This is a genomic window from Kitasatospora sp. SolWspMP-SS2h (assembly GCF_003259315.1).
GTDB lineage: Bacteria > Actinomycetota > Actinomycetes > Streptomycetales > Streptomycetaceae > Kitasatospora > Kitasatospora fiedleri.
In genome coordinates, this window is sequence record NZ_QLLT01000024.1 from 1 (window position 1) to 56720 (window position 56720).

51 protein-coding genes and 2 riboswitches (1 of these 53 running past the window's edge) are annotated in these 56720 nt (G+C 75.9%); of the genes, 24 read left to right on the plus strand and 27 right to left on the minus strand.

Going from position 1 to position 56720, the window contains the following annotated elements; genetic code table 11:
* The coding region (locus tag K353_RS26220) for a superoxide dismutase (protein ID WP_111556005.1) at positions 1 to 545 on the minus strand (545 nt) is incomplete at its 3' end.
* 254 nt (positions 546 to 799) lie between these two features.
* A riboswitch (cobalamin riboswitch) is annotated at positions 800 to 1026 on the plus strand.
* 46 nt (positions 1027 to 1072) lie between these two features.
* Between K353_RS26220 and K353_RS26225 the strand changes: the two genes are divergently transcribed.
* Entirely contained in the window at positions 1073 to 2176 is a 1104-nt protein-coding gene (locus K353_RS26225; RefSeq protein ID WP_111556006.1) for a HoxN/HupN/NixA family nickel/cobalt transporter, read from the plus strand.
* A 7-nt stretch (positions 2177 to 2183) separates the two neighbouring features.
* Here the strand turns inward: K353_RS26225 and K353_RS26230 are convergent, their stop codons facing one another.
* The 6 genes from K353_RS26230 to tsaD form a co-directional block, all read right to left on the minus strand.
* Positions 2184 to 2642, minus strand: coding sequence for a Fur family transcriptional regulator (locus tag K353_RS26230; protein WP_158585491.1), 459 nt, complete (start codon positions 2640 to 2642; stop codon positions 2184 to 2186).
* 89 nt (positions 2643 to 2731) lie between these two features.
* On the minus strand, positions 2732 to 3151 hold the full coding sequence (locus tag K353_RS26235) for an acyl-CoA thioesterase (protein WP_111556008.1): 420 nt from the start codon (positions 3149 to 3151) through the stop codon (positions 2732 to 2734).
* A 167-nt stretch (positions 3152 to 3318) separates the two neighbouring features.
* Positions 3319 to 3476: riboswitch (cobalamin riboswitch) on the minus strand.
* A gap of 97 nt (positions 3477 to 3573) precedes the next feature.
* Positions 3574 to 6234: an alanine--tRNA ligase gene (gene alaS, locus K353_RS26240; RefSeq protein ID WP_111556009.1), complete on the minus strand. Its 2661-nt coding sequence runs from the start codon at positions 6232 to 6234 to the stop codon at positions 3574 to 3576.
* A gap of 35 nt (positions 6235 to 6269) precedes the next feature.
* Positions 6270 to 6476 carry a hypothetical protein gene (locus K353_RS26245; protein WP_111556010.1) on the minus strand — a complete coding sequence of 69 codons (207 nt, stop codon included), beginning with the start codon at positions 6474 to 6476 and terminating at the stop codon, positions 6270 to 6272.
* Entirely contained in the window at positions 6473 to 7030 is a 558-nt protein-coding gene (locus tag K353_RS26250) for a GNAT family N-acetyltransferase (RefSeq protein WP_111556011.1), read from the minus strand. Before K353_RS26250 ends, K353_RS26245 begins: the two co-directional genes overlap by 4 nt.
* Positions 7027 to 8091 (minus strand): tRNA (adenosine(37)-N6)-threonylcarbamoyltransferase complex transferase subunit TsaD, encoded by a 1065-nt coding sequence (tsaD, locus tag K353_RS26255; RefSeq protein WP_111556012.1) that lies wholly within the window; start codon positions 8089 to 8091, stop codon positions 7027 to 7029. Before tsaD ends, K353_RS26250 begins: the two co-directional genes overlap by 4 nt.
* 280 nt (positions 8092 to 8371) lie before the next feature.
* On the opposite strand from tsaD, the gene K353_RS33930 reads away from it, so the two are divergent.
* On the plus strand, positions 8372 to 8782 hold the full coding sequence (locus K353_RS33930; protein WP_146616573.1) for a cation transporter: 411 nt from the start codon (positions 8372 to 8374) through the stop codon (positions 8780 to 8782).
* Positions 8783 to 9159: 377 nt separating this feature from the next.
* Complete coding sequence (locus K353_RS26265) at positions 9160 to 10335, plus strand: GDSL-type esterase/lipase family protein (RefSeq protein ID WP_233533844.1); 1176 nt, start codon at positions 9160 to 9162, stop codon at positions 10333 to 10335.
* Between the two features lie 80 nt (positions 10336 to 10415).
* Here the strand turns inward: K353_RS26265 and K353_RS26270 are convergent, their stop codons facing one another.
* The 4 genes from K353_RS26270 to K353_RS26285 form a co-directional block, all read right to left on the minus strand.
* A complete protein-coding gene (locus tag K353_RS26270) occupies positions 10416 to 11642 on the minus strand; it encodes a hypothetical protein (protein ID WP_199528251.1) in 1227 nt (408 codons plus the stop codon).
* A 101-nt stretch (positions 11643 to 11743) separates the two neighbouring features.
* Positions 11744 to 13603: a glycoside hydrolase family 76 protein gene (locus K353_RS26275; protein ID WP_370447659.1), complete on the minus strand. Its 1860-nt coding sequence runs from the start codon at positions 13601 to 13603 to the stop codon at positions 11744 to 11746.
* Between the two features lie 44 nt (positions 13604 to 13647).
* A complete protein-coding gene (locus K353_RS26280; RefSeq protein ID WP_233533845.1) occupies positions 13648 to 16263 on the minus strand; it encodes a DUF5127 domain-containing protein in 2616 nt (871 codons plus the stop codon).
* Between the two features lie 611 nt (positions 16264 to 16874).
* Positions 16875 to 17162 carry a GlsB/YeaQ/YmgE family stress response membrane protein gene (locus K353_RS26285; RefSeq protein WP_111556014.1) on the minus strand — a complete coding sequence of 96 codons (288 nt, stop codon included), beginning with the start codon at positions 17160 to 17162 and terminating at the stop codon, positions 16875 to 16877.
* Between the two features lie 292 nt (positions 17163 to 17454).
* Here K353_RS26285 and K353_RS26290 point away from each other — a divergent pair, with 292 nt between their 5' ends.
* Together K353_RS26290 and K353_RS26295 are read left to right on the plus strand one after the other, a co-directional pair.
* Entirely contained in the window at positions 17455 to 17928 is a 474-nt protein-coding gene (locus tag K353_RS26290; RefSeq protein ID WP_111556015.1) for a hemerythrin domain-containing protein, read from the plus strand.
* A 244-nt stretch (positions 17929 to 18172) separates the two neighbouring features.
* Entirely contained in the window at positions 18173 to 18601 is a 429-nt protein-coding gene (locus tag K353_RS26295) for an anti-sigma factor antagonist (protein ID WP_111556016.1), read from the plus strand.
* Between the two features lie 122 nt (positions 18602 to 18723).
* On the opposite strand, the gene K353_RS26300 is transcribed toward K353_RS26295, so the two are convergent.
* From K353_RS26300 to K353_RS36080, 6 genes are all read right to left on the minus strand, one after another.
* On the minus strand, positions 18724 to 19233 hold the full coding sequence (locus tag K353_RS26300) for a hypothetical protein (RefSeq protein ID WP_111556017.1): 510 nt from the start codon (positions 19231 to 19233) through the stop codon (positions 18724 to 18726).
* Between the two features lie 146 nt (positions 19234 to 19379).
* Positions 19380 to 19946 carry a Uma2 family endonuclease gene (locus K353_RS26305; RefSeq protein ID WP_111556018.1) on the minus strand — a complete coding sequence of 189 codons (567 nt, stop codon included), beginning with the start codon at positions 19944 to 19946 and terminating at the stop codon, positions 19380 to 19382.
* A 127-nt stretch (positions 19947 to 20073) separates the two neighbouring features.
* On the minus strand, positions 20074 to 21537 hold the full coding sequence (locus tag K353_RS26310) for an FAD-binding protein (protein WP_158585492.1): 1464 nt from the start codon (positions 21535 to 21537) through the stop codon (positions 20074 to 20076).
* Positions 21538 to 21833: 296 nt separating this feature from the next.
* A complete protein-coding gene (locus tag K353_RS26315; RefSeq protein WP_111556020.1) occupies positions 21834 to 23669 on the minus strand; it encodes an AfsR/SARP family transcriptional regulator in 1836 nt (611 codons plus the stop codon).
* Positions 23670 to 23950: 281 nt separating this feature from the next.
* Positions 23951 to 24082 carry a hypothetical protein gene (locus K353_RS36645; protein ID WP_255410770.1) on the minus strand — a complete coding sequence of 44 codons (132 nt, stop codon included), beginning with the start codon at positions 24080 to 24082 and terminating at the stop codon, positions 23951 to 23953.
* Positions 24083 to 24434: 352 nt separating this feature from the next.
* On the minus strand, positions 24435 to 25811 hold the full coding sequence (locus tag K353_RS36080; RefSeq protein ID WP_233533846.1) for a helix-turn-helix transcriptional regulator: 1377 nt from the start codon (positions 25809 to 25811) through the stop codon (positions 24435 to 24437).
* Between the two features lie 508 nt (positions 25812 to 26319).
* Between K353_RS36080 and K353_RS26330 the strand changes: the two genes are divergently transcribed.
* Together K353_RS26330 and K353_RS26335 are read left to right on the plus strand one after the other, a co-directional pair.
* Entirely contained in the window at positions 26320 to 26730 is a 411-nt protein-coding gene (locus tag K353_RS26330; RefSeq protein ID WP_233533847.1) for a spore-associated protein A, read from the plus strand.
* Positions 26731 to 26821: 91 nt separating this feature from the next.
* Positions 26822 to 27292 carry a hypothetical protein gene (locus tag K353_RS26335; protein ID WP_111556021.1) on the plus strand — a complete coding sequence of 157 codons (471 nt, stop codon included), beginning with the start codon at positions 26822 to 26824 and terminating at the stop codon, positions 27290 to 27292.
* Positions 27293 to 27349: 57 nt separating this feature from the next.
* On the opposite strand, the gene K353_RS26340 is transcribed toward K353_RS26335, so the two are convergent.
* The 4 genes from K353_RS26340 to modA all read right to left on the minus strand — a co-directional run bounded on the left by K353_RS26340 (position 27350) and on the right by modA (position 31290).
* Positions 27350 to 28285 (minus strand): DMT family transporter, encoded by a 936-nt coding sequence (locus K353_RS26340; RefSeq protein ID WP_111556022.1) that lies wholly within the window; start codon positions 28283 to 28285, stop codon positions 27350 to 27352.
* A 231-nt stretch (positions 28286 to 28516) separates the two neighbouring features.
* A complete protein-coding gene (locus K353_RS26345; protein ID WP_111556023.1) occupies positions 28517 to 29596 on the minus strand; it encodes an ABC transporter ATP-binding protein in 1080 nt (359 codons plus the stop codon).
* A 54-nt stretch (positions 29597 to 29650) separates the two neighbouring features.
* Positions 29651 to 30499, minus strand: coding sequence for an ABC transporter permease (locus tag K353_RS26350; protein WP_100839606.1), 849 nt, complete (start codon positions 30497 to 30499; stop codon positions 29651 to 29653).
* Positions 30496 to 31290, minus strand: coding sequence for a molybdate ABC transporter substrate-binding protein (gene modA, locus K353_RS26355; RefSeq protein ID WP_111556024.1), 795 nt, complete (start codon positions 31288 to 31290; stop codon positions 30496 to 30498). The genes K353_RS26350 and modA overlap by 4 nt, the downstream gene beginning before the upstream one ends.
* 313 nt (positions 31291 to 31603) lie before the next feature.
* Here modA and K353_RS26360 point away from each other — a divergent pair, with 313 nt between their 5' ends.
* Positions 31604 to 33016 (plus strand): cytochrome P450, encoded by a 1413-nt coding sequence (locus tag K353_RS26360; RefSeq protein WP_111556025.1) that lies wholly within the window; start codon positions 31604 to 31606, stop codon positions 33014 to 33016.
* 128 nt (positions 33017 to 33144) lie between these two features.
* Here the strand turns inward: K353_RS26360 and K353_RS26365 are convergent, their stop codons facing one another.
* Positions 33145 to 33876, minus strand: a complete 732-nt coding sequence (locus tag K353_RS26365; protein ID WP_158585493.1) for a toxin-antitoxin system, toxin component — start codon at positions 33874 to 33876, stop codon at positions 33145 to 33147.
* A gap of 521 nt (positions 33877 to 34397) precedes the next feature.
* Here K353_RS26365 and K353_RS26375 point away from each other — a divergent pair.
* The 7 genes from K353_RS26375 to K353_RS26405 all read left to right on the plus strand — a co-directional run bounded on the left by K353_RS26375 (position 34398) and on the right by K353_RS26405 (position 41941).
* Positions 34398 to 35183, plus strand: a complete 786-nt coding sequence (locus K353_RS26375) for an MHYT domain-containing protein (protein ID WP_111556027.1) — start codon at positions 34398 to 34400, stop codon at positions 35181 to 35183.
* Positions 35184 to 35334: 151 nt separating this feature from the next.
* A complete protein-coding gene (locus tag K353_RS26380) occupies positions 35335 to 37875 on the plus strand; it encodes a nitrate- and nitrite sensing domain-containing protein (RefSeq protein WP_111556028.1) in 2541 nt (846 codons plus the stop codon).
* Positions 37872 to 38273 (plus strand): roadblock/LC7 domain-containing protein, encoded by a 402-nt coding sequence (locus K353_RS26385; protein WP_111556029.1) that lies wholly within the window; start codon positions 37872 to 37874, stop codon positions 38271 to 38273. The genes K353_RS26380 and K353_RS26385 overlap by 4 nt, the downstream gene beginning before the upstream one ends.
* A 187-nt stretch (positions 38274 to 38460) precedes the next feature.
* Positions 38461 to 38886, plus strand: a complete 426-nt coding sequence (locus K353_RS26390; protein WP_370447660.1) for a DUF742 domain-containing protein — start codon at positions 38461 to 38463, stop codon at positions 38884 to 38886.
* The gene (locus tag K353_RS26395; RefSeq protein WP_111556030.1) at positions 38867 to 39460 is read left to right on the plus strand and encodes an ATP/GTP-binding protein; all 594 of its coding nucleotides are present in this window, start codon (positions 38867 to 38869) and stop codon (positions 39458 to 39460) included. The genes K353_RS26390 and K353_RS26395 overlap by 20 nt, the downstream gene beginning before the upstream one ends.
* Positions 39461 to 39689: 229 nt before the next feature.
* Positions 39690 to 40895 carry an MFS transporter gene (locus tag K353_RS26400; RefSeq protein ID WP_111556031.1) on the plus strand — a complete coding sequence of 402 codons (1206 nt, stop codon included), beginning with the start codon at positions 39690 to 39692 and terminating at the stop codon, positions 40893 to 40895.
* A 185-nt stretch (positions 40896 to 41080) separates the two neighbouring features.
* Complete coding sequence (locus K353_RS26405) at positions 41081 to 41941, plus strand: alpha/beta fold hydrolase (RefSeq protein ID WP_111556032.1); 861 nt, start codon at positions 41081 to 41083, stop codon at positions 41939 to 41941.
* Positions 41942 to 42021: 80 nt separating this feature from the next.
* Here the strand turns inward: K353_RS26405 and K353_RS26410 are convergent, their stop codons facing one another.
* Positions 42022 to 43203, minus strand: coding sequence for a GDSL-type esterase/lipase family protein (locus K353_RS26410; RefSeq protein ID WP_111556033.1), 1182 nt, complete (start codon positions 43201 to 43203; stop codon positions 42022 to 42024).
* 99 nt (positions 43204 to 43302) lie between these two features.
* Positions 43303 to 43983, minus strand: a complete 681-nt coding sequence (locus K353_RS26415; protein WP_111556034.1) for a DUF2306 domain-containing protein — start codon at positions 43981 to 43983, stop codon at positions 43303 to 43305.
* 212 nt (positions 43984 to 44195) lie between these two features.
* Between K353_RS26415 and K353_RS36970 the strand changes: the two genes are divergently transcribed.
* Genes K353_RS36970 through K353_RS26435 form a run of 4 tightly spaced genes read left to right on the plus strand, consistent with a single transcriptional unit; the run spans position 44196 to position 47350 of the window.
* The gene (locus K353_RS36970) at positions 44196 to 45422 is read left to right on the plus strand and encodes a sensor histidine kinase (RefSeq protein WP_111556035.1); all 1227 of its coding nucleotides are present in this window, start codon (positions 44196 to 44198) and stop codon (positions 45420 to 45422) included.
* The gene (locus K353_RS26425; RefSeq protein ID WP_111556036.1) at positions 45419 to 45613 is read left to right on the plus strand and encodes a hypothetical protein; all 195 of its coding nucleotides are present in this window, start codon (positions 45419 to 45421) and stop codon (positions 45611 to 45613) included. The genes K353_RS36970 and K353_RS26425 overlap by 4 nt, the downstream gene beginning before the upstream one ends.
* The gene (locus K353_RS26430; RefSeq protein WP_111556037.1) at positions 45610 to 46323 is read left to right on the plus strand and encodes a response regulator transcription factor; all 714 of its coding nucleotides are present in this window, start codon (positions 45610 to 45612) and stop codon (positions 46321 to 46323) included. The genes K353_RS26425 and K353_RS26430 overlap by 4 nt, the downstream gene beginning before the upstream one ends.
* 58 nt (positions 46324 to 46381) lie before the next feature.
* Positions 46382 to 47350, plus strand: coding sequence for a hypothetical protein (locus tag K353_RS26435; protein WP_111556038.1), 969 nt, complete (start codon positions 46382 to 46384; stop codon positions 47348 to 47350).
* 70 nt (positions 47351 to 47420) lie between these two features.
* On the opposite strand, the gene K353_RS26440 is transcribed toward K353_RS26435, so the two are convergent.
* Positions 47421 to 48818, minus strand: a complete 1398-nt coding sequence (locus K353_RS26440; protein ID WP_111556039.1) for a cation:dicarboxylate symporter family transporter — start codon at positions 48816 to 48818, stop codon at positions 47421 to 47423.
* Between the two features lie 242 nt (positions 48819 to 49060).
* Here K353_RS26440 and K353_RS26445 point away from each other — a divergent pair, with 242 nt between their 5' ends.
* Complete coding sequence (locus K353_RS26445) at positions 49061 to 50773, plus strand: ATP-binding protein (RefSeq protein WP_111556040.1); 1713 nt, start codon at positions 49061 to 49063, stop codon at positions 50771 to 50773.
* Positions 50770 to 51474 carry a response regulator gene (locus K353_RS26450; RefSeq protein ID WP_111556041.1) on the plus strand — a complete coding sequence of 235 codons (705 nt, stop codon included), beginning with the start codon at positions 50770 to 50772 and terminating at the stop codon, positions 51472 to 51474. The genes K353_RS26445 and K353_RS26450 overlap by 4 nt, the downstream gene beginning before the upstream one ends.
* Positions 51475 to 51503: 29 nt before the next feature.
* Here the strand turns inward: K353_RS26450 and K353_RS26455 are convergent, their stop codons facing one another.
* Positions 51504 to 52127 carry a class I SAM-dependent methyltransferase gene (locus K353_RS26455; protein WP_111556042.1) on the minus strand — a complete coding sequence of 208 codons (624 nt, stop codon included), beginning with the start codon at positions 52125 to 52127 and terminating at the stop codon, positions 51504 to 51506.
* 229 nt (positions 52128 to 52356) lie between these two features.
* Between K353_RS26455 and K353_RS26460 the strand changes: the two genes are divergently transcribed.
* The 3 genes from K353_RS26460 (at position 52357) to K353_RS26470 (ending at position 55834) form a co-directional block, all read left to right on the plus strand.
* Entirely contained in the window at positions 52357 to 53727 is a 1371-nt protein-coding gene (locus K353_RS26460) for a diaminobutyrate--2-oxoglutarate transaminase family protein (RefSeq protein ID WP_111556043.1), read from the plus strand.
* A 67-nt stretch (positions 53728 to 53794) separates the two neighbouring features.
* Complete coding sequence (locus K353_RS26465) at positions 53795 to 55288, plus strand: pyridoxal-dependent decarboxylase (protein WP_111556044.1); 1494 nt, start codon at positions 53795 to 53797, stop codon at positions 55286 to 55288.
* Between the two features lie 186 nt (positions 55289 to 55474).
* Positions 55475 to 55834, plus strand: a complete 360-nt coding sequence (locus K353_RS26470) for a hypothetical protein (RefSeq protein ID WP_146616575.1) — start codon at positions 55475 to 55477, stop codon at positions 55832 to 55834.
* A 190-nt stretch (positions 55835 to 56024) separates the two neighbouring features.
* Here K353_RS26470 and K353_RS26475 read toward each other — a convergent pair whose 3' ends face one another.
* Positions 56025 to 56720 carry the 3' portion of a helix-turn-helix transcriptional regulator gene (locus tag K353_RS26475; protein ID WP_111556046.1) on the minus strand. Its footprint extends 156 nt past the window's final position, so the window shows 696 of its 852 coding nt (coding positions 157-852); its start codon lies beyond the right edge, outside the window; its stop codon occupies positions 56025 to 56027.

A 56720-nucleotide genomic window follows, 5' to 3' on the forward strand; every position in this document is an offset into this window, starting at 1 on the left:
CAGAGGCGGGTGACGTAGTCGGGGCGGACGTTCTTGTACTGGAGGTAGTAGGCGTGCTCCCAGGCGTCGAAGGCGAGGAGGGGGGTGGTGCCCTGGCCGACGTTGCCGTGGTGGTCGTAGACCTGCTCGATGATCAGGCGCTTGCCGAGCGGTTCCCAGGAGAGGATGCCCCAGCCGGAGCCCTGGACGCCGACGGTGGCGGTGGTGAGCTGCTGCTGGAACGCCTCGAAGGAGCCGAAGTGCCCGGTGATGGCGTCGGCGAGCGGGCCGTCGGGGCGGTCGCCGCCCTCGGGGGAGAGGTTCTGCCAGAACAGCGAGTGCAGGACGTGGCCGGAGAGGTTGAAGGCCAGCGTCTTCTGGAGGCCGACCAGCGAGCCGAACTGCTCCTTGTCGCGGGCCTCGGCGAGCTGGTCGAGCGTCGAGTTGGCGCCGTTGACGTAGGCCTGGTGGTGCTTGGAGTGGTGCAGCTCCAGGATCTCGGCGGACATCGCCCGCTCCAGGGCGGAGTAGTCGTACGGGAGGTCAGGCAGCGTGTACGCGGACATGGTCGGGCAGTTCCTTTCGACAGTGGTGGTCGTGCCGGACCAACACTATTGCGAAGTGCTTGCAACTAGGAAGATCATGCATCAGCATGTCGTTCGCGGGGCCGGCCCGTCAGTCGTGCGAGGCGCCTGTCCTTCCGCTGACGATCGTCTTCCCAACCGGCGCCCGCCGGGACGCAGCGCCGGCCCCGCACCGGCGGGACCCTGCGGCAACCAATGCGCAATTGCACATGGTTGTCGACAGCGTCGCCAGCCCCCTAGGCTCGTCCCGCCGTGGTGTTCGGGAATCCGGTGCACCGTGCTCGTCACGGGAGTCCGGAGCGGCCCTCGCCACTGTCATGGGGAAGCGTCCTCGTCGGGCCCGCTCGCGCGGGCAGCCACCGGGTCACCGGGAAGGCGGGAGGAGGACGCGCCCCGCCGTGCCCGGCAGCGGGCGGGCGGGAGAACCTGAGCCAGGAGACCGGCCACGGCACCACGTTCCCCGGCCACTGGCCGGGAGCGCCCCCATCGAGGAGCTGGAGAGGCCGCCCATGACCGTCACCGTCGACACCGTCCGAACACCGCTGCCGCCGCGCTGGCAGCGCGGGGACACCGTGCGCACCGCCGCCCTGCTGGGCGTGATAGCCGCCCTGCACGTCGTCGCGTTCGGCACGCTGCTGCTCCTGGTCGCCCCGCACCACTACGCGGTGGGCACTCAGGTGTTCGGTGTGGGCCTGGGCGTCACCGCCTACACCCTGGGCATGCGGCACGCCTTCGACGCCGACCACATCGCCGCGATCGACAACACCACCCGCAAGCTGATGGCCGACGGGCAGCGCCCGGTCTCGGTCGGGTTCTGGTTCGCCCTCGGCCACTCCAGCATCGTGCTGGGGATGGCCGCGCTGCTGGCGGCGGGCGTCAGGTTCGCCGGCACCCTGGTGAACGAGGATTCCTCGGTGCACGGGGTGCTCGGCGTGATCGGCACCAGCGTCTCGGGCGTCTTCCTGTACGTCATCGCGGCCATCAACCTGGTGGCGCTGGCCGGGATCTACAAGGTCTACCGGGAGATGCGGGCCGGCCGGTACGACGAGGCGCAGCTGGAGAAGCACCTCGACGAGCGCGGCTTCATGAACCGCGTCCTGGGCCGGTTCACCCGCTCGATCCGCCGCCCCTGGCAGATGTACCCGCTCGGGGTGCTGTTCGGCCTCGGCTTCGACACCGCCACCGAGGTGGCGCTGATGGTGATGGCCGGCTCCGGCGCGGCCTCCGGCCTGCCCTGGTACGCGATCCTGTGCCTGCCGCTGCTGTTCGCCTGCGGCATGAGCCTGTTCGACACCCTGGACGGCACGTTCATGAACTTCGCCTACCACTGGGCGTTCTCCAACCCGGTGCGCAAGGTGTACTACAACCTCACCATCACCGGCCTGTCGATCGCGGTGGCGTTCTTCATCGGCACCATCGAGCTGGTGAGCGTGCTGCACGAGAAGCTCGACCTCGCCGACCCGGTGAGCACGTGGATCGCTGACATCAGCCTCGACAACGTCGGCTACGTCATCGTCGGCCTGTTCGTCGTGGTCTGGGCGGCCGCGCTGGCCTACTGGCGGTTCAGCGGCGTCGAGCAGCGCTGGGCCGACCGGGCCGCCGCCAAGGTCTGACCCGGCGTCAGCCGGTGCCACGGCAGGCGGGGCACCGGCCGCTGAGCACCACCGTGTCGACCCGGAAGCCGGTGTGCGCCGCCGCCGCGGACAGGCCGTCGTCCAGCAGGGCGACCGGGAACTCGGCGACCGCGCCGCAGCCGGCGCACACGGCGTGGTGGTGCGGTTCGCCCGCCATGCCGAAGGTGAGCTCGCCGCCCGGCCCGCGCAGCGAGTGCAGCAGGCCCAGCCCCATCAGCCGCTCCACCGTCCGGTAGACGGTGGAGAGGTCGACGCGGCGCCCGCCCGCGGTGACCCGGGCCTGGATCTGGGCGGCCGTCAGGTGGCCGCCGTGCGAGCGGACGGCCTCCAGGACGCGGACCCGCGGCTCGGTGCACCGGCTGCCGCCCTCGCGCAGCAGCCGGCGGCTGACCTCCCCCTCGTCCGGCCCGTGCCGCTGCGCTCCGGCGGGAAGGTCCGCCGCCACCCGGTGATCCACTGAGTCCCCTCCGGTTCCTGGTGCGCCGATCATGGCGAAGGCGAACAAACCACCGCCAGGATCTGCTTCGACGGGAGTTACGGGCCGTCAGGAAGCAGCATAGGCACTGGGTGCGGGTGCCCCCCGGCGTCCACGGCGACGAAGACCAGTCGGGCCGTCGCCACGTCGGTGACCGGGCCGGTGAGGTTCCAGCGTTCGGCCGTCACGGCGACCGAGACGTGCATGGAGGTGCGTCCGACGCGTTCGACCCGGGCGTGGACGGTGACCAGGTCGCCGGCGCGGACCGGGGCGAGGAAGGACATCCCCTCGACGGAGGCGGTGACCGCGGGAACGCCCGCGTGGCGGCCCGCGGCCGCGGCGGCGGCGTCGTCGATGAGCTTCATCACCACGCCGCCGTGCACCGTTCCGTAGAGGTTGGTGTCGTGCTCGCTCATGATGTGGGCGAGGGTGACGGCGGACTCGGCCGGCGTGCGGGTGGTGACGGGGGCGGTCGTCATCGGGCCGTCACCCCGTAGCAGGTGGTGCGCTTCACGGAACTCTCCTTCGCGAGTTCGCGGACCCGGGCACGCGCACGCGTCGGCCGGACCGGGTGTCCCGCCGTCGCCGCCGCCCGCCCTCGGGGTCGTGGTGAGGCCGCGGACCACCGCGGTCCGCGGGCAGCGGCAGGTCTTCGGACTCGCGGGCACGGCCGTCCTCCCGGAGGAGGAGGCGGCCACCTACTGGCCGTCGCTTCCCGGGGCCCGGGGGCCCCAGTGCCTGTGACGGCGGTCGTTCCCGCTCACCGCTGCGGGGCAGTCCCGGACTCGCACCGGGTTCCCTCTTGCGACGCACCCGCCCGGGAGGGCGGGGCGAACCAGCTGCACCCGCCACTCTACGGCCTGCTCCGGGCGGGTCGGGGACGTCCGTCGCCGCGGCCCGTTCAGGCACGGGCGGCCAACCGGGCGGCCAGGGCCTCGTGCGCGCGGGTCGATTCGGCCGCGGGCAGGCCGCCGCCCTGCGCGGTGTCGGCGTTGCCGCCGCCCCGGCCGCCCAGCACCTCCCGCAGCAGGTCGGCCGCGGACAGGCCGGCGTCCCGGCCCGTCCGGTTGACCGCGACCGCCAGGTGGCCGCCCTTGGGCCCGTGGCCGGTGACCGCCGCCACCCCGGGCCGGTCGGCGGGCAGCCGGTCGCGCACCGCCCGGGCCAGCCGGCGGGTCTCGCCGGGATCGCCGCCGTCCGCCAGCCGCGCCAGCAGCACGCCGTGGACGTCCCGGGCGGCCGGCGCGGCCTCGGCGGCGCGCTGTTCCAGGGACTGCTGCCGCAGGCGCTCGGCTTGCTGGTCGGCGGCCTTCAACCGGGCCGTCAGCGCGGCGATCCGGTCGGGGAGTTCGGCGCGCGGGGCCTGGAGCTGCTCGGCGAGCCGGGCCACCAGGTCGCGTTCGCGGGCCAGGTAGCCGAAGCCCTCCAGCCCGACCGCCGCCTCGACCCGGCGCAGCCCCGCGCCGACGGAGGACTCGGCGCTCAGCGCGAGCACCCCGATCTGCGAGGAGTGGTCGACGTGGGTGCCGCCGCACAGCTCGCGCGACCACGGCCCGCCGATCTCCACCACCCGCACCCGCTCCCCGTACGTCTCGCCGAACAGGGCGAGCGCGCCGAGCTCCCGGGCCCGCTCCAGCGGCATCCAGGCGGCCGACACCGGCAGGTCGTCGCGCAGGGCCCGGTTGGCGGCCTCCTCGACCTCGCCGCGGGCGGCGGCGCTCAGCGCGGAACGCCACGGGAAGTCCAGGCGCAGGTAGCCGGGGCGGTTGTAGGAGCCGGACTGCAGGGCGGTGGGGCCCAGGACTTGGCGCAGCGCGGCGTGCAGCACGTGGGTGCCGGAGTGGGCCTGCCGGGCGCCGAGCCGCCACTGGGCGTCGACCTCGGCGTGCACCGGCGCGCCGGCGGTCAACTCGCCCGCCAGGACGCGGACCTGGTGGGCGACCAGGCCGGGTAGCGGCCGCTGGACGTCGATCACCTCCGCGTCCGTGCCGTCGGCGCCGGTCAGGTGCCCGGCGTCGGGGGCCTGGCCGCCGGACTCGGCGTAGAACGGGGTGCGGTCCAGGACGGCGGTGCCGATCGCGCCGGTGGGGAGCGCGGCGACGGGCGCGCCGAGGGCGTCGAACAGGGCCAGGACGTTCGACTCGGTGGCCAGGGCGTCCCAGGCCCGCCAGTCGGTCGGCCCGCTCTCGGCGAGCAGCGTCCGGTAGGCGGTGGTGTCGGCGTGGTGGGCCTTGTTGGCGCGGGTGTCCTGGCGGGCGCGCTCGCGCTGGGCCTCCATCAGGGCGGTGAAGCCGGCCCGGTCGACGGCCACCCCCTGCTCGGCGGCGATCTCCAAGGTCAGGTCGACGGGGAAGCCGTAGGTGTCGTGCAGCCGGAACACCTCGGCGCTGTCCAGGGCCGGGGTGCCGCTGTCCTTGGCGCGGCGGATCGCGGTGTCCAGGACGGTGCTGCCCTGGCGCAGCGTGGAGCGGAAGACCTCCTCCTCGGCGGTGGCGAGTTCGGCGATGCGCGGGTAGTCGGCGGCGGTCTCCGGGTACGAGCCGGCCATCCGGTCGCGGGCCACCGGCAGCAGGTCGGGCAGCGCCGGGTCCGGGTACCCGAGCAGCCGCATGGCGCGCACCGCGCGGCGCAGGACGCGGCGCAGCACGTAGCCGCGGCCCTCGTTGCCCGGCGCGGTGCCGTCGGCCAGCAGCATCAGCGCGGTGCGGACGTGGTCGGCGACCACCCGCAGCCGCACGTCCGCCTGCGGGTCGGCGCCGTAGCGCACCCCGGCGAGTTCGGCGGCCCGGTCCAGCACCGGGCGGACCTGGTCGGTCTCGTACAGGTTCGGGGCGTCCTGGAGCAGGGTGGCCATCCGCTCCAGGCCCATGCCGGTGTCGATGGTGCGGCGGGGCAGTTCGCCCAGGATCGGGTAGCCGCTCTTGCCGGTGCCTCCGCCGCGCTCGTACTGCATGAAGACCAGGTTCCAGAACTCCATGAACCGGTCCTCGTCCACGGCCGGACCGCCGTCCCGGCCCAGCGCCGGGCCCCGGTCGTAGTACAGCTCCGAGCAGGGGCCGCACGGGCCGGGCACGCCCATCGACCAGAAGTTGTCGGCGTCGCCGCGCTCCACGATCCGCTCGGCGGGCAGCCCGGAGATCCGGGCCCACAGCGCGGCCGCCTCCCGGTCGCTGTGGTGCACCGTCACCCAGATCCGCCCCGGGTCCAAGCCGAACCCGCCGTCGGCCGGGGCGGCCGTGGACAGCTCCCACGCCTGGGCGATCGCCTCCTCCTTGAAGTAGTCGCCGAACGAGAAGTTGCCGTTCATCTGGAAGAACGAGCCGTGCCGGGTGGTCCTCCCGACCTCCTCGATGTCCAGGGTCCGCACGCACTTCTGCACGCCGGCGGCGCGGGGCCACGGCGGCTGCGCCTCGCCGGTCAGGTACGGCTTGAACGGGACCATGCCGGCGTTGACGAACAGCAGGGTCGGGTCGGGGGTGGGCAGCGGCGCCGACGGGACGACGGTGTGGCCGCGGGCGGCGAACCAGTCCAGGAAGCGGCTGCGGATCTCGGCGGTCTGCACGGTGTCCCTCCGGGTACGGGGTGCGGGGTCTTCGTTCAGGGGAGGTAGCGGCGGGCGGCCTCGGGCAGCGCGTCGTCCGTCCCGGCCACCGCCCGGCCGCCGCACCGGCGTTCGGCCTGCGCGGACAGGGCGAGCACGCTCGGCGGCGGCCGGTCGGCGACATCGGGGGCCACCGGCCGCAGCGCCCGGCGCAGCAGCCGCAGGCGGGCGGTGCGCAGGCGGCTGCGGGCGGTGGGGCTCACGGCCGGGCCCGGGCGGGGTGGCGGGGGCCGAGCAGGACGGCCGGGTCGTCGGTGCCCGGGTCGGCTCGGTGCCAGCCCTGGTGGAGGTAGAAGTCCAGCGGGCCGCCGGGTGCGCCGGTGGTCAGCAGCCAGCAGCGCCCGTCGACCGCGTCGGCGGTGACGGCCGCGAGCAGGGCGGCGCCGATGCCCCTCCCCGTGTGGCCGGGGCGGACGGCGAGTTCGTCGACCACCCGGGCGCCGCACAGCCAGCCACGGGTGCGGTCGGGACCGAGGGCGGCCGCCACCCTGGGGTGGCAGCGGTCGTCGGGGAACGGGTCGGGCGTGGTCCAGGCGGTGGCGAAGCCCAGCAGCCTGCCGTCCGGGGAGGTGGCCGCCGCGGCGGTGAAGCTCGGCCGCAACGCGTCCTGCGCCAGCCGCTCCAGGTAGGCGTCGGCGCGCTGCGCGGGCTCGTGCCAGGGCGGCCCGCCGAACGCGGCCGCGTAGACCGCGCGGACCTGCGCGGCGGCGTCGAGCAGTTCGCCGGGCGGCAGCAGCCGGACCTGGTGCGGTGTCATGCGGTCTGCCGGGGGCGGGGGGTGAGGGCGGCGTGCTCCAGTGGGGCGGAGGGGTCGATGGAGAGGCCGAGGGGGGCGGGTGCGGCGCCGGAGCGGGCCAGCAGGTCGCCGATGGCGGCGATCATCGCGCCGTTGTCGGTGCACAGGTGCAGTGGCGGGACGCGCAGGGTGAGGCCGGCGGTGGCGCAGCGCTGTTCGGTCAGGGCGCGGATGCGGGAGTTGGCGGCGACGCCGCCGACCACGACGAGGGTGGTGATGCCGTGGTCGGTGCAGGCGCGGACGGCTTTGCGGGTGAGGGTGTCGGCGATGGCCTCCTGGAGGGAGGCGGCGGCGTCGGGCACGTGCGGTCGTGTTCCGGCGGCGCGGTGGGCTTCGACCCAGCGGGCGGCGGCGGTCTTGAGGCCGGAGAAGGAGAAGGCGTAGGGGTTGTCGTGCGGTCCGGTGAGGGGGCGGGGCAGGCGGACGGCGGTGGGGTCGCCGGTGCGGGCGGCGCGGTCGATGGCGGGGCCGCCGGGGTAGGGCAGGCCCAGGACGCGGGCGGTCTTGTCGAAGCACTCGCCGGCCGCGTCGTCCAGGGTGTCGCCGAGGTGGACGATCGGGTCGCGGGCCAGGTCGCGTACCAGGAGCAGCGAGGTGTGGCCGCCGGAGACGATCAGCACCACGCAGGGGTCGGGCAGCGGCCCGCCGTCCAGGGTGGCGGCGGCGACGTGCCCGGCGAGGTGGTGCACGCCGTACAGCGGCACGCCGAGCGAGAACGCGTAGCCCTTCGCGGCGGCGACGCCGACCTGGAGCGCGCCGGACAGGCCGGGGCCGGTGGTGACGGCCACCGCGCCGACGTCGGCGAGGGTCAGCCCGGCCCGGTCGAGGGCCTCGCGCACCACCGGGGCCATGGCGTGGACGTGCGCGCGGGCGGCGATCTCCGGGACCACGCCGCCGTAGCGGGCGTGCTCGTCCATGCTGGAGGCCACCGCCTGCCCGAGCAGCACCCCGTCCCGCACCAGCCCCGCGCCCGTCTCGTCGCACGACGACTCGATCCCCAGCACCACCGGCGACTCCGGCATCCCCACGCCCACTTCCTGCCATTGATATGCACTTGCACATATTGTGCAATAAGAGCGGCGGTGGTGCGGACGGGCACGCTCCACCCCGGGCCGCCGCCCCGGTCGGCCGCGCGGCCTGAACGGTTCCCCGATCCGCCCGAAGGGGGCGCCGGGCCGCGTGTCCGGTGCCCCCGCCGACCGCCGACCGCCGACCGCCGACCGCCGACCGCCGACCGCCGACCGCCGTGCACCGGCGTGGACTCGCGCGCAGACACACGCCACCGAACCAGGAGCGCCGCCGATGTCCAGCACCACCGTCTTCGCCGTCGAGGGCGTGCGCTGCGGCCACCGCGAGCAGGGCGTCGGCGCCGCACTCCCCGCCCTCCCGGGCGCCGCCGCCGTCACGGCCGACGCCGGGGCCGGACGCGTCACCGTCACGGGGGATGCCGCCGAGCACCCGGCGCACGGCGCCGTCGCCATGCCCGCCGGCTCCGTGCCGGGTGCACCGGGAACGCCGCGCCGCCGTGCTGCTGCCGCTCGCCGTCGCCGCCGCCCTGGTCCTGCTGGTCGGTTCCGCACGCACGGACGGGCGAGGCGGATCATCCGGAAACGGACTGGACGCCCTCCGGGGACGAGGCGGTTGTTGTCGATGGCGGTCTCCGGGTGTCCGTCGAGGGTCAACGCGCCCGTTTCCTGCGGAAGTTGCGCCTGAACGGGAGTGTCCCGGCACCGGCCGGCAGGCTGAGCCCCGCGCCGGCGGCGACCGGGCCGATTCCGTCCGTGCCGGTCGGGGGCGGCTTTCCGCCGGGGTGCCACGGTGCGGGCCGGGCGGTCGCCGAGCGGCGCGGAACCGGCTCCGGCGAAGGGGGAGGGGGACGGCGGGGGCGAAGGGGACGGGGACGGGGTGCGGACCGGGTGCGGTGGCGTTCGGGGACACGGTCGCGGGGAGGGGGCCGAGACGCTCGGCGGCGCGGCGGGCGTCCAGCACGGAGGTCGCCGCGTCGCCACCGCGCCCGCCGATCAGACCGACTGACGGACAGTCACCGTTCGGGCGTAGGGGACCGTGGCACTCCTGCCGACACCGTGGGCATGACCTCTTCTTCCTGGTACAGCCGCAAGGGTTTGGCGGCCCTGGCCGCCGCCGTGTGCGCGGCGGGCGCGACCGGCCTGGCCCCCGCGCACGCCACCGACGTCCGGGCACCGGCGGCCGACGCGCCGTGGGTGGTGTCGCTGGGCGACAGCTTCATCTCCGGTGAGGCCGGGCGCTGGGCCGGCAACAGCGACGAACCGGCGGACGGCTGGGCCCGCACCGACCGGGCCTACGACCCGCAGTCCGACGAGAGCGATCCGCACCGGGTGTACGGCTCCTCCTACGACAGCGGCTGCAACCGCTCCGACGTCGCCGAGGTGCACTCCCTCACGCTCGACGTCCGCGCGCTCAACCTGGCCTGCTCCGGGGCGACGTCGAGCGCCGTCAAGCTGCCCGAGCACGGCGGGCAGCCGTTCAAGGGCGAACCCTCGCAGGCCGCCCAGCTCCGGGCGGCGATGAGCGGGCAGCCGGTGCGGGCCGTGGTGGTGTCGATCGGCGGCAACGACCTCGGGTTCTCCGACATCATCGCGGGCTGCACGAAGCAGTTCGTCAAGCCCTTCGGCGGCTCCCCGTGCGCGCCCGACGCCGCGAAGACCGTCCAGGAGCGGCTGCCCGGCGTGCGGCAGGCCGCCGCCGACACCCTCGCCGACGTGAAGACCGCCCTGGAACGGGCCGGGCACAAGCCAGGCTCCTACCGGCTGGTCCTGCAGTCCTACCCGTCCCCGCTGCCCGACGCCGCCCGCCTCCGCTACCCCGGGGAGAAGTACGACCGCCTCACCCAAGGCGGCTGCCCGTTCTTCGACCGGGACCTCACCTGGGCCCACGACGACCTCGTCCCCGAGATCAGCGCCACCCTCGCCCAGGCCGCCCACGACGCCGGGGCCGATTTCCTCGACCTGTCCCGCTCCTTCGAGGGCCGCGAGGTCTGCGCGGAGGGCACCCGCCACGCCGACCCCCAGCACCCGCCCACCGGCGAGAGCAGCGAGTGGATGCGCTTCCTGACCACCGGCGTCGGCCAGGGCCAGCTCCAGGAGTCCCTGCACCCCAACCGCTTCGGCCAGCAGGCCCTCGGCACCTGCCTGACCCTCCACCTGGAACAACCCGCCGCCGACCACCGCTGCGCCAACACCCCCGGCAAGGGACCCGCCGACATGACCCTCACCCCCGCCCCCTGACCGAGCGCCGAGCCGCGCCGCGTCGCGCCGCCCGGCACCGGTGCCGGGCGGGTCGGGACGGCCCGGGCGGGCGGGCGGGGTCAGGAGGTGCGGGGTGATCCGGCGCCCTGGAAGAAGATCCCGGGGTGTCCGGGCGTCTCGAAGCCTTCGCTGGTGTTGCCGGTCAGGGTGGTGGTGGCGGTGCGCAGGGTGCCGGTGCGGTCGTTGCTGACGAAGAACAGGCCGCCGCCGCCTTCGTGGGCCAGGTTGCCGTTGACGACGGAGCCGGCGATGTCCACCGCGTAGTGGTTGCCGTCGGTGCACAGGGCGCCGCCGTTCCCGCCGCCCGGGGTGCCGGGGCGGGCCGGGTTGGCGCCCCGGCCGGTGGCCGTGTTGCCGGACAGCACGCTGTTGCGGATGGTCCAGGAGACTCCGATGCTGCTGAGGGCGCCGCCGTTCGAGCAGGAGTTGCCCTCGCCGTCCGCGCCGCCGAAGGTGCTGCCGCTGACGATCACCGGGAGTCCGTGGTACTGGTCGAGGACCCGGACGGCCCCGCCCCCCACGTCCTGGCCCGCCTGGTCGCACCGGTTGCGCACGAAGCGCGAGTCGATGACGCGCAGGCGGCCGCCACGGACGAAGATCGCACCGCCGCCCCCGCCGTCGGCGCTCTGCCCGCTCGCGTTGCCGTCGGCGAACGTCAGGTGCTGGACGGTGAGTTCGGGCGACGCCTGGTCCTGGCAGTGGCTGGTGGTCCAACCCTGCTGCTGGTCGCAGGTGTTCAGGTAGAGGATGCGACGGGCACCGCCGCCGCTGAGGGTGACGCGCCCGCCGCCGTCCAGGACGACCCGGGCGGAGGCGTTGCGGACGCGGGCGGTCCGGGTGAGCGTGATGGTGACGGGGGCGGGTCCGCAGGAGAAGGTGATGATCCCGCCCGCGGCCACGGCGTCCACGACGGCCTGGGAGGTGCAGCCGGCGGGTGAGCCCGTGCCGACGGTCCGGTCCGGGTGGGAGGTGTCCACCGGAGCGGCGTCCGCCGGCACGGGTGCGCGGCCGGCCGGGTTGCCGGCCGTGACGGCGGGGGCGGAGGGCGCGGGTGCCGGGGACGTCGGCCCGGGGCTGCCGCCGGCGGTGGGGGAGTCGGCGGCCGAGGCGGAAGGTGTGGAACTTCCGGGCGCCGAGGGCGGGTTGTCGGTGGAAGGCGACGCGGAGGAGGGCGGAGCGGCGAGGGAGGGGGCCGATGCCGCGGAGTCGTCTCCGCAGGCCGTCAGGACGAGGGCGCAGGCGAGGAGGGTCGCGGCGGACGCCACGGAGCTGCGTGTCGCGTTCATGGCGCACGAGCGTAGCGGTCACGGACGCGCGCCACGGGAGGCGGCCCCCGGACGGAGGACCGTTCTGCCGCGCCCCGGGCACCGGCCGGCCCGCTCCAGGGTCAGTCCGCCGCCAGCAGGGCGCTCAGCGCGGAGGCCTGGGTGCGCCAGTCGCTCGCGTTGGGATGGGCGGTGGTGCCGCCGCCGGACCAGCGTTGGCCGAGGCGGTTGAGGCTGTCGCGGTCGGCGGACCAGATGCGGTCGGCCTGGGCGGCGGCGAAGGCGCGGTAGGCGTGGCCGGTGACGGAGTCCAGGTCCTGGAGGTGTCGCAGGAAGACGCCCTTGAACTGCTTGGCGTTGTCGTCGCAGTCCACGGCGGGCGCGTCGCAGCTCTCGGTGAGGATGCCGCCGCTCACCAGGGCGGGGGAGGAGAGGGCGGCGTCGGCCAGCCGGCGGGCGGTGGCCAGCGTGCCGGCGCTGCCCGTGGCACGCCAGACCTCCACCGCGGCGCCGATGGCGAGGCCCTGGTTGTAGCTCCAGACGGTCTGGCCGTTGTTCGCGCAGCCGGTGGTGAGGCCGTCGTTGACCAGGCCGGCCGCGTTGACCAGCCCGCTGCCGAGGAACCAGTTCCACCCGGTGGTGGCCCGGCCGAGCCAGAGCGTGTCCCCGGGCAGCCTGTTGTGCAGCGCGGCGGCGAGGCGGACGTACAGCGTGGTGGTGACGGCGTTCTTGTAGGTGCGCTCGCGGTCCCACCACACCCCGCCGCCGCAACTTCCGGTGTCCCACAGGCCGTTGACGTAGTTCCCGATGGTGGCGGCCTCGTCGAGGTAGCGGCTGTCGCGGGTCAGGTCGTAGGCGTCGATCCAGGCCAGGGCCCACCACTCGGTGTCGTCGGTGGAGCGGCTGATGAAGTCGCCCTCGATCGGGTCGGAGCTGCGCGCTCCGGCCGAGAAGGCGCCCCGGTTGGTCCGGAAGGTTCGGTCGACGATCCAGGTGTACCGGCTGTCGCCGCTCTGCCGCAGGTAGTCGACGACGGTGGTCAGCGCCACCGCGGAGTTCCACCAACTGGACGGCCAGTAGCCCGTGGTGGGGTCGTAGGAGTACATCAGCGCGTCCGCCGCGGCGGCCGGGCGGGTGGTCGTCGGCCGGGCCCAGGCGGTGCAGCTGCCGTTCTGGCCCTCCACCGCCCGGCCGCAGGCCCGGACCGCCCCGCCGTAGAGGCGGCCCAGCGGGTCCGCCGTGTTGAACCGGGCGGTGCCGGCCGCGCCCGCTCCGGCGGGTACCGGCAGCCGGCCCAGCGAGGAGCCGTCGGGCCAGCTCGCGCCGCCGTTCCACGACCGGTCGAGCCACACCTCGTCGCCCGGCCGTCCGGCCGCGAGGGTCGCCCAGGCCGTCCCGTTCCCGTCGGTGTGCAGGGCGATGGTCCGGCCGGCGAGCGTGGCGGGGGCCACCGGCAGGTCGTCGCCCGGGGCGGTGCCGCCGCCGTCGCAGACCTGGGCGCAGACCGTGGTGCGCGCCCACCCGGTGCAGGTCACCCCCTGGGCGTCACCGCAGGCGCGCAGCAGGCCGCGGCGGTGGCCGACGGGGTCGTAGAGGTTGTACATCAGCGTCCGGGTGCCGGTCCAGGTGGCGGGGACGGCCGCCTTGCCCAGCAGCCCCTCCCAGGTGCGGCCGCCGTCCCAGGAACGGTCCAGCCACACCCCGTCGTTCGGCTTCGCCCGGTCGATGCTGGCCCAGGCCATGCCCTCGGCGTCGTCGACGTGCAGGCGCAGCAGCCGTCCGTTCGGGTTCGCGTCGGGCACCGGGAAGGTCTCCTGAGTGGCCCGGGACGGGTCCAGCGGGTCGCAGGACAGCGCGCAGACGGCCGCGGCCGCCGCCGCCGGGGTCGGCCCGGCGGCGGCCGGTCGGCCCGGCCCCGCCGCGAGCAGCAGCGGCACCAGGGCCAGGACCAGCAGGACGCTTCGCAGTGGACGGACGGACACGGTCGCTCCTCCTCGCGGGACGGGGTGCCGGGGGCCGGCCGGGGTCAGATCAGGCGCCACAGGTGGTCGGCGCTCCCGTTGTCCTCCCACTGGGTGACCTGGGCGCCGTCGGCGGTGGACATCCCGTCGACGGCGAGCAGCTTCCCCGAGCGGACGTTAACGATCCTGACCCAGCCGTCGCCGTTGTCCACCAGACGCCAGACGTGGTCCGGGGTGCCGTTGTCCTGGTACTGCTGCACGTGGGCCCCGTTGTCCAGGCCCTGGTCGTGCACCGCCAGCACCTTGCCGCTGTTGCGGTTGGCGATCCGCACGGTGCCGCCGCCGTTGTCGAGCAGCGTCCACACGTGGTCGGCGGTGCCGTTGTCGGCGTACTGGGTGACCTCCGCCGTGTCGGCCAGGGACATGCCGGAGACGGCCAGCACCTTGCCCGAGTTGCGGTTCTGGATCCGGCGCCAGACCGTGCCGGAGGCCGCCGGGCGCAGCAGCAGCGCGAATACCCCGCCGACCACCGGACGGGCGGCGAAGCCGCGTTGGGCGGCGGTGGCGACCACGTACCAGTCGGTGAAGGGGACCCGCTGGGCGGTGCCGGCGGCGAAGTTGTACACGCCGTTGACCAGGGTGTCGCGGGTGGCGGTGCGGTCGGCGAGCCAGGCCGCCGTCCACAGCTCCCAGTCGGCCTTGGTGTAGTCGTTGCGCGGGTCGAGGACCACGCCGTACGTCCCGGCGTGCGCCGCGTACCAGGCGGCCTCGCGGGCGGCGGTGCCCACCGGTACCAGGTCCAGGCCGAGCAGCCGGTCCGGGAAGCCGTTGTACTTCAGGCTCCAGGTGCCGTCCTGGTCGTAGGCGAGCTTGAGGTGGCTGCCGGAGGAGTCCTCGGACAGGCTCGTCCAGCGGCTGACGAAGCTGCGGGCCAGCGCGGAGTAGCGGGCCGCGTCGGCCGAGTTGCCCGTGGCGGTCGCCACCACGCCCATGGCGCCGATGCCGACGATGCCCTTGAGCGCCAGGTTGGAGCTGTGGGCGATGAAACCGGTGAAGTCGTCCGTCTGGTTCTGGTAGCCCGGGTCCAGGGCGTTGGCGGCCAGGTACTCGGCCCACTGGCGCAGGATCGGGTAGTGCGCGCGGGCGAACTGCGCGGCCTCGGCGGCGGGCAGCCGCTGGATCACCGCGGCGGCCATGACGAGCATGTTCGCCGACTCCTCGACCGGCATCGACTCCTCGTTGCCGTCGTCGTGCCCGTCCGCGTTCGGGTACGAGCGGCCCAGGTCGTGCTGGGCGAAGGCGTTGGGCCAGCCGCCGTGCTCCGGGTAGTCCAGCAGCGGCTCCAGCAGCAGCCGCAGGTAGCCGGGGGAGAGGTACAGGTACACCGGGAACGTCGGGTAGAGCACGTCCACGGTCGACATGTTGCCGCTGGAGGAGATCTCCTTCTGGAACGCCCACGGGGACCCGTTCCGGTCGACCAGCTCGGCCCCGGCCACGGCCTGGCGCAGCGCCAGGGCGCAGACCGCCGCGTAGTGCTCGCCCGTCGTGCCCCCGCCGACGGCGGCGGCCGCGTCGTCGTGGATGCGCCGGTCGAGGGCGGTGGCGGCGGCCAGCGCGGCGTCGTGGTCGCCGTCGAACCACGCCACCATGTCCGTCCACGCACCCCAGTAGTGCGTCCACCACGGCTGGAGCTGCGTGCCCAGGTAGCTCACGGCGGGCGTGCGGACGTGGCCCAGGGACAGGGTGAAGGCGGGCGAGGGCGTGCCGGGGGCGACCGTGCCGAAGTCCCGGTTGAAGCCCAGGACCGGCCAGCGGTCGTCGATCGCCCGGGGCCGGGCACCGTCCACGGTGTTCGCGAGGCGTCCGCCGCTCGCCGAGGCGGCACGGACCACGGTGTCCTGGCCGATCTGCCAGCTCGCGCCGGCGGGCGCGGCGAGCACCAGGCGCCCCCAGGCGGCCTGCTCGCCGCTCTCCCGCAGGACCGCCGGTGCGGCGGGCTCGGCGCTGAGGACGGTCAGGCCGCCGACCTGCTGCTGGTTCCAGGTGATCGGCGTGCTGCTGTCGCCGTGCACCCATTCCCCGGAGACGTCGACGTGGACGTCCACGCCGTGCGCGCGCCCGTCGTTGCTCGCCGCCTGCACGGTGACGTAGCTGAGCGGCACCGACTGGCGCTGGAGGTTGCCCAGGTCGACGGGCGAGAAGAAGGTGACCGTCAGGGTCACCCCGCCGCCGCTGAGGGTGTAGACGGACCGGGTGGCGGTGAGCTGCAGCGAGAGCTGCTGCATCGTGGCCAGGGCGGGACCGCCCGGCAGCGCGGGGGCGCCGGCGAAGACGTAGGCCGTCCCGTCGATCCGGGCCAGGCCGCACAGGGCGGTGACGTGCCCGTTCCAGAAGGTGGCCCAGGTGCCGGCCAGGTTGTCCGCGGGAACCCAGGTGGAGAGGTAGGGCGAGCGCACGGCCAGCGGCACCGCCGGCGGGCGCAGCGGGCTGAAGGCGGACGCGGCCAGGGTTCGCGGTACCCCGGCCCCGGGGCCGGCGGGCGGGCCGGCGGGCGGCACGGCGGCGCGCGCCGCGCCCGCTGCGGGCAGGCCGCCGATCACCGCCCCGACGGTCAGGGCACCGCTCCAGCGCAGCAGTGCGCGACGGCCGGGACGGGGTGCGCTGGAGGCTTCGTCGTTCACCACGTTGGTCCACTTTCCGGGGCGTCGGGGACGGCGGGGCCGTCCGGAGCGTGCGGGATCCGGGGCGGGTTCGGGGCGGGTTCGGGCGGCGGAGGCCGCCGCCGTACGGGCGGTCGCTGAGGGCGGGACGCCTCATCGGGTCGAGCGCGAGCGGAAGCGGAGCGCGGGTTGGGCGAGGCGGCTATTTCAACGTTGTAATCAGCTGCGCCAGATGGCATGACACCATCAAGCAAGGTGTCATGTCTATACCTCTGCTGGAAGTTGGTGCACTGTCACCGCCCGGCACCCGATGCGCCCCAGCGGCCCAGGCGGCCTCGTCGGCTGGTCCGCCGCGATGACGAAGGAGACCCGCCTCGCGCGCGGTGCTCTGGGAACGGCCCCGTGGCGACGCGACCGTGACGGTGCGGTGTGAGCGGGGCGCGTGCGCAGATCCAGTCGACGAGGTGGCGGCCGTCGCGGGTCGAGGCCCCGGGCTTCACGTCCAACGCCCTTGCCGCGTGGGGGACTCGAGGTCCGGCTCAGTGCGGCGCCGGACCGGGCGGGACAGGTCGGCACGCGCAGCGCGGCAGCCCCCGGGACCGGGGGCTGCCGCGCTGCGCGTGCCGGGTGGATCAGGCGTGACGGTGGTGGTGGCCGTGGTGCTTGTTGCCGGTCACCATGCGGTAGACGGCGAGGAGGATGACCGAGCCGGCGATGGCGGCGACCCAGGTGGAGAGGTCGAAGAAGCCGTCGATGGAGTCGACGCCGAAGAGGACCTTGCCGAGCCAGCCGCCGAGCAGGCCGCCCGCGATGCCGATGAGCATCGTGATGATGATGCCGCCCGGGTCCTTGCCCGGCATCAGGGCCTTCGCGATGGCACCCGCGACCAGGCCGATCAGTATCCAAGCGAGGATGCTCATGTGGTTCTCCTGTTCCTACGAGCGTTGTCGGTGACGGGATCCGTCTTGACGCTGCCGGGATTTCCAAACGCCCGACTTCGATCGCGGCAACTTCGCGGACCGGTTCGCTCTCGAGGCGGGCGTGGCGCACGGGCGCAGGGGATCTGCCGGTGGCGCGGTGAGGACGAGGTGCCGGTACGGGTGGTGCGTACCGCGCTCCGGAGCGGGGCAGACGCGTCCGTGTCCTGGCCCGCCGTCAACTGTCCCTCCCCGTGGGGCCTCCCCACCGCCACCGCCTCCGAAAGGACTTCCGATGGATGCCATCGTGCTGTTGAAGGACGACCACAAGACGGTCGAGAAGCTGTTCAAGGAGTTCGAGAAGGCCGGTGAGAACGCGCACAAGCACAAGCGGGACATCGCCGACAAGGTGATCCGCGAACTCACCGTGCACACCTGGATCGAGGAGAAGATCTTCTACCCGGCCGCCCGGAAGGCCGTGCCGGACACCACCGACCACGTGCTGGAGAGCGTCGAGGAGCACCACGTGGTGCTCTGGATGCTCTCCGAACTCGCCGGACTCGACCCGGCGGACGAGCGCTTCGACGCCAAGATGACGGTGCTGATGGAGAACGTGCGCCACCACGTCGAGGAAGAGGAGGAGGAGTGGTTCCCCGAGGTCCGCAAGGCCATGGGCCGCAACCGCCTGACCGAACTCGGCGAGGAGATGGCGGCCGCCAAGGCCGACGCGCCGAGCGACCCGCTCCAGGTGCCCAGCGCCCGCGAGTAGCCGCTCACCCGCTCGACCCGACGGACCGCACCCCGCCCGCCCCCTCCGGCCGGTGCCGATCGGCGCGGCGGTGGCGGCCGGGTACGGAGGCGTAGGCTGGGGGTGTCGTTCGCCTTCCGCCGGATCGCGACCGCCACCCCGCCGTTCGCAGCCTCCGCTTCCGGAAAACCCTTCCGGGCACGGCCGTCACGGCGTGGGCCCCGCGCTTCCGGACGCGGGGTCCCGGCGGGACGAGGAGGCACCCATGCCCGTCCGCCCGACCGATGCCTGCCCGCACGTGTTCCCACCGGGCACGGCCCCGCGGCCCGTCCCCGCGACCGGCGTGCCGTTCGCGGTCCGCACCGCCCGCCTCGGCACCACCGCACTGGTGCACTTCGAGGGCGAGTGGGACATGGACGCCGAACCCGCCGCCCGCGCCGCCCTCGCCCGCGCCACGCGGCGCCCGTACGACGTGCTCGGCCTGATGCTGGACGACGTCACCTTCTTCGCCTGCTGCGGCCTGGCCCTCCTGCTGCACGCCCGCCAGGAGGCCGCCCGCCACCACGCCGCACTCGCACTGATCGCCCCGAGCCCGCCGGTGCTGCGCCTGCTGGACATCTCCGACCTCACCGGGGCCTTCACCTTGCACACCACCGTCGCCGACGCCCTGGCCGCGCGATCCCGCCGGCCGTGACCACGGGGCGGCCCCGTCCCCGCCGACCGCCTCCGGCGGGCCGCTGAGGATCGCCCCCGGGCGGGGGCCGGGAGCCGGCCGTCGACGGCGGTGGCCGGTGGTCGGTGGTGCGGCCCGGGGGCTCAGCTGTGGCGGGAGGGGGTGGCGGCGAGTCTGGCGAGCAGGGCGATCACGTTGATGCGCGCGGTCTTGTCGTTCGTCGCCGCCTGGTGGGCGTCGATCATCTGCTGGTCCACGTCGTCGCCCGGCGCGGCGAGGCCCACCCGCATCAGGTCGACGGTGTACGCGACGTACCGGGCGTGGTCGGCCGCGGCCGTGGTGGCCGTGACGTGGTCGATGCGGGCCGGGTCCACGCCCCGGATCAGCGCGGGGGTGGGCGGCGGGCCCAGCACGTCCGCGATCCACTGCACGAGCGCCTCCCGGGAGCAGCCCGGTTCCAGCGCGCAGGACTCCGCGGCGGCGAGCGCCAGCCGGATCAGCAGCTGGCCGAACCACTGCCCGGCCTCGGCGGGCGGCGTCCGCCTGCCGGCCGGTGGCATCACGGACTCGTACAGACCGGCGGTGTCGCCGGCCCGTACGGCGGAGATGACGGCGCCCACGGCCGTGTCGATGGCATCCTGCTCGCTGGTCACGCCGCTGGTTCCCCTCGGAAGTCTGTGACGGGTTATCAACGTAGCGTGCCCGCAGGCGGGTTCGTGCCGCTTCTCCGGGTTGCCGGTACGCCGCGCCGTTGCGGACGGGCGGAGGGACGGGAGCGGCCGGGCGCGCCGGAGTCCGGTCAGACCGCGCCGAGGTCGATCTCGACCGGGAACGGGACGGTGGCCCTGACCGTGCCGGTGAAGACGTCCGCGTCGCGGTAGGAGCGGGTCGCGGGGTCGAGGAGGTGGGTGTAGACGAGCGGGACGCCGTGGGGGGTCTGCTCGATCCGCCAGTAGAAGGCGATGCCGGCCCGGGCGTACTGGTTCACCTTCACGACGCGGTCCGTGGTCTCCGAGCCCGGTGACACGACCTCGACGACCAGCAGGACGTGCTCCGGGCGGGTGGGCGTGAGGTCGATGGTCTCGGCGCGGTAGACCACCACGTCGGGCCGCCGGTTGGTGAGCGGCACGTCCTGCAGGCGGACGTCGAAGTCCGTGTCGGCGTTCCACTCCGGCCCGGCGGCCGCGTCCAGGGCGTTCGCCAGGAGCCGGGCCAGGCGGTTGTGGCGCTTGGACGCGCTCGGGCTCACGACGACCATCCCGTCCACGATCTCGATGCCCGCGCACTGCTCCTCGGACCAGGAGTCGTACTCGTCCGCGGTGATCTGGTGGTGCATCCACTCGGGAGCGACCGTTTCGGCAGTCATCGGCGCACCTCCTCGGGAAGGGATCACTGGGCCCGGTACCGGGCCCAGTGTACTGTCCCGCACCTTCGGGGAACCGCCCAGGGCGGGGCGGGTTTCTTCGGGTTTTTCCCGGTCCCGAGAAGGGGGTTCAGAATATTCCGGGGCCGGGGTTGAGGATGTTGCGCGGGTCGAAGCGGTTTTTCGCCCGTTGGAATGCGGGCCAGGCGTCGCCGTAGTGGGCGATCCAGTCGGCCTTGGTGAATTCGAGTGCGCCGATGGGGTAGCGGGAGCCGCCGGCGGCGCGGGCCTTGCGGTAGAGCTCGGCGTTCCGCCGGAGCCGGTCGGCGGCGAACGCCGGGTCCGGGCCGGGGGCGGCGGAGTTGTCGAGGATGTCGAACAGGTACATCCAGGGGGTGGCGTCCGCCCGGGGGCCGCGGAAGGCGGGGTGGTCGACGCCGGTCCGTTTCGCGGGGATGAGCAGGAGCGTGGAGCCGGGGGCGAGGTCGTGCGGGCTGAGGCCGGTGAGGACGTCCTGCAGGAAGCGGTCCACGGTCGAGCTGTTGAGCCAGACGTCGAACCAGGGCTTGACCAGGCGTCCGTAGTCGAGGGCGGCTTCCAGCTGGGCGACCTGCCGGTTGACCTGGGTGACCCAGTCCGGGTGGCTCAGGTCGGTGACGGCGGCGGCGGACGGGGGTTGGCTGAGACCGCGCAGCAGGTGCCGGCCGTCGGGCGGGGCGCCGGGCGTGAAGGGGACGCTGACGAGGAGCTGCCCGACGAAGGACGTCCCGGCCGGGGCCCAGAGGACGTAGGCGCCGAGCACCTCGCCGCGTTCGGTGAGGGTCCGCAGGTCGCCGACGGCCGCGTCGCCGGTCGGGTAGGTGAACCGGTAGGTCCGGACCGAGGGTTGCGCCGGTACCAGGTCGAGCCTGGCGCGCACGATGATGCCGCACTGCCCGAGTCCGCCGAGGGTGGCCCGGAAGAGGTCGGCGTGGCGGCGGTCGGAGCAGACCAGGACCTCGCCCCGCCCGGTGACGACCTCCAACTCCTGGACGTGGTCGATCTGGAGGCCGCGGGTGGACCCGGCCCCCGGGGACGCGCCGCCGACCGCGAGGGTGCCGGCGACGGTGAGGTCGGTGTAGCCGGTGAACACCGGCGGTGTCAGGCCGCGGGCGAACGCGGCCGTCATCAGCTCCGTCCACAGCACGCCGCCGTCGACGTCGGCTCCCCGCGGACCGACCCGGTGGATCCGCCCGAGCCCGCGCACCTCGACGACCAGGCCGTTCTCGTTGAGCGACTGCCCGTGGGTGGTGTGGCCCCGGCCGCGCGCCGACACCCCGATGCCGCGGTCCGCGCAGAACCTGACCATCCTGGCGACGTCGTCGACGGAGCCGGGCCGCAGGACCGCGCCCGGCGTGCGGGCCACGATGCGCCCCTGGTCGACGCTGTCGGCGGCCCTGCTGCCGGCGTCGAGCCGCAGCTCACCGTCCAGGCGCGGTACCCGGTCGAACGGACCCGCCGCCGCGGCCTCGGTGACCCAGGCCCCGGTGGTGGCGCTGAAGCCGACCGCCGCCACCCCGAGCGCCGCCCCCCTGACCAGCGCGCGGCGCGACATCCCCGGGGCCGTCCCGGGTGCCGTCCCCGGCGTCATCCGCGATGTCGACTGCGGTGCACGGGTTTCCCTTTCCAACGCTTTCCCCCTGTTCAGGTCGCGAGGGCGCGGTCGACCAGGTGCGGGCAGCGTGCCCCGCCGTGGCCCGGAATGCCCACGCGGCGAGCGAAACAGCTGGAGGCTAACACCGGATTGTGGAGTGCGTATACGTAGTAAGGACTTTTCCGATCAGAGCAAGGGTTATTTTCCATGCGCACGCCAATTCGGAAAAGCGGATTCCGTTCCGGGGTGGGCGCGGGTCAGCCGACCAGGGCGGCGCGACGGGGGGCGCGGGGGCCGGGCCGGGCGGGGGAGGGGCGGTGGCGGACGAGTTCGCGGGCGTAGGCCCGCATCAGCGGCTCGTAGCGGTAGCGGCCGGGCTCCCGGGCGGTGAGCAGGCCGGCGTCGGCGAGCCGTTCGAGGACCCGTTCGGCGCGGACCGGGGACTCGCCGAGCAGCCGGGCGGCGGTGGCCAGGCCGACGGTGCCGGACGGCGCGAGGGCGAGCAGGTGGAAGGCGCGGACGGTGGGCGGGTCGAGGGCCGCGCAGCCCGCCGTGAAGACGGCCCGGACGTCCAGGCTGCCCAGCCGGAGCTCGTCCAGGGCCCGGTCCTCGTCCGCGAGCCGCTCCACCAGGTGCCGGACGGCCCAGGACGGCCGGGCGGCCAGCCGGGCCCCGCAGATCCGCAGCGCGAGCGGCAGCCCGCCGCAGACGGCCGCGAGTTGGGCCAGGGCCCGCGGTTCGGCAGCCGCCCGGGCCGGGCCGAGCAGCCGGGCCAGGAACTCCCGGGACTCGTCCGCGGGCAGCGGCCCGAGGTGGACGGGGTGGGCCCCGCAGAGGTCGGGCAGCCGGGTGCGGGCGGTGACCAGCGCGGCGTTGCCGGGCCCGGCGGGCAGCAGCGGCCGGACGTGGGCGCCGTCCCGGGCGTCGTCCAGGACCACCAGCGTCCGCCGCCCGGCCAGCAGCGAGCGGAACAGCGCCGTCCGGGCCTCGGTGTCGGCCGGCACGACGGCGGACGGCACCCCGAGGGCGAGCAGGAAGCCGCCGAGCACGGTGTGCGGGGTGGCGGACCGCGGCCGGCTGCCGCGCAGGTCGGCGTAGAGGGCGCCGTCCGGGTACCCGGCGCGGGCCGCGTGCGCGACGTGCTGGACCAGCGCGGTCTTGCCCGCGCCCGGCTGGCCGCTGACGACCGCGATCAGCGGCGCCCGGCACCCGGTGCCCCCGCCCGCCTCGGCCAGCCGGGCGCCGAGGTCGGCGACCTCGGCGGTCCGGCCGGTGAAGTCGGTCAGGTCGGGCGGCAGTTGGAAGGGGGTGACGAACCCGGCCCGGACCCGGGCGGGCCGGGCGGGCGCGGCCAGGGCCCGGTCGGCGCGCAGGATCGCCCCGTGCACGGCGCGCAGCTCGCGGCCCGGGTCGACGCCCAGCTCCTCCGCCAGGACCTGGCGGACCCGCCCGTACACGGCGAGCGCCTCCGACTGGCGGCCGCTGCGGTACAGGGCCGTCATCAACTGCGCCCAGAGCCGCTCCCGCTCCGGGTGCGCGGCGGTCAGCGACCGCAGCTCGCCGAGCAGTTCGGTGTGCCGGCCCAGCGCCAGCCCGGCCTCGGCGCGGCCCTCCACCACGTCCAGCCGGGCCTCGGCGAGCCAGCCGGTCTCGGCCCGGCGCAGCGTCTCGGAGGGGACGTCGACCAGGGCCGGTCCGCGCCAGAGCGCCAGCGCCTGCTCGTAGTGGGCGGCGGCCCGCCCGGGATCGTCCTCGCGCAACCGGGCGTGGCCGAGGTCGCGCAGCCGGGTGAACCGGTCGGCGTCGAACTCCTCGGCGCGGACGTCGAGGAGGTAGCCGCCCGCCTCCGTGGCCAGCCGCTCACCGGCCTCGCCGAGCGCCTTGCGCAGCCGCATCACGTAGTTGCGCAGCGTGGTGGCGGCGGTGCGCGGCGGACACCCGTCCCAGACCGTGTCCGCGAGCACCTCGGTCGGCACCACCTGCCCCCGCCGGACCAGCAGCGCCGCGAGCAGCGCCCGCTGCTTGGCCGCCGGGACCGCGCGGCTCCCCCCTTCGTCCCGTACGAGCAGCGGTCCGAGAATCCCGAACTCCATCCCCCACGCCTCCCCTGACACCTCGGCCTGCTTCGCCGGACGGCGGGGCCCGTCCCCCGACGGCCACCCGGCGTGATCCGTTCTATGCCCGGGCGGTTTTGACCGGCGGATCTCCCGGTGTCGGTCAATCAATTCCGGTCTTCGGGAGGGTCGGCGGGGCCGAGGTCGGGGCCGACGCGCCGGGGGCGGGACGGTGGGGTGGCGGGTGGCGGGGCGGGGCCGGGTGCGGATTGACCGGGGGGTCGGGGCTGCCCGGTCAATCAATTCCGTTCGACGGGAGCTCAGCCGCTGGTCCAGATGGTGTCGAGGTAGCCGCCGCCGCAGAGCCGGGCCGGGGTGTACGGGGTGGTGCGGGCGCGTGCGGCGCCGGTGGCCGGGGCGTCTGCGCGACGCGGGAAGCGGGTGGGTCGCACCGTTCTCCTCGGGTGGCGGAAGGCGGTCGTGGACACGACGGCGACGGCGGGCCGGCGCCCGCCGCCGCCGGTTCACATCCTGCCCGCCCGCCGTAGCGTCTGCGTCGCGCGGGGATCGCGGCCCCTCCCGGTACGCGCTTTACGGCGGCCTCCCGCCCGCGCGCGTTCTCGCCGGCCGTCGGCGTTCCGGGTCGCGCCGTCTTCGGCGGGGGTTGCCAGGGGTCGGGGCGACCGCGCGGCGGGTCTCGTCCGGGGGCGCGGGGCAACCGCGCGGCGGGTCGGGGGCCGGGAGGTCGCGGTCCGGCTGCCGCGTCGCGCGGCCGCGGGGTGGAGGGGGCCGGGCCGGTGGGGGTCAGCCGCGGGCGGTGTCCGGGTAGCGGCAGGCGGCTTTGCGGGCGCGGGCGAGTTCGGTCTCGTCGAGTTCGGCGACCTGGAGGGGGCCGGTGGCCGCGCGGGGGACGAGGCGTTGGTCGGCGACGCTGCTGGGGCCCTCGCCGCCGAAGCAGGCGACGGCCACCATCTCCACGGCGGTCTGCGGGCCGGTGCCGTCCGGGGGCGGGCCGGGCTGCCAGGGCACGGGGAACCCGGCGGAGGAGTCCGCGGACATGCCGATCTGCTGCCACTGGGACGTGCTGCCCGTCCTGGGCAGGTACGCGGCGTAGCCGACGATGCCCAGGCGGTCTCCGGTGGCGTGGAGTTCGTAGCGGCCGGGCGTCTGGCCGGAGCCGGGTCCCGGCGTGACGGTGAGCGTGATCGAGGCGGGCGGGGCCACCGCATCGGGGCAGTCGGTGGGTTGGAGGTCGGCGGGCGGGTTGCCGTGGATCACGCCGGAGGAGACGTAGCCGCCGGTCGCGGTCCTGAACCAGCGGACGTCGGGCGAGCCGGAGGTGGCGTCGATCACCGTGTCGCCCAGGCAGAAGCCGGTGAGCTGGAGGCGGCAGCCCGCGGGCAGTTGGAGGACGACGTCGGCGCTGAGGCTGGCCCCGGCGCGCACCCGGGTGCTCTCGATGTAGGTCGTGCCGGAGAACACGGCCGTGGCCGGTGCGGCGGTGGCGGCCGGGCAGTCGGCCGCGTTGGGGTTCGGCGTCGCGTTCGCGGCGGACACGGTCGAGGCCAGGGCGTTCTCGGCCGCGCTGCGGCTGCGGCCCAAACCGGACGTCCGTGCCGCGACCAGGGCCAGGACGACGGTGAGGACGAGCAGGGCGGCCGTGCCGGCGGTCGTCCAGCGCGGCCGTCGACCGTCGTGCACCGTCTCGGCCGACGGGTGTCCGGACAGCGGCACCGCTCCGGTGACGACGTCGCCCGAGCCCGAGCCCGGGTCCGGGGTGTCGTCCGCCGCAGCCCCCTCGGCGGCCGGCTCCTCCGCAGCCGCCGGTCCGGTGTCCGCGGCCTTCTCCGCGGCCTTCTCCGCGGTCGCGGCCGGGGCCGGGGTCGGGGTCGGGGACAGGGCCCCGGCACCGCGGCCGAGTTCACGGTCGAGTTCGTTCCAGCGCCGCGTCCACTCCTCGACGTCGCCGCCGCAGGCCCCGACGTAGGCCTGGGTCACCTCCAGGCTGGGCAGCCGGACGCCGCCGGCCGCGTCGCTGAGGGTGGTGGCGCCGAATCCGGCCCGTTCGGCGAGCACGCGGTACGTGGGGTTGCCGGCCCGTTCCCGGACCAGGCGGAGGTCGTGGGCGAAGGCGGGGACGGGCCCGTCGGCGGGATCGACTGGACGCGGTCTGCGGGCCACGGGCTCTCCTCACCTGGCGGATCGACAGTTCGTTCCGGGGAACTTCCGATGAGGCGGGGAGTTCCTTCACCACGTGCACGGACAGCGGAGATCCGGGCAGGCCGGACAGCCGCCCCGGGGGCGGTGCACGTGTGATCATCATAACTCCCGCCGACGTGGCGCCAGCGGGAGTCCGGGCGATTTGCCCGTGATGCGAACGGCGGTGATGTCCCGTCAGGGACCGCCCCCGGGCACCCGGTCGCCCAGCCGGCCGGCACCCGGGCCGCCGCCGCCACCTGCGACTCCACCCCGGCCGCGGCCTCCGCCGTCGCCCCCGGGCCGGCCCCGACCACCTGCCGCCGGGGGCCGGCGTCCACGGCGTACCGGACGCCCACGGCGTCGACCGGGCCCGGGAGGCCGCGCTACGGCCGCGCTATCCCGGCCTCCTAGCGTCCCGGACGGGTGCGGACCTCGGCGGAGGCTCCGCCGACTCCCCGTCAGAAGAAGCACGTTCGAAGGAGAACACCCGTTGCGCAAGCTCATGGGCCGCGCCACCGCGGCCGCCCTCCTGTCGGCGGCCTCGGTGGCCGGCGTGGTCCTGGCCCCCGGCACCGCGCAGGCGGCCTCCTACAACAGCGCCTGCGGCAGCGGGTACCGGGAGATCGACCACCTCACGCTGAACGGCTACGGCACGGTCTTCCTGACCTACAGCAGCTCGACCGGGAAGAACTGCGTGGTGACCGTCCGGAACCAGCCGGGCGCCGCCCTCTACATGAACGCCCTGGTCAGGCTGGCCGGTTCGGCGAACTGGATCGGTGACTACGACTACTACACCACCTACGCGGGCCCGGTGTACGTCTCCGCGGCCGGCCGGTGCATCGACTGGGGCGGCGAGATCGAGGGTGCCTACGAGTACCGCCTGAACGTCCACTGCGGCTGAACTCCCCTACCGGCAGCCCCGCTCCACCCCAGCGCCCCCGCCCGCCGGGCCCATCGCACCGGACCGCGCCCCGACCCCCAGGAGTACCCCCATGCGCAGGATGTTCTCCGCCCTGGCCGCCGCCGGCCTCGTGCTCCTCGGCGGCATCTCCCTCGCGCCGCAGGCGGGCGCCGCCGACACGTACGGGTGCGGCGGCAACCTGGTCGGCAGCTACGACCTCAAGACCGACAACGGCACCGGCACCAAGTACGGCGAGCTGTACCTCTACTACTCCAGCGCCAACGGCGGCACCAACTGCGCGGCCGCCGTCGACACCCACTTCGCCTCGGGCGTCACCAAGTACCAGGCCGTCTACCTCTGGCGCTGCGTGGCCGGCACCCACGCCGGTGACTTCTGCGGCTACGACCAGTCCGACAGCGACGACGGCGACTTCACCTGGTACGCCGGCCCCGCGAAGGTCACCGGCACCGCGAACCGCTGCGTCATGGTCTACGGCCGCGTCGACGACCCGAGCAACGGCAAGGTCGCCGACACCACCGTCCTGGCCTCGCACTGCGGCTGACCGGGCGGACGAACGAACGGACGGGCGGGCGGGGAGGTGTCCGCCCGCCCGTTCCGTTCAGCCCGCGCGCAGCTCGGCCCGGGCCAGCGCCGTCACCGACAGCAGCAGCACCGCCGTGCCCAGCAGCGCCGCCGGGGTCAGCGGCTCGTCCAGCACCGCCGCGGCGAACACCGTGGCGCTGAGCGGCTCGATCAGCGCCACCACCGAGGCCGTCGCGGCCCGGATCACCGCCGCGCCCGCGAAGTACAGCGCGTACGCGAGCGCGGTCGGCACGGTGGCCATGTAGCCGAGCAGCAGCAGCGTCGAGGGCAGCGCGTCGGTGGACGGCAGCGGGCCCTCGGCCAGCGCGAACGGGAACAGGCACACCGCGCAGACCGCGAACGACCACAGGGTGGTGGTCGCCGGGTCGTCCGGGACGGCGGTGCGCGAGGCCCGGTGGCGGGTGGCCACCGTGATCGCCGCGTAGCCCGCCGCCGAGGCCAGCGCCCAGGCCAGGCCCGCCGGTTCGGCCCCGCCGCGGCCGGAGCCGCCGCCCAGCACCAGCACGCCCAGGCCCAGCACCGCCCCGGCCACCGCGGCCAGCCCGGCCCGGTCCAGCCGCTCGCCCATCAGCAGCCGCCCGCCGAGCGCCACCAGCACCGGCGCCGCTCCCAGCGTGACCACGGTGGCGACGGCCAGCCCGGTGTGCCGGACGGCCAGGAAGTACGCGCTCTGGAACAGCGTCAGCCCCAGCCCGTTGAGCAGGACGCGGCCCGCGGCGGGGCGCGGCGCGGGCCGGGCCGCCCGCCCGGTGAACGGGCGCAGCGCCAGCAGCACCGCCACGCCGCCGACCGAGCGCCAGAACGTGAGCGCGAGCGGCCCCAGGCCGCTGCGCGGGAACAGCAGCGCGGCCGCCGCCCCGGCGGTGCCCCAGGCGGTGGCGGCGAGTGCGACGTACAGCAGGCCCCGCCGTGCGGGCAGGGCGGAGGAGTGCGAGGAGGGGAACGAGGACACGGGTGGACTCCCGGAAAGCCGTCATGGTCGGTGGGCCACGGAAGCGGGCAGCACCGACCGGCCCGGGGCGGCCGTCCGGAGGGGACGACGGGCCCGGGCGGGCTCAGGAAGTGGCCGGCCGCCCGCTCAGCGAGCGGGAGGGGGCAGGACGCCGCGATGCATGGCCGCCACTGTACGCGAGGGCGGGCGGCCCTCGGACGGTGCGGTGCACGCCCGGGGGGAGCGCGTGGTTCAGGCCGGGTAGGCGTGGGTCTGGGTGGCCTTGACGGCGGCCCAGACCCGGGTGCCGGGGGTGAGGTCGAGTTCGGCGGCGGCGGTGGGGGTGAGGTCGGCGGCCAGCGGGAGGGGGCCGGTGAGGTCGACCCGGAAGCGGTCGCCGTGCAGGTCGAGGCCGGCGACGGTGCAGGGGAAGAGGTTGCGGGCGCTGGTCTCGGGGCGGTGCCGGTGCAGGGTGACCGCGTCGGGCGGGAAGGCGACGAACGCCGGGCCGGTCAACTCCTCGTCGGTGCTGAGGACCTGGCCCTCGGGGAGGGTGACCTGCCGGCCGGCGGCGGTGCCCTGGTAGAGGTTGAGGCCGACCAGCCGGGCGATGTAGTCGGTGCGCGGGTGGCGGGCCACCTCGGCGGGGCGGCCGGTCTGCACGACCCGGCCGGACTCGATCACCACGAGGCGGTCGGCGAGCACCATCGCGTCCAGCGGGTCGTGCGTGACCAGCACCGCGACGGCCTCGAACTCAGCCAGGTGGCGGCGGAGTTCGGCCCGGACGTCGAGCCGGGTGCGGGCGTCCAGCGCGGCCAGCGGCTCGTCCAGCAGCAGCAGGCGCGGGCGGACGGCCAGCGCCCGGGCCAGCGCGACCCGCTGGGCCTGGCCGCCGGAGAGCTTCGCGGGGCGGCGCCCGGCGTGCTCGGCCAGGCCCATCCGCTCCAGCCAGGGCAGCGCCTCGGCGCGGGCGGCGGCCCGGCGCAGGCCCCGGCTGCGCGGGCCGAAGGCGACGTTGTCGAGCGCGGACAGGTGCGGGAAGAGCAGGTAGTCCTGGAAGACCACGCCGATCGGCCGCTGCTCGGCGGGCCGGAACACGCCGTCCGCGGGGGAGTCCAGCGGCGTGCCGTCCAGGCGCAGGTGCCCGTCGGTGAGCGGCAGCAGCCCGGCCAGGGCGCGCAGCGCGGTGGACTTGCCCGCGCCGTTCGGGCCGAGCAGGGCGAGCACCTCGCCGGGCTCGGCGGCCAGCGGCACGTCGAGGGCGAACGTGCCCCGGATGACGCGCAGTTCGGCGTCCAGGGCGGGAGCGGGAGGCTGCTTCACGGGGCTCACGGATTCACGGTTTCACGAGGTTCACGGCTTCACGGCTTCACGGGGTTCACGGCTTCACGGGGTGGACATCCAGCGGTCGCGCAGCCCGGCGAGGACGGCGACGGAGACGGTGAGCAGGATCAGGCTGAGGGCGATGGCCGCCTCCGGGTCGGACTCCATGGCCAGGTAGACCGCCAGCGGCATGGTCTGGGTCCGGCCGGGGAAGTTCCCGGCGAAGGTGATGGTCGCGCCGAACTCGCCCAGCGCCCGGGCCCAGGCCAGCACCGCACCCGCCCCGATGCCCGGGGCGACCAGCGGCAGGGTCACCCGGCGGAACGCGGTCAGCCGGGAGGCGCCGAGGGTGGCCGCGGCCTCCTCGTAGCGCGGGTCGGCGGCGCGCAGCGCGCCCTCCACGCTGATCACCAGGAACGGCATCGCGACGAACGCCTCGGCCACCACCACGCCGGTGGTGGTGAACGGGAGGGTGACGCCGGTCCAGGCGTCCAGCCAGCGGCCCAGGATGCCGTTGCGGCCGAGCACCAGCAGCAGCGCCACGCCGCCGACCACCGGGGGCAGCACCAGCGGCAGGGTGACCAGGGCGCGCACCAGCCGCCGCCCGGGGAACTCGGTGCGGGCCAGCAGCCAGGCCAACGGCACGCCCAGCACCAGTGCGACGCCGGTGGCCAGGGTCGCCGAGAGCAGCGAGAGCTTGAGCGCCTGCCACACCTCGGTGCCGGTCAGCAGCGAGGGCAGCGCGCTCCACGGCGCGCGCACCAGCAGCCCGAGCAGCGGCAGGACCAGGAAGGCCAGGCCGAGCAGCGCGGGCAGCAGCAGCGCGGCGGGGACCCGCCCGGCCCCCCGGGGCCGCCGCCGGCCCCGGGGGTGTGGTGCGGGTGTGGTGCGGGGGGTGCCGGGCCGGGTCACGGCGTCTGGAAGCCGGCCTCGGTGAGCACCCGGCGGGCGTCCGCGGAGCCGACGTAGCCGAGGAACGCGGCGGCGCCGTTGCTGTTCGGCGCCTTGGCGAGGGCGGCGATCGGGTAGTCGTTGACGGCCTGCGCGGCCTCCGGGAAGTTCACGCCCTCGATCTTGTCGGCGTCGGCCTTGACGTCGGTCTGGTACACCAGCGACGCGTCGACCTCGCCCAGCTCGACCTTGGTCAGGGCGCCCTTGACGTCCTGCTCGTAGGTGACGGGGGTGAGCTGCACGCCGGCCGCGCCCAGCGCGGTCACGGCGGCGGCGCCGCACGGCACCTCCTTGGCGCACAGCGCGGTCTTGACGCCGGTGAGGTCCTTCAGGCCGGCGATGTGCTTGGGGTTGCCCTTGGCGACGGCGATCTCCAGCGTGTTGCGGACGAACACGCTCGGGTCGCCGCCGGTCAGCTTGGCGTCGGTGACGGTCTTCATGGTGGCCGGGCTGGCGGCGGCGAACACGTCCACCGGCGCGCCGGAGACGATGCTCTGGGCCAGCGCGGAGGAGCCGCCGAAGTTGAAGGTCACGGTGGTGCCCGGGTAGGCCGCTTCGAAGCGCTTCCCCAGCTCGGTGAAGGACTCCTTCAGCGAGGCCGCCGCGAACACCGTCACGGTGCCCTTGACCTCGGGGCGGGCGGGGGCGGAGCTGTTCGAGGCGGAGCCGCTGCCGGAGCTGCTGCACGCCGTCAGGCCAGCCGCGAGGGCGAGGACGGCGGAGGCGGCGAGGAGTCGTCTGACGCTGCGCATGGATGGGTTCCCCTGGTCGTGGTGGACGGTGGCGGGCCGGAGCGGAGTGCGAGGGTGGGGTGCGATCAGGCGATCATAGTGCCGCAGCTGCGGGGTCCAGGACTGCTGTCTCATCGCACAAGCGACCTTAAGCCGAACTTAAGGGTTGCATGTGCAATACCTCAAGACCCCGCCGCCCCCGCCGCCGCCTTGCCGCCGCCTCGCCGCCGCCCCCGTCGCAGTGCCCCTCGCACCCCGGCGGCCGCCCGGGGGATACTGACCCGGTTTCAGCGAACCTCCACCGCACGGGGGTTCGTCCGACGGAGGGGACCCCATGACCGCCACCCGCGCGCCCGGCCCGGCCGGGCTGCCGCTGATCGGCTCGCTGCTCGACCTCAAGCGCGACGCGCTCGGCACCTACCTCGCCGCCCGCCGCGACCACGGCGACGTGATCCGGGTGCAGGCCGGTCCGCCCGGGCTGCGCGCCGAGCTCTGGATGGTCTTCTCGCCCGAGGGGGCCCAGCAGGTGCTGGCCGCCGAGGCCGCCAACTTCCGCAAGGACAACGTCTTCTACGGCGAGATCCGGCAGAGCTTCGGCAACGGCCTGCTCACCGCCCAGGACGCCGACTACCTGCGCCAGCGCCGCCTGGTCCAACCGCTGTTCACCCGCCGCCGGGTCGACGGCTACGCCGACGCGATCGGCACCGAGACCGCCGCCCTGGCCGCCCGCTGGGCCGCCGCCCCCGACGGCGTCGTCGACCTCGGCGAGGAGATGAACCGCTTCGCCCTGCGCACCGTCGCCCGGATCCTGTTCGGCCAGGACGTCGAGGAGGCCGTCGAGACGGTCCACCACGCCTTCCCGGTCCTGAACGGCTTCGTCCGCGACCGCGGCTTCTCCCCGCTGCGGCTGCCCCGGCAGTGGCCGCTGCCCGGGCACCGCAAGGCGCTCGCCGCCGAACGCGCGCTGTACGAGGTCTGCGACGGCATCATCGCGCGCCGCGCCGCCGAAGGGGCCGACGGGGCCGACGGGAAGGGCGGGGCGGACGGCAAGGGCGGGGCGGACGGGAACGCCGAGGGCCGGGACCTGCTCGCGCTGCTGGCCGCCGCCCGCGACGAGGACGGCAACCGGCTGGACCCCACCGAACTGCGCGAACAGGTGCTGATCTTCCTGCTGGCCGGCCACGAGACCACCGCCACCTCGCTCACCTTCGCCCTCCACCTGCTCGGCAAGCACCCCGAGCAGCAGGCCCGCGCCCACCGGGAGGCCGCCGAACTGCTCGCCGACGGCCGCCGCCCCACCGCCGCCGACTACGCCGAACTCCCGTACCTGGCAAGGGTGCTGAAGGAGACCATGCGGCTCTTCCCGGCCGCGCCCTCGGTCGGCCGCCGGGCCGTCGAGGCCACCACGGTGGGCGGTGTCACCATCCCGGCCGGCGCCGACGTCCTGGTCGTCCCGTACGTCACCCACCGGCACCCCGGGCACTGGGAGGACCCGGAGCGCTTCGACCCCGAGCGCTTCACCCCCGAGCGGGAGGCCGCCCGGCACCGCTACGCCTGGTTCCCGTTCGGCGGCGGCCCGCGCGCCTGCATCGGCCAGCACTTCTCGATGCTGGAGTCGGTGCTCGCGCTGGCCGCCCTGCTGCGCGAGTTCGAGGTCACCGCGATCGACCGGGACGTCCCGCTCGGCCAGGGCATCACCCTGGAACTGCACGGCCCTGTCCGGGTCAGGCTCACCCCGCGCGGCTGACGGCGGACGCCGGACGGCTGACGGCTGACAACGGACGGCGGACGGCGGACGCCGCACCGCCCGCCCCCGACGCGGCGGGCGCGGGGACGGGCGGGGCGGGGCGGGGCGGGGCGGGGCGGCGGGGTCGCTCAGGGCGTGACGCGGGCCAGGCACAGGGTGTACGAGCTGCTGCCCTTGTCCACCCAGTAGCCGGCCTCGGCCTCGGGGAACGCCGTGCAGGCGTCGGCGTCGGAGGAGGAGAGCCGGCCCACCACCCGGAAGTCGGCGTCCGAACCGCCGCAGTCGACGACCGAGACGTCCGGGGAGAGGTTGGACCCGCTGTTGTGGACGCAGTCGCCCACGTCGGCGTAGTCCGGGTCCTGCTGGATGCTGTAGAGCAGCGCGCCGACGGCGACCACGGGTATTAGCAGGCCGAGGACCTGCGGCCGCCGGTACAGCGGGCGGCCGGTGGGCAGCGGCGTGCCCGGGGCTCCCGGGACGGGGGCCGGCAGCTTCCGGAGCTTGAGCCAGACGACCAGGTTCATCAGCATGGTGACCGGGTTGATCACCGCGGAGGCCACGCCCCACCAGCCCTGCCACAGGCTGTCCGCGGTCATCCGCCGCAGGGTCGCCGTCCCGCAGTCCCGGCAGAACGGGCCGGCCACCCGCAGGAACCGCATCATCACCAGGAAGCCCTGGTGGCCGCGGACCGTGACGTTCGCGGCGGGCACGGAACCGCAGAAGCGGCAGAACGGGCCCGGCTGGGGGCCGGACGCGGCGGGCGCCGCCCACCCGGCCGGTTCGGCGCCCGCGGGCGGCGCGGCGGGGACGGCCACGGGCGCGGCGGTGTCGGCGGGCGGGGGCGTGATGGGTACGGACACGGAGTTCCTCTGGCGGGGGCGTGCGGGAGCGCGCGGGGAAGGCGGATGACGGCCGTCGGCCTCCGGCGGCAGCGGGACTCCGCTGCGCCGCGCGACGGTTCGGCCGGAGAGTAGCGGGTCCGGAGGACAGCGCGCACTCCTGTTTCGCCGGGCCGCTCGCGCCCGGCCGGCGGGCGCTCCGTACGCGGTCCTGGCCGGCCCATTCCGTCCCGTCCCGTTGCCCGTTCGGCTGCCGGTCCGTCCGTCGCTCGTGCGTCGCTCGCCCGTCGTCCGTCCACCGCCCGGCGGGGCAGGAGGCAGGAGGCAGGAGACCGGGGGCGCGGCGGGGGTCGGAACGTGCGCGGGGCGCGTGCGGGGGCGCGCGGGGCACACGTCGTCGCGCCATTCGAGCACACAACGCCCGTCACACGTAGTGCTTTTCACATCTTCTGCTGACCATTCGTCAACTCTGGGTAGCGTCCACGACTCCTGGACCGCACGAGCTCGGGCGAGCGGCGTCCGTCCCTCGCAGGAGGCACCCGATGGGATCGATGGACCACTTCAGTTTCGGCTGGCTCACGCCGCTGCTCTCCTACGCGATGGCCTGCGCCGGTGCCGCCCTCGGCCTGCGCTGCACCCTGCGGGCGCTGTCCGCCACCGGCGCCTCCCGGCGGAACTGGCTGCTCACCGCCGCCGCCGCCGCGATCGGCTCCGGGATCTGGACGATGCACTTCGTCGCGATGTTCGGCTTCACCGTGGACGGCACCGCGCTGCGCTACGACGTCCCGCTGACCGTCCTCAGCCTGCTGGTCGCGGTCGCCGTGGTCGGCCTCGGGGTGTTCGTGGTCGGCTACGGCCGCCACCGGGGCCGCAGCCTGCTGCTCGGCGGCCTCACCACCGGCTCCGGCGTCGCCGGGATGCACTACCTCGGGATGGCCGCCGTCCGGATCCACGGCGAACTGCGCTACCAGGCGGGCACGGTGGCGCTGTCCGTGCTGATCGCGGTCGGCGCCGCCACCGCCGCGCTCTGGGCCGCCGTCACCATCCGCAACGCGTACGCGGCGGCGGCCGCCGCGCTGGTGATGGGCGTCGCCGTCAGTTGCACGCACTACACCGGGATGGCCGCCGTCCACGTCCACATGGCACCCGCCCGGACCGGGCTCGGCGGCGCCACCCCGCTGGAGTTCGTCTTCCCGCTCGCGGTCGGACTCGGCTCCTTCCTCTTCCTCGCCTCCGCCTTCGTCGCGCTCTCCCCGACCGCGCAGGAGCACGCCGCCTACCGCGAGGCCGGTGAACTCGCCGTCGAGGAACTCGGCCGCGCCGCCTGACCCCCGCGCCCGGACGCCCCGCCTGACCCCCGCGCCCGGACGCCCCGCCGGGGCCCCGCCCGTACGCCCGCGGCGCGTCCGTCCCGCCCGCCCGCACCCGTACGCCCACCGTCCCGACGACCCCCGAAGCCCGAAAGGCCGTCCCACACCCATGCGCGCAAGCCGAGGCACCTCCCGCAGCGGACCGCCCGCCCCCAGCCACCCGCACGGCCCCGCCCGCACCCGGCCCGGCGCACCCCGGCGCGGGGCCCACGCCGGGCCGCCCGCCGACGAGACGCCGCCCGCCGCCCCGGCGCCCGCCCGGCCCGGGCTGCGGCCGCGCACCGTCCGGGCCCGGATCGTCGCCGTGCTGATGGTCCCGGTGGTGTCCGTGATGGCGCTGTGGGCGTTCGCCACCGTCACCACCGCCGGCGACGTCCGGGACCTGCGGCGGATCAAGAGCGTCGACGCCGCCCTGCGCGCCCCCCTCGACCGCACCGCCGCCGCCCTCCAGGCCGAACGCGCCGCCGCCGGACAGTTCCTGGCCGCCCCCGGCCCCGACCAGGAGGCCGCGCTGCGCGGCACCGCCCGGCAGACCGACCTGGCCGCCGCCCCGCTCACCCCGGCCCCCGACTACAACCGCGCCGACGCCGAAGGGCTCGGCCCCGAGGCCGCCGGCCGCCTCGACACCCTCGGCCGCGCCGTCGCGGCCCTCCCCGCGCTGCGCGCCCGCCTGCTGGACCGCGACGTCCCCTGGAGCGACGCCTTCGCCGTCTACACCGCCGCCGTCGACGACGCCCTCGCCGTCACCGGCTCGCTCACCGCGCTCCAGGACCACCGGGTCGCCGCCGACGCCCGCGTCCTGCTCGAACTCGCCCGCTCCCGCGAGCAGCTCGCCCGCGAGGACGCCCTGCTGCGCGCCGCCCAGCGCGCCGGCCGGCTCACCGAGGCCGGGTACCGGCAGATCGTCCAGGCCGCCTACGCCCGCGCCCAGTTCGAGCGGACCGCCGTCCCCGACCTGCGCCCCGCCGACCGGGCCGCGCTCGCCGTCCTCACCGACGGCCCCGAGTACCAGGAACTGCGCCGCTACGAGGAGGCGCTGCTGGCCGCCGCCGACCCGGACGCCGCCCTCGCCGCCGTCCCCGCCACCCGCTGGGCCGCCGTCACCGACACCACCGGGCAGGCCCTGGCCGCCCTCGAACGGCAGGCCGGCGCGACCGCCGCCGCCCGTGCGGACCCGTACGCGCTGGGCCTGTTCACCCCCTCCGGCGCCACCGTGCTGCTCGGCCTGCTCGCGGTCCTCGCCTCGCTGCTGGTCTCGGTCCGGGTCGGCCGCGGCCTGGTCGCCGAGCTGCACGCCCTGCGCAACTCGGCGCTCGAACTCGCCGGGCGCACCCTGCCCGCCACCATGCGCAGGCTGCGCTCCGGCGAGGAGGTCGACGTGGACGCCGAGGTGCCGCCGCGCGAACACGGCGGCGACGAGATCGGCCAGGTCCACCAGGCCCTCGACAGCGTCCGGCGGGCCGCCGTCACCGCCGCCGTCGAACGCGCCGAGGTGCTCTCCGGCGTCTCCGGCGTGTTCGTCAACCTGGCCCGTCGCAGCCAGGTCCTGGTGCACCGCCAACTCACCCTGCTGGACGCGATGGAGCGCCGCACCGAGGACCCGGCCGAACTCGACGACCTGTTCAAGCTCGACCACCTCACCACCCGGATGCGCCGCCACGCCGAGGGCCTGATCATCCTCTCCGGCGCCGCCCCCGGCCGCGCCTGGCGCAAGCCCGTCCCGCTCACCGACGTGGTCCGGGCCGCCGTCGCCGAGGTCGAGGAGTACGCCCGGGTCGACGTCCACCGCCTCCCGCCCGCCGCCGTCACCGGCCCCGCCGTCGCCGACCTCACCCACCTGGTCGCCGAACTCGTCGAGAACGCCACCGGGTTCTCGCCCCCGCACACCAAGGTCCGGATCCGCGGCGAACAGGTCGGCAACGGCTACGCCCTGGAGATCGAGGACCGCGGCCTCGGCATGGGCCCCGAAGCGCTCGCCGACGCCAACCGGCGGATCGACGCCAGCGAACAGGTCGACCTCTTCGACAGCGACCGCCTCGGTCTGTTCGTGGTCAGCCGGCTCGCCAAGCGGCACGGCGTCCGGGTCTCGCTCCGCCCCTCCGCGTACGGCGGCACCACCGCGATCGTGCTGCTGCCGCTCGACCTGCTCGACCCGGTCGGCCTGGTCGGTCTTCGTGAGGGTGAAAGCCCGTCGGACGTAAGGGAGTTGAACGACGTTCCCGAACGCGCGCCGACGGTACGGACGTTGTCCCAGGCGCTCGCCCCGGCCCCGGCCCCGACCCCGGTCCCGACCCCGGCTCCGGCGCCGACTCCCGCCGGGTCGCGCCCGCCGTCCGCGCCGTCCGCTCCGGTGGTTCCGGCCGCCGCCGTCGGGCCGGAGGGCGAACTCCCGCGCCGGGTGCGGCAGGCCAGCCTCGCCCCGCAGCTGCGCGACGCCCCCGCCCAGGCCCGCCCCGGGCTGCGTCCCGCCGACCGTCCCGCCGACCGCGACCCGGAGCAGGCCCGCACCGCGATGGCCGCGTTCCAGCGCGGCTGGCAGCGCGGCCACGCCCAGCCGCCCGGGGACCGGCCCACCGGCCGACCCGCCGACCACTCCGCCCACCACCCCGCCGACCGCGACGACTTCGACAGAGGAGACCGGGCCCGATGATCGGCACCCCCCACCAGAGCGGCGAACTCAACTGGCTGCTGGACGAGTTGGCCACCCGGGCCGCCCGGGTCAGGTTCACCGTCATGCTCTCCGCCGACGGACTGCCGATGGGCAGCTCCACCGGCCTCGGCCGCGAGGACGCCGAGCACCTGGCCGCCATCGCCTCCGGCTTCCACAGCCTGGCCAAGGGCGCCGGACGGCACTTCGAGGCAGGTGAAGTCCGCCGGACCATGGTCGAGTTGGAGCGCGGCTACCTGTTCGTCGCCGCCGCCGGGCAGGGCTCCTGCCTGGCCGTCTTCGCCGAACCCGACGCCGATCTCGGCCTGGTCGCCTACGAGATGGCCCGCCTGGTCCGCCGGGTCGGCGAACACCTGCACGCCGCTCCGCGCGGCTGCTAGCAGCGCATCGGGCGGCCTCCGCCCCGTCGCGGAGCGGTGCCCGGTGCGCGCAGCGGGAACGCGCGCACCGGGCACCACTCCGCGACGGAGCCCGGTCCGGCCGGACCGGCACCGCACCGCCCAGCAGCCAGTAGACCGCCCAGTAGCCAGTAGTACGTCGACCGTCCGTCAGAAGGGGTGACCTCCGATGGCCTACCCGCCCCGGCGCTACCTGCCCGGCTCCCCGTTCGGCTACCCGCCGCCGCCCGCCCGCCCCGTCCAGTGGTACGACGAGGACGCCGGTCCGATGGTCCGCCCCTACGCGCTCACCAAGGGCCGCACCCGCCCCGGCCGGTCCTTCGACCTGATCGCGCTGGTCGTCACCGACGTCCCCGACCCGACCGTGCTGCCGGTCGGCCCCGAACAGGCCGCCATCCTGGCGGTCTGCCGGGGCAACGCCCTCTCCGTCGCCGAGATCGCCGCCGACCTCGACCTGCCGCTCGGCGTGGTCCGGGTGCTGCTCGGCGACCTGCTCGACGCCGGACACATCCGGGTCAGCCGCCCCGTCCCGCCGGAGCTGCTCCCGCACGCACACGTCCTCCAGGAGGTCATCCATGGGCTCCGTACCCTCTGACAGCACCGACCTGGCCCTGAAGATCCTGGTCGCGGGCGGCTTCGGCGTCGGCAAGACCACCCTGGTCGGGGCCGTCAGCGAGATCAAACCCCTGCGCACCGAGGAGCAGTTGACCGCCGCCGGCACCCACGTCGACGACCTCGGCGGCGTCGAGCGCAAGACCACCACCACGGTCGCCATGGACTTCGGCCGGATCACCATCCGCGCGGGCCTGTCCGTCTACCTGTTCGGCACCCCCGGCCAGGACCGCTTCTGGTTCCTCTGGGACGAACTCGCCCGGGGCGCCCTCGGGGCCGTCGTCCTCGCCGACACCCGCCGCCTCACCGACTGCTTCCCCGCCGTCGACTTCTTCGAGCACCGCGGTATCCCCTTCGTGGTCGCCGTCAACCGCTTCGAGGGCAGCCGCGCCTTCCGCCCCGAGGACGTCTCCCGGGCCCTGGACCTCGACCCGGCGACCCCCGTGGTGCTCTGCGACGCCCGTGAACGGGCCTCCGGCAGGGAGGTCCTGATCAGCCTGGTCGAACACGCCGGGAAGGCGCACGCGGCCCGGGTGCTGGCCCGGACCCGCGGCTGACCGGACCCGCGGCTGACCGGGGACGGAGCGCCGGGGACGGACCGCCGGGGACGGGCCGGAAAAGGGGAAGCCCGGGCCGGGCCCGCGCCGCTAGCATGACCGGCATGTTCCCCACCCGTGACTAGGGACCGCACCGCGACCGCACGCCGCACCCGGCGTCGCGGTCGCTCCGGCGTCCCCGTCCACCGGCGCACCGCGTGCGCCGTCCCCGTTGAGGAACCACTCCGCCATGTCCGCGTCCTACCTGGCCGTGCTGCGCGCCCCCGGCGCCGCCCGGCTCCTCCCGGCCGCCCTGCTCGGCCGCCTCTCTTACGGCACCCTGCCGCTCTCCCTGCTGCTCGCCACCGCCGCCACCACCGGCTCGTACGCCCGGGCCGGCTGGCTGACGGCCCTGTTCTCGGCGGTCAGCGTCCTGCTCTTCCCGACCCGCGCCGGACTGGTCGACCGGTACGGGCCGCGCCGGGCCCTGCCGCCGATGGCCGCCGGGTACGCCGCCGCCCTGCTCGCGTTGGCCGCCGCGACCTGGCGCCCCGGCGTCCCCTACCCGGCGCTGCTGGCCCTTGCCGCCGCCGCGGGCGTCTTCGCCCCGCCGCTCGGACCGGTCACCCGGGCCCAGTGGAGCGTGCTGGCCGCCGATCCCGAACTGCGGCGCCGGGCCTACAGCCTGGACACCGTCGCCGAGGAACTCCTGTACGTCACCGGCCCGTTGCTGGCCGGGCTGCTCGCCGCCGCGGCCCGCCCGGCCGTCGGGGTGCTGCTCAGCGCCGCCCTCGTCCTGGGCGGCACGCTGACCCTGGCGGCGGTGGCCGTCCAGGTGCCGGTCCCGGTGCCTGTCCCGGTCCCGGTGCCGGCCCAGGTGCCGGTCCGGGGCGCGGCGGCCGCCGCGCGCTCCGGCACCCGGCACCTGCTGGCCCGGGCCCGGCAGCCGCTGTCCGCCGCGGCGGGCGCCGGTGCGGGCCTGGCGGCGTTCTCGCTGCTGGCGGTGGTCTTCGCCGGACGCCACGGCAGCGCCGCGGACGTCGCCTGGGTGGAGGCGGCGCTGGCCGCCGGCAGCGCGACCGGCGGGCTGGTGCTCGGCGCGGTCGACTGGCGCGCCCCGGCCGCGACCCGGCTCACCGTGCTGACCGCGGCCCTCGCCGCCGCCCTCGCCCTCGCCGCCCTCGCGCCCGCCCTCCCGGCCCTGACCGCCGTCGCCGCGCTGGCCGGCCTGGCTGTCGCCCCGACCCTCACCACCGCCTACCTCCTCACCGACGAAATCGCCGCCCCCGCCGAACGCGTCCGTGCCGGGGCCTGGGTCAACTCCTCCTTCAACGCCGGGAGTTCCACCGCCACCGCGCTCACCGGCGCGCTGCTCGCCCACCTCCCGCTGTCCGGCTGCCTGCTGCTCGCCGCCACCCCGCCGCTGGCCGCCCTCGCGCTGCGCCGGAGGGCGTAGCCGCCGGACGCCACGGGCCCCCGCCGGAACTCCCTCCCGCCGCGGCGACGAGTTCCGGCGGCGGGCCCCGTCCCACCTGGTATGACTCGTACCATGACCACCGCCACCGGCCCCCACCCCGGCCCCGGACCGCTCCGGAACGCCGGGACACCGGGCCCGACCCGCCACGTCCGCCGGGTGGCCCGATGAGCACCGTCGAGGTCAACGGAACCGTCCTGGGGGTCGAGTCCTTCGGCGCCCGCGACGCGCCGCTCCTGCTGCTCGCGGGCGGGCCGACGATGCTCTCCTGGCCCGACGTGCTGTGCGAGCGCCTCGCGGCCGGCGGGCGCCGGGTGGTGCGCTACGACCTGCGTGACAGCGGGGGGTCGGCGACGGCGGACCCGCAGGCGCCCGCCTACACCCTGCGCACCCTGGCCGCCGACGCGGCGGCCCTGGCGGGCGCGCTCGGCGGGAGCCGCGCCCACCTCGCGGGCATCGGGGTCGGCGGGATGGTCGCCCAGGTCGCCGCCCTGGACCACCCGGACGCGTTCGCGGCCCTCACCCTGGTCGGCACCCGTCCGGTCGCCCCCGGCCCGCCCGACCCGGACCTGCCCGACCACGACGGGCCCACCATGGCGCGGTTGTTCGCCGCCCCGATGCCCGACTGGGCCGACCGCGCGGCCGTCGCCCGGTTCGCCGCGGCCGGTGCGGAGATCCTGGGCGACGACCCGGCCGCCGCGCGGGCCACCGCCGCCCGGATCTGGGACCGCGCCCCCGCCACCACGGCCCCCGTCCAACTGGCCAACCACCTGGGCACGGTCTTCGCCCGCCTCGACTGCACCCCCCGCTGGCGCGAACGCCTCCCCGCCCTGGCCCTGCCCACCCTGGTCGTCCACGGCCGCCGCGACCGCTTCTTCCCGCTCGGCAACGGCGAAGCGCTCGCCCGCGAGATCCCCGGCGCCCGCCTCCTCGTCCTCGACGGGGCCGCCACCGCGCTCCCCGCCACGGCCGCCGCCGAGGTCGCCGCGGCCGTGCTCGCCCTCGACCGCCGGGCCCCGACCGGCTGAACCGACCGACTGGGCCCGACCGGCTGAGCCCGATGTCCGGTTCAGGCGATCGGTTCAGGCGGTCGGCCCGGTCATCCGGTTCAGGCGGTCGGCCCGGTGCGCGCGGGGGAGTGGAACGGGCCGCCGGGGGCGAACGCGTGGGCGGCGAAGCGCTCGCCCATGCGGCGGTAGGCGGCGGGGGAGGGGTGCAGTCCGTCGGGGAGGTCGTCGGTGTCGGCCGGGCCGAGCAGCTCCCGTCCGTCGAGGTGGTGCAGGTGGGGGTCGTGCGCCTGCCGGAGGGCCACGATCCTGGCCAGTTCGTCGCGGACCACCTGGAGCGAGAGCGCCCCGCGCTCCAGCTCGGCCGGGTCGCCCAGGGCGGTGATCCGCCCGTCCGGTCCCAGCGAGGTCGGGCCGGGGCGGGTGTCGAGGGCGGGGCAGCTCACCGGGGAGACCACCAGCAGCGGGGTGTCCGGGTGTCCGTCCCGGATGGTGTCCAGGAAGCCGTGCACCGCCGGTCCGAAGGTCCGCAGCCGGAAGGCGGCCAGGCCCACGATGTTGATGCCCGTCTTGAGGCTGATCAGGTCGGCGGGCAGGTCGCGGATCGTCCGGGCGACGTAGGGGTCCAGCAGGTCGTTGCCGGGCTGGCTGAGGTTGGTCACCTCCACGCCCGCGAGCCTGGCCGCCACCACCGGCCAGGTGCCGGTGGGCCCGTCGGCGCCGGGGCAGTGGCTGATCGAGCTGCCGTGGTGCACCCAGCGGGGCCGGCCGTCGGGCAGCGGGGCCAGGACCTCGCCGTCGGCGCGGAACGCCACCAGCTCGGTGGGGGTCTGCTGCGGCAGCCAGAGTTCGACCCGCTTCATCCCGGCCGGCAGCCCGGCGAAGCGCACCGTCCCCGGCTTCCCCGGCACCAGCTGCTGCTCGGCCCCGGGCCCCGCCATCCGCAGGACGTGGCCCAGCGGCGCCCGTCGGCGGTCGACCAGGGCGCCGTCCACCGTCAGTTCCAGCATCCCGGGCGGCTGCGGCTCGGGGGCGCCGTCGAGCTGCCCCGTCGAGGTGAGCACCTCGAGTTCCAGCACCCGCGCGTCGGTGCGGAACACCAGCCGCACCCCCGAGGGCAGCAGGGTGCCGCCGTAGACCGACCGGTCCGGGTACTGCTCCTTGGTCCAGGCGGGCAGCCGGCGCGGCATCACCCCCGCCGGCGTCCGCTCCAGGTCCAGCGCGCCGCGCACCTCCACCGGCCCGCCCACCAGCGGGTACTCCCGGATGGCCACCACTGTCATCGCTCCTCGGCTCCGGCCCGCTCGACCCGTCCGGCCCGCTCGACCGCTCGGCCGGACCGGCCCCGGTGCGGCCGGGGCCGGCGGGCTCCCTCACCGAACCTACTGCCCCCGAACCGCCGCGCTCAGTGCCGCCGGGCGCGGGCCGCGCACCAGCTTCTCGGCGACGGCCAGGTTGAGCAGCCAGGAGGCCCAGGCGCCGGAGGCGTAGACGGCGGCGGCCGGGAGGGGGGTCGGGGTGAGCAGGAGGAGCCAGAGGCGGAAGGTGACGGCGGTGAACATCAGGGCGTAGGAGCGGAGCATCCAGGCCCGGTGGGCGGCGAGGCGGCGGTGGCGGGCGTGGTGCAGGCCGAGGGCGGTGGTGGTCAGGGTGAGCAGGGCGAGGACGGTGAAGCCGAGCGGCGCGACGGGCGGGTGGAGGCCGTGCGGGGCGAGGAGCAGGCCGCCGAGGCCCGTCGCGGCGGCGGCCAGCACGTAGAGGCGGCCGGTCCAGCGGTGCAGGGCGGGGCGGCGGGCGCGCAGGCCGGGGAGGAACTGGAGCGGGCCCAGGCTCAGGGCGGTGACGCCGCCGCCGACGTGGAGCAGCAGCGGGGTGAGGTGGGCGAGGTAGACGGCGCGCTGGTCGGCGAGGAAGGTGTCCGGGTCGAGGGTGAAGTAGCGGGCGGAGACGGCGGCGACCAGCAGCGCCAGGGTGGGGACGGCGATCCGGCCGGCCCGGCGCAGGGCGCGGTACCTCGGTGCGGGGGCGGGGAGTTCGATCGCGGCGGGGCGGGACGGTGTCATGCCGGGGACGCTACGGACCGGCCCCGGCCCGGGGCGTCCCCCCGGTGGGGTGGGCCGGACTACCCCAGCGGGGGTAGCGGCCCCGAGCCGTCCCCGAGCCGTCCCGGAGCTGACCCGGACAACGCCGGAGGACCGGCCCCGGGCCCGGACCGGTCCGGTAGGTTCGCTGCGCGGACCGGCCGCCGCGCCCCCAGCAGCGAGGATCTCGCACCATGCCGCCCAGCACCGTCCGAAGTCTCCGCCGTCCTTCCCCCGCAAGGGCGTTCGCCCCCACCCCGGCCCGGCCGCGGTCCCTGTTCCCGGCCCGGCTGTCGGCGCTGCTCCCGACCGGCCTCCCGGTCCGGCTCCCGGACCCGCTCGCAGACGCCGCGCCGGCCGCCATGCTGGGCGTGGCGATGCTCGCCGAACGGCTGGGCGCCGCCGCCCGCTTCGAGGGCCGGATGCCGTTCGCGCTGGCCCTGACCGCGCTGCTCACCGCCGCCGTCGCGGCCCGCCGCCGGGCCCCGCTGACGGCGTACCTGGTGGCGACGCTGGCGCTGGCGGTGGAGGCGCAGTCCGTCGCGCCGAGCCCGATCTCGCCGTACGCCAACCTGCTGGGCGCGTACGCGGTGGGCCGGTACGGGGGCCGGGGCCGGGCGGGGTGGGGGCCGCCGCTGGTGGTGGTCGGGGTCGCCGGGTACTTCACCGGGCAGGACGTCGCGGTGGTGATGCCGGTGGGCGTGCTGGCGGTGTGGCTCGCGGTGTGGGCGTCCGGCTGGGCGGGCGCCCGCCGGCTGGCCGGGCAGGCGGTCGAACGGCGGCGCGCCCGCGAGGAGTTGCTCGCCGAGGAGCGGGCCCGGATCGCCCGCGAGGTGCACGACCTGGTGGGCCACTCGCTGAACCTGATGCTGGTGCAGGCGGGCGCGGCCCGCCGGCTGATGGAGCGCGCCCCCGAGCGCAGCCGCGAACTGCTGCTGGAGGTCGAGCGGACCGGCGGCGACGCGCTCGGCGAACTCGACCGGGTGCTCGGCCTGTTGCGCGGTACCGCACCCCAATTCCCGGACGGTACGCCGCCCGCCGAACCCGGCATCGCCGAACTCCCGCACCTGGCCGAGCGGATGGCCCGGGCCGGGCTGGCCGTGGAGCTGCACCGCGACACCCCGCCGCTGCCCGCGGAACAGGACCGCTGCGCGTACCGGGTGGTCCAGGAGGCGCTGACCAACGCGCTGCGGCACTCCGGCGCCCGGCACGCCGCGATCCGGGTGGTCCGGCGGGGCGGCACCACCGTGGTCGAGGTCGCCGACGACGGCTCCGGGCCGCCGCCGGGCCACCGTCCCGGTCGCGGTCTGACCGGCATCGCCGAGCGGGCCGTCCGCCTGTACGGCACCGCCGAGTGCGGGCCCGGTCCGGACGGCGGTTTCCTGGTCCGGGTCACCCTGCCCGCCGGGAGCGCGCGGTGAGCGCCCCCGGTGCCGTCCGGGTGCTGATCGCCGACGACGGCTCCGGGCCGCCGCCGGGCCACCGTCCCGGTCGCGGTCTGACCGGCATCGCCGAGCGCGCTGTCCGCCTGTACGGCACCGCCGAGTGCGGGCCCGGTCCGGACGGCGGTTTCCTGGTCCGGGTCACCCTGCCCGCCGGGAGCACGCGGTGAGCGCCCCCGGCACCGTCCGAGTGCTGATCGCCGACGACGACCCGCTGCTGCGCGCAGGGCTCGCCGTGGTGCTGGGGACCGCCGACCGGATCGAGGTGGTCGGCCGGGCCGAGGACGGGCTGCGGGCCGTCGAGCTCGCCCGCGCGCTGCGGCCCGACGTGGTCCTGATGGACGTCCGGATGCCCGGCTGCGACGGCGTCGAGGCCACCCGCCGACTGGCCGGGAGCGGCGTCCGGGTGCTGGTGCTGACCACCTTCCACCACGACGCGTCGGTGTGGGGCGCGCTGCGGGCCGGGGCCGCCGGGTTCCTGCTCAAGCGGGCCTCGCCGGAGCGGCTGATCGACGCGGTGCACGCGGTCGCCGCGGGCGAGGCGGTCCTCGATCCGGCCGTCACCCGCGACCTGCTCGGCCACCTGCTGGCCGCGCCCGCGCCCGTCCCCGCGCCCGCACACGGGCCGCCGGTCGGCCCGGGCCCGCTGGCGGCGCTCACCGTCCGCGAGCGCGAGGTGCTGCGGCTGGCCGCGGAGGGGCACCCCAACGAGGAGATCGCCGCGCTGCTGCACCTCGCCGAGTCCACCGTGAAGACGCACGTCAAGCGGATCCTGGGCAAGCTCGGCGCGCGCGACCGCTCGCAGGCGGTGGCCGCCGCGTACCGGCACGGGCTGATGGGGGCGCAGCCGTACCGGTCGGGCGGGCCCGGCGTTCCGTGACACTCCGTCACTGCCGGGGTGCCGGTCGATCGCGCCGGTACGGTCGTACATTGAGCGGATGATCGTGGAGAACGGGCCGGGGCCCGCGCGGCCGGAGCGCTACGGGTGGGGCCCGTCCGGGCGGCGGCTCGCCGAACAGGGCCGCTGGGACGAGCTGCTGGAGCGCTTCCGGCTGGCCCGGGCGCTCGGCGACCCGCTCTCCGGGCCGCTCGGCCACCTGGTCGCGTACGGCGCGCCCGCCGCCCTCGCCGCCCGGCTGTTCGACCCCGACGGCGGGCCCGGCGCCCCCGCGACCGCCGCCGACCACGACGCCGGACCGCTCTGGGAGGTGCTGGCCACCCGCCACCCCCGGTCCGTCCTGGACGCCCTCCCGCTGCCGCCCGCGATCCGCCGCCTGGCCGCACACACCCGCGCCCTGCTCGGCGAGGACCCCGGCGACGACACCCCGGACGAGACCGGGGTCCCGTACCGGCTCCAGCCCTGGGAGGAGGGCGGCTGGGAGCGTGACACCCGGGTCCGCGAGTACCTGCCCGGCGGCGGCGCCCGGCGCGCCCTGCACCTGGCCCCGCCCACCCGGGAAGGGCTCGCCGTCCTCGAACTCCCCAACCCCGGTGCCCGGTTGACCGGTCTTACGGCCACCGAGGCGCTCGCCGCCCTGGCCGGCTGGACCACCGCCGTCTGCGTCCGGGGCCGCGCCGCCGACGCCGCCGCCCAACTCGCCGGCGGCCCCGAGGTCACCGGCGGCCGGCTCCCGTTCGCCGCCCTCTACCCCGCCCTGGTCCACCTCGCCTCCGCCCGCCCGGACCGCGGCACCGCCCAGGGCCGCCTCGCCGTCTGGCGGCTGCTCACCGCGATGGACGGCGCCACCGCCCCCGCCCGCCCCCGCGCCGAAGCCCTGGTCGCCCGCCTCCACTGCCTCGCCTGGACCGAGCCCGCCGACGACCTCCGCCACCTCCACCTCGCCCTGGAGGACCCCGCCACCGGCCTCGCCTGGGCCCTCTCCGGCACCACCCCCGACCCGGTCTGACCGCGCCCGACCGGGCCTGACCTCGCCCGAGCGGGCCTGACCGGGCCTCAGGGCCCGTCCGTGCTCCGGCTCAGGCGCCGGTGACGGGCTGCTGCGCGGAGGGGTTCGGCGACTGCGCGGGCAGGTCGGCGGGCGCGGGGACGGCGGTGGGCTCGGGCTCGGCGGTGGTGGTCTCGTCGTAGGGGAGTGCGCCGGAGAGGACGGCGGTCAGCCGGGTGCGGTCGAGTTCGCCCGTCCAGTGGCCGATCAGGACGGTGGCGACCGCGTTGCCCGCGAAGTTGGTGAGCGCACGGGCCTCGGACATGAAGCGGTCGATGCCGACGATCAGGCCGACGCCGTCGACGAGTTCCGGCTTGTGCGACTGGAGGCCGCCGGCCAGCGTGGCCAGGCCCGCGCCGGTCACGCCCGCCGCGCCCTTGGAGGCGAGCACCATGAACAGCAGCAGGGAGAGCTGCTCGCCCAGCGACATCGGCCTGTCCATCGCCTCCGAGACGAAGATCGACGCCATGGTGAGGTAGATCGCGGTGCCGTCCAGGTTGAAGCTGTAGCCGGTGGGCACCGTGATGCCGACCACCGGGCGGCTCACCCCGAGGTGCTCCATCTTGGCGATCAGCCGCGGCAGCGCGCTCTCCGAGGAGGACGTCGACAGGATCAGCAGGAACTCCCGGCCGAGGTAGCGCAGCAGGGCGAACACGTTCACCCCGGCGGCCAGCCGCAGCAGCAGGCCCAGCACCACGACCACGAACAGCGCGCAGGTGGCGTAGAAGCCGACCATGATCACCGCGAGGCTCTTCAGCGCGGCGGCGCCGGTCGCCCCGACCACCGCCGCCATCGCGCCGAACGCGCCGACCGGCGCCACCCACATGATCATCGACATCACCTTGAACACCAGCTTCTGCAGGTGCTCCACCCCGCGCAGCACCGGCGCCCCGGCCGCGCCCAGCCCCTGCAGCGCGAACCCGACCAGCAGCGCCACCAGCAGGGTCTGCAGCACCTGGCCCGCGGTCAGCGCCGAGACCAGGGTGGTCGGGATGATCCCGAGCAGGAAGTCGGTGGTAGACTCCGCGCCCGCCGCGGCCTGCGCGTGGCCCGACTTGGCCAGCGCCGCCGTCAGGTGCAGGCCGCTGCCCGGCTCCAGCAGGTTGCCCACCAGCAGACCGATGCCCAGCGCGACCGTCGAGGTCAGCAGGAAGTACCCGAGCGCCAGACCGCCGACCCGGCCGACCTTCGCCGCCTTGGTCACCGAGCCCACGCCCAGCACGATCGTGCAGAAGATCACCGGGGAGATCATCATCTTGATCAGGTTGACGAACCCGGTGCCGACCGGCTTCCACTCCACCGCGAACCCCGGCGCCGCCAACCCGACCACCACGCCCGCGACCACCGCGGCGATCACCGCCAGGTACAGGTAGGGGGTGCGGTCGGCCCTTCTCGCGCCGGACGGTGCTCCGTGCTGGGTCGGCTCCATGTTCGCGGCTCCTCCGCCGTAGGCTCGGTCCACGCCCCGGGGGAGGGCGCCCGGCCCGTGGGTGGCGGGCCGCGCACGACTATCCGGCCGGGCCGCGACCGGAGCACGCTTGCGTTCATACTGTTCACGCCACGGGGTCACGGCCACCGTCGCCGCCACGGCCACCGCCACCGCCGCCGCCCGCGAACGGCCGTCCGCGAAGGGCCTTCGGCCCACCGGCCCCGGCGTGCACACTGGTCGGCATGCACCCGACCAGCAGCCCGCCGCCGTCCCGCCGCCGGCGCAGCCTGGCCGGCCGGCTGCTCGCCGTCCAGGTCGTGATCGTCGCGGCCGTGGTCGCGGGCGGCGCCGTCCTGGCCTACCTGTTCACCGCCCAGCGCGCCGAGGACGCCGCCCTCCGGCAGGCCACCGCCGTCGCCCTCGCGGTCGCCGACACCCCCACCGTCCGGGAGGCCGCCGTCCGGCCCGACCACAGCACCGTCCTGCAGCCCTACGCCGAGCAGGTCCGGGCCGACACCGGCGTCGACTTCGTCACCGTCATGGCCCCGGACGGCATCCGCTGGACCCACCCCGACCCCGGCCGGATCGGCCTGCCCTTCCTCGGCCACACCGACCGGGCCCGGGCCGGCCGCACCCAGCACGAGACGTACACCGGCACCCTCGGCCCGTCCGTCCGGGTCGTCACCCCCGTCCTCGACCAGCGGCACCGGGTGGTCGCCCTGGTCAGCGCGGGCATCACCGTCGACAACATCACCGCCCGGCTGCGCACCCCGCTGCTCGCCCTGACCGGTGTCGCCGCCGCCGCGCTCGCCCTCGGCGCCGCCGCCAGCTACCTGCTCGCCGCCCGGCTGCGCCGGCACACCCACGGCATGGACGCCGAACAGCTCGCGCACCTGTACGACTACCACCAGGCGACGTTGCACTCCGTCCGCGAGGGACTGCTGCTGCTCGACCGCGACCACCGCGTCCTGCTGTGCAACGACGCCGCCCGCGAACTCCTCCAACCGGCCGGTCCGCCAGAGAATGTGACGGTTCGTCAGCTCGATCTGCCGGAGTCGCTCACTCGCGCGCTGGAGAGCGCCGAGCCGGTCCGGGACGAGGTGCACCTGACCGCCGAGCACGTCGTGCTGCTCAACACCTCCCCGGTCGGGCCCGGCCTCGGCACCGTGGTCACCCTCCGCGACCACACCGAACTCCAGGGTCTCACCGGCGAGTTGGACAACGTCCGGGGGATCGCCGCGGCCCTCGACGCGCAGGCCCACGAGGCCGCCAACCGGCTGCACGCCGTGGTCTCGCTGATCGAACTCGGCCGCCACCGCGAGGCGGTGGAGTTCGCCACCGCCGAACTCGCCCTCGCCCAGCGGCTCACCGACCAGGTCGTCGGCGCCGTCGGCGAACCCGTGCTCGCCGCCCTGCTGCTCGGCAAGGCCGCCCAGGCCGCCGAACGCGGTGTCGACCTGCACCTCACCGAGGACAGCCGGATCGACGACGGCGTGCTGCCCGACCGGCTCACCCCGCGCGACCTGGTCACCCTGCTCGGCAACCTGATCGACAACGCCATGGACGCCGCCGTCGAGAACGCCGCCCACGCCGCCCCCGAAGTCCGGGTCACCGCCCGCACCGACCACGGCCACCTGCTGCTGCGGGTCGCCGACAGCGGCCCCGGCGTCGACCCCGCCGCCGCCGAGGACGTCTTCCGGCGCGGCTGGACCACCAAGCAGCACGGCCGCGGCCTCGGCCTCGCGCTGGTCGCCCAGACCGCCCGCCGCAACGGCGGCGACGTCCGGCTCGGCGGCCGACCCGAGGACGGTCCCGGCGGCGCACCCGAGGGCGGTCCCGGCGGGAGCGGCGCACCCGAGGGCGGCCCCGGCGGGAACGGGGAGCGCGGCGCCGTGCTCACCGTCCGGCTCCCGCTGCACCTGCCGGCCCGGCGCGAGGCGGTGGAGGCCCGGTGACCGGACGGCCGATCCGCGTCCTGGTGGTCGAGGACGACCCGGTCGCCGCCGACGCCCACGCCCGCTACACCGCCCGCACCCCCGGCTTCGCGGTCGCCGCCGTCGCCCGCTCCCGGGCCGAGGCAGTCCGCGCCCTGGAGCGGGCCCGCACCGCCGGCGCCCCCGTCGACCTGGTCCTCCTCGACCTCTACCTGCCCGACGGGCACGGCCTGCAGCTGTGCGCCGCGCTGCGCGCCGCGGGCCACGGCGCAGACGTCATCGCCGTCACCTCCGCCCGCGACCTCGCCATGGTCCGGCAGGCCGTCAGCGCGGGCGTCGTCCAGTACCTGCTGAAGCCCTTCGGCGCCGCCGCCCTGGGCGACCGCCTGCGCCGGTACGCCCGCTACCGGGCCAACCTCGACCGGCCCGGCCAGGCGCTCGGCCAGGACGAGGTGGACCGGGCGCTGGCGCTGCTGCGCGGCAGCGACCGCAGCAGCCTCCCCAAGGGCCTGTCCGCCGACACCCTCGGCACCGTCGCCGCCGCGCTGCGCGCCGCCCCCGACGGCCTCTCGGCCGGGACCGCGGGCGAGGCCGCCGGCGTCTCCCGGATCACCGCCCGCCGCTACCTCGAACACCTGGTCGCCACCGGCCGCGCCACCCGCGAGCCCCGCTACGGCCGGGTCGGCCGCCCCGAGCTGGGCTACCGCTGGAGCGGCGGCTGAGGCGCCCCTCCGCTGCCCCGCCCGGTGGTTCAGGCGCGCTCGGCGAGGACCAGGTAGCGGGTCGGCTCGTCGGCGTAGGAGAGCGGGGCCCAGCCGTTGGCGGCGAGCAGCGGGAAGAGGTGTTCGCGGGCGCGCAGGTCGTCGGGGGTGAGCGGGCGGCCCTTGCGGGCGGCCAGCGCGGCCCGGCCGAGCGGGTGGAAGAGCGCGAGCCGGCCGCCGGGGCGGGTGACCCGGGCGAGTTCGCGCAGGCCGGCGGCGGGGCCGGGCAGGTGGGAGACCAGCCCCGCGCCGAACACCAGGTCGGCGACCGCGTCGGGCAGCGGCAGCCGGGTGCAGTCGGCCAGCACCAGGGCGGCGTCCGCGCGGTGGGCGCGGGCCCGGTCGAGCATCTCGGGCGTCAGGTCGACGCCCAGGACGGTGCCGTCCGGGCCGACGGCGGCCCGCAGCAGCGGGAGGGCGCGGCCGGTGCCGCAGCCCGCGTCCACCGCGAACTGCCCCGGGGCCAGGCCGCTGTCGGCGATCGCGGCGGCGTAGCGCGGGCTGTCGTCCGGGTAGGTGCTGTCCCAGCGGGCGGCGCGTTCGGCGAAGAAGGCGCGGGTCTCGGCCAGTTCGCGGGCGTGGGCGGCGGACGGCGGGAGCGGCGAAGTGTCCATGGACGGGAGGGTACTTGGGCGGGGGAGCGGTCGGGCGGCGGCCGTGACCCGGGGCGCTCCGGCTCGTTGGAGGGGCGGGGGGTCCGTCGGGGTGTCCAGCGGTGCCCGGCCGGGGGGAGCCGGGCTGTCGCGCTCACCCGGACGGGTGATCAAAGGGCCCGGCGGCGGCGAGCGCCGACTCCCCGGAGATAAAGTTAGGCTTACCTAACTTCCCAAGGGAGCTCCTGCTGTGACCCTCACCGTCGGCACCCCCGCCGCACCGGCCGGCGACGCGATCCTGCGCCGCCAGCGCATCCGCGAATCGGCCGCCCGCACCTACGCCCGGTCCTTCCCGATCGTCCCGGTGCGCGCGAACGGCATGACGGTGGAGGGCGCCGACGGACGCCGCTACCTCGACTGCCTCTCCGGCGCCGGCACCCTCGCGCTCGGCCACAACCACCCGGTGGTGCTCGACGCGATCCGCCGCACCCTCGACAGCGGCGCCCCCCTGCACCTGCTCGACCTCGCCACCGCCGAGAAGGACGACTTCACCACCGCCCTGCTGGAGAGCCTCCCGGAGAAGTTCGCCGCCCGGTCCCGGGTGCACTTCTGCGGCCCGGCCGGCACCGACGCCGTCGAGGCCGCCCTCAAGCTGATGCAGACCGCCACCGGCCGGCGCGGCGCCCTCGCCTTCACCGGCGCCTACCACGGCATGACCGCCGGCGCCCTCGCCGTCACCGGCAACACCGCCGTCAAGGCCCCGCTGCCCAGCGGCGGCGAGGTCACCCGGCTGCCCTACCCCTACGCCTACCGCTGCCCGTTCGGCATCGGCGGCGAACGCGGCGCCGAACTCGCCGCCGCCTACACCGAGCGCCTGCTGGACGACCCGGCCGGGGGCGTGCTGCCGCCCGCCGCGATGATCCTGGAGGCCGTCCAGGGCGAGGGCGGCGTCGTCCCCGCCCCCGACGCCTGGCTGCGCGAGATGCGCCGGATCACCGCCGAACGCGGCATCCCGCTGATCCTGGACGAGGTGCAGACCGGCGTCGGCCGCACCGGACGGATGTGGGCCGTCGAGCACAGCGGCATCGAACCCGACGCGATGGTGCTCTCCAAGGCCATCGGCGGCAGCCTCCCGCTCGCCGTCGTGGTCTACCGCGACGAGTACGACGGCTGGCAGCCCGGCGCCCACACCGGCACCTTCCGCGGCAACACCCTGGCGATGGCGGCCGGCGCCGCCACCCTCCGGTACGTGGCCGCCAACGGCCTGGTCGCCCGGGCCGAGACCGTCGGCGCCCGGATCGCCGCCCGCCTCGACGGCGCCCGCGACCGCCTCCCGGTGATCGGCGACGTCCGCGGCCGCGGCCTGATGCTCGGCGTCGAACTCGTCGACCCCGCGGGCACCCCCGACAGCTGCGGCGCCCACCCCGCCGACCCGCGCCTCGCCGTCCGGGTCCGCGAAGCCTGCCTCGCCCGCGGCCTGATCGTCGAACTCGGCGGCCGCCACGACGCCGTCCTGCGGCTGCTGCCCCCGCTCACCATCACCGACGAGCAGGCCGAGGCCGTCCTCGAACGGCTCTGCGCGGCGATCGAGTCCGCGATGCGGCAGCCGGGCGACAAGTGACATCCAGGACACCGGACGTGACGGAGCGTCATATCAACCCTCGGGCAGGAAGGTTGGCGGGCAGGGCATGAGCGGGACGACCGAACTCTCCGGCGGGACGACCGAACCCTCCGGCGGGTGCGCCGAACTCTCCGGCGGAACCGCCGGGCCGGCGGCCCTGCGGCCGCTGATCGACGAGGTGCTGGCCGGGCTCGCGGCCGGCGCGGCGCGGCGCGGCGGGCCGATCGCCCCCGGGGCGCCGGAGCAGATCGCGACGGTCGTCCGGGAGGCGCTGGCCGGGGCCCGGGGGCCGTCCGCGCTGGGCGAGTTGGCGCACCTGCTGGCCTACGGCGCCGCCGACCCGGCCGACCCCGGGTGCGCCGCGCACCTGCACTGCCCGCCGCTGGCCGTCGCGGTCGCCGCGGACCTCGCCGTCAGCGCGCTCAACCCGTCCCAGGACTCCTGGGACCAGGCCCCCGCCGCGACCGCGCTGGAGAGCGAACTGCTCGCCGAACTCGCCGCCTCGGTCGGCTTCCACCCCGACCGGGCGGCCGGGGTGCTGACCACCGGCGGCACCGAGTCCAACCTGATGGGCCTGATGCTGGCCCGCGACCAACGCCTCGGCCCCGACGTCGAGTTGAACGGCCTGCCGGCCGGGGTCCGCCCCCGCATCCTGGCCTCCGAAGCCGCGCACTTCTCCGTCCAGCGCGCCGCCGCCCTGCTCGGCCTCGGCGAACGCGCCGTCCGCACCGTCCGGGTCGACCGCCAACTGCGGATGGATCCGGACGCGTTGGCCGACGCCTTCGCCGAAGCGGACCGGGAGGGCGCCACCCCCCTCGCGGTGGTCGCCACCGCCGGCACCACCGACACCGGCGCGATCGACCCGCTCCCCGCCATCGCCGACCTCGCCGCCCGCCACGGCACCTGGCTGCACGTCGACGCGGCCTACGGCGGCGGCGCCCTCTTCTCCGAACGCCTCGCCCCCCTCCTCGACGGCATCGACCGGGCCGACTCGGTCTCCCTCGACTGGCACAAACTCGGCTGGCAACCCGCCGCCGCCGGCGTCTTCCTGGCCCGCGAGGCCCGCACCTACGCCTCGCTCGCCCGCCGCGCGGTCTACCTCAACCCCGCCGACGACGAGGAAGCCGGCTACCCCAGCCTGCTCGGCCAGTCCCTGCGCACCACCCGCCGCCCCGACGCCTTCAAACTCGCCGTCACCCTCCGCGTCCTCGGCCGGGAAGGACTCGGCGCCCTGGTCGACCGCTGCCACCGGAGCGCCCTACGGGCAGCCGAACTCATCCGCACCACAACCGAGTTGGAACTCCACTGCGACCCGGTCCTGACCACCGTGGTCTTCCGCTACCTCCCCCCCGACCCGGCGGACAGCGACCGGATCAACGCCCAACTCCGCCGCGACCTCCTCCGCACCGGCCGAGCCGTGATCGGCCGCACCGAAATCCCCGGCCACGGCCCGGGCCGAATCCGCCTCAAACTGACCCTGCTCAACCCCCGCACCACCGAGACCGACCTGACCGCCCTCCTGCACACGGTGATCGACGCCGGCGCCGAGATCCACGGCTAGCCCCCCGGCCGGGACGGCTCGCCCCGCGACGCGGCGTACCCTCCGGGTCGCAGCACGGGGTGCGCGGGCCGCGTCGCCGCACAGCGGCCGGGACGCTCGATCGCCCGGACGGGCCCCGGGCCTGTCCCGGACCCGCGTTCGCAGCACCGTGGGCCGGTGGATGAGAGGCAGGCCCCGACGCCGGGGATGACGATCAGCGTTCGGACGCGCCAGGACGTGGTGGTCGTCGATCCGGAGCGCTTCCTCGCTTCGGCCCGCGCGGCGTACCGCGAAACCTCCCCCGAGATCACCGAGGAGCGGGCAGCCGAGGACATCCGCGACGTCCACGACGCCGTGTGGGCCCTGCTGGACCGCTTCGGCCGCCTCGCAGCCGACGCGCCGGCGTCCGCCGCGCTCCCCGGCCAACAGGTTCCGGACCGCCCGGACGGTCTCTCACCTGCGGGCGAGCACCAGCGGATCGTGCTGAACGATCCGCGGCCCCTGCAGGACTACGGCTGCTTCCTGCCCGAGGAGTACGACCCGTTCGCCATCCCGCCGAGCGCGTGACGTCGGCCGGTTCGTGTCCGTCGACTCCACCACCGTCCGCGCCCACCGGCACGCCGCCGGCGGCGAAAAGGGGGGGGCGGGAACGAAACGGCGGATCGCGCCCGCGGCGGACCGAGTGCCGAAATCCATCTCGCCTGCGGCGTGCGGGGCCGGCCGCCGGCAGCGCGCCCGCCTCACAGGGCCGTGGTTCTCATCCGAGGGCGTCGATCGCGGTGGTGATCAGCGTGCGGGCAGCGGCGCCGTGGACCGCGAGACCCGCGAACCGGGCGAACACCTGCATGTACAGGGCGACATCGGTGGGAGCGGTGACCGTGACCTGTGCCGACAACAGCTCCGTGCCGGCCTGTCGGTCGTCGAAGACGTTGAAGGACTCGGTGGGCCACACGGTGCGAGCCGCGGTGAACGGGATGATCCCCAGAGACACGGACGGCAACGACATCACGGTCAGCAGGTGGCCGAGTTGCCCGGCCATCACCGCCTCGTCTCCCACCCGGTAGCGCAGCACGGACTCCTCGAGAACGACGACGAGGCGGCGCCCACCGTCGAAGACGATCCGGGAGCGTGCGAGACGGGCGTCGACGGCGTCCGACACGTCGTCAGGAGTCCGGCGTACATCGGCCACCATCCGCAGGAGCGCGCCGGCGTAGCCCTTCGTCTGCAGGGCACCGGGGACCACCCGGGAGGAGTAGGCGTGGAAGCGGCTGGTGCGCACGTACAGGGGCACCCGGGCTTGCTGCGCGTGGCGCAGCCCGGTGCGGGTGATCCGTCGCCATTCGACGTACAGGCTGTCCGCCGCCCGGTTGGCGGCGACCAGGTCCTCGGCCTGACGGTCGTCGGCGCCGCAGGCGTGGCACCACGTCCGGATGTCCGCGTCCGAGATCGGTGC

Bases quoted from the DNA above. Each gene is read 5' to 3' on its own strand.
- K353_RS26225 (WP_111556006.1), top strand. From the start codon at position 1,073: ATGACCGTCACCGTCGACACCGTCCGAACACCGCTGCCGCCGCGCTGG.
- K353_RS26235 (WP_111556008.1), bottom strand. From the start codon at position 3,151: ATGACGACCGCCCCCGTCACCACCCGCACGCCGGCCGAGTCCGCCGTC.
- K353_RS26250 (WP_111556011.1), bottom strand. From the start codon at position 7,030: ATGACACCGCACCAGGTCCGGCTGCTGCCGCCCGGCGAACTGCTCGAC.
- tsaD (WP_111556012.1), bottom strand. From the start codon at position 8,091: ATGCCGGAGTCGCCGGTGGTGCTGGGGATCGAGTCGTCGTGCGACGAG.
- K353_RS33930 (WP_146616573.1), top strand. From the start codon at position 8,372: ATGTCCAGCACCACCGTCTTCGCCGTCGAGGGCGTGCGCTGCGGCCAC.
- K353_RS26265 (WP_233533844.1), top strand. From the start codon at position 9,160: ATGACCTCTTCTTCCTGGTACAGCCGCAAGGGTTTGGCGGCCCTGGCC.
- K353_RS26270 (WP_199528251.1), bottom strand. From the start codon at position 11,642: ATGAACGCGACACGCAGCTCCGTGGCGTCCGCCGCGACCCTCCTCGCC.
- K353_RS26285 (WP_111556014.1), bottom strand. From the start codon at position 17,162: ATGAGCATCCTCGCTTGGATACTGATCGGCCTGGTCGCGGGTGCCATC.
- K353_RS26290 (WP_111556015.1), top strand. From the start codon at position 17,455: ATGGATGCCATCGTGCTGTTGAAGGACGACCACAAGACGGTCGAGAAG.
- K353_RS26295 (WP_111556016.1), top strand. From the start codon at position 18,173: ATGCCCGTCCGCCCGACCGATGCCTGCCCGCACGTGTTCCCACCGGGC.
- K353_RS26305 (WP_111556018.1), bottom strand. From the start codon at position 19,946: ATGACTGCCGAAACGGTCGCTCCCGAGTGGATGCACCACCAGATCACC.
- K353_RS26310 (WP_158585492.1), bottom strand. From the start codon at position 21,537: ATGTCGCGCCGCGCGCTGGTCAGGGGGGCGGCGCTCGGGGTGGCGGCG.
- K353_RS26315 (WP_111556020.1), bottom strand. From the start codon at position 23,669: ATGGAGTTCGGGATTCTCGGACCGCTGCTCGTACGGGACGAAGGGGGG.
- K353_RS26335 (WP_111556021.1), top strand. From the start codon at position 26,822: ATGCGCAGGATGTTCTCCGCCCTGGCCGCCGCCGGCCTCGTGCTCCTC.
- modA (WP_111556024.1), bottom strand. From the start codon at position 31,290: ATGCGCAGCGTCAGACGACTCCTCGCCGCCTCCGCCGTCCTCGCCCTC.
- K353_RS26360 (WP_111556025.1), top strand. From the start codon at position 31,604: ATGACCGCCACCCGCGCGCCCGGCCCGGCCGGGCTGCCGCTGATCGGC.
- K353_RS26375 (WP_111556027.1), top strand. From the start codon at position 34,398: ATGGGATCGATGGACCACTTCAGTTTCGGCTGGCTCACGCCGCTGCTC.
- K353_RS26380 (WP_111556028.1), top strand. From the start codon at position 35,335: ATGCGCGCAAGCCGAGGCACCTCCCGCAGCGGACCGCCCGCCCCCAGC.
- K353_RS26385 (WP_111556029.1), top strand. From the start codon at position 37,872: ATGATCGGCACCCCCCACCAGAGCGGCGAACTCAACTGGCTGCTGGAC.
- K353_RS26390 (WP_370447660.1), top strand. From the start codon at position 38,461: ATGGCCTACCCGCCCCGGCGCTACCTGCCCGGCTCCCCGTTCGGCTAC.
- K353_RS26395 (WP_111556030.1), top strand. From the start codon at position 38,867: ATGGGCTCCGTACCCTCTGACAGCACCGACCTGGCCCTGAAGATCCTG.
- K353_RS26400 (WP_111556031.1), top strand. From the start codon at position 39,690: ATGTCCGCGTCCTACCTGGCCGTGCTGCGCGCCCCCGGCGCCGCCCGG.
- K353_RS26405 (WP_111556032.1), top strand. From the start codon at position 41,081: ATGAGCACCGTCGAGGTCAACGGAACCGTCCTGGGGGTCGAGTCCTTC.
- K353_RS26410 (WP_111556033.1), bottom strand. From the start codon at position 43,203: ATGACAGTGGTGGCCATCCGGGAGTACCCGCTGGTGGGCGGGCCGGTG.
- K353_RS26415 (WP_111556034.1), bottom strand. From the start codon at position 43,983: ATGACACCGTCCCGCCCCGCCGCGATCGAACTCCCCGCCCCCGCACCG.
- K353_RS36970 (WP_111556035.1), top strand. From the start codon at position 44,196: ATGCCGCCCAGCACCGTCCGAAGTCTCCGCCGTCCTTCCCCCGCAAGG.
- K353_RS26435 (WP_111556038.1), top strand. From the start codon at position 46,382: ATGATCGTGGAGAACGGGCCGGGGCCCGCGCGGCCGGAGCGCTACGGG.
- K353_RS26440 (WP_111556039.1), bottom strand. From the start codon at position 48,818: ATGGAGCCGACCCAGCACGGAGCACCGTCCGGCGCGAGAAGGGCCGAC.
- K353_RS26445 (WP_111556040.1), top strand. From the start codon at position 49,061: ATGCACCCGACCAGCAGCCCGCCGCCGTCCCGCCGCCGGCGCAGCCTG.
- K353_RS26455 (WP_111556042.1), bottom strand. From the start codon at position 52,127: ATGGACACTTCGCCGCTCCCGCCGTCCGCCGCCCACGCCCGCGAACTG.
- K353_RS26465 (WP_111556044.1), top strand. From the start codon at position 53,795: ATGAGCGGGACGACCGAACTCTCCGGCGGGACGACCGAACCCTCCGGC.
- K353_RS26470 (WP_146616575.1), top strand. From the start codon at position 55,475: ATGACGATCAGCGTTCGGACGCGCCAGGACGTGGTGGTCGTCGATCCG.